This is a genomic window from Bacteroidota bacterium (genome assembly GCA_020161395.1).
Lineage (GTDB): Bacteria > Bacteroidota > Ignavibacteria > Ignavibacteriales > Ignavibacteriaceae > UTCHB3.
Map to the genome: position 1 here is coordinate 57,672 of JAIUOE010000012.1, position 50,660 is coordinate 108,331.

50 protein-coding genes (1 of these 50 only partly in view) are annotated in these 50,660 nt (G+C 42.3%); 24 read left to right on the plus strand and 26 right to left on the minus strand.

The window, feature by feature from the left end; all coding sequences use genetic code 11:
* Nucleotides 1-720 carry the 5' portion of a peptidase T gene (gene pepT / locus LCH52_15015; protein MCA0389797.1) on the minus strand. 531 nt of this gene lie to the left of the window's left edge, so only the first 720 of its 1,251 coding nucleotides appear in the window; the start codon lies at nucleotides 718-720; its stop codon lies off the left edge, out of view.
* A 170-nt stretch (nucleotides 721-890) separates the two neighbouring features.
* Here pepT and LCH52_15020 point away from each other — a divergent pair, with 170 nt between their 5' ends.
* Together LCH52_15020 and LCH52_15025 are read left to right on the plus strand one after the other, a co-directional pair.
* Nucleotides 891-2,102, plus strand: coding sequence for an ATP-grasp domain-containing protein (locus LCH52_15020; GenBank protein ID MCA0389798.1), 1,212 nt, complete (start codon nucleotides 891-893; stop codon nucleotides 2,100-2,102).
* A 14-nt stretch (nucleotides 2,103-2,116) separates the two neighbouring features.
* Nucleotides 2,117-2,785 carry a hypothetical protein gene (locus tag LCH52_15025; protein MCA0389799.1) on the plus strand — a complete coding sequence of 223 codons (669 nt, stop codon included), beginning with the start codon at nucleotides 2,117-2,119 and terminating at the stop codon, nucleotides 2,783-2,785.
* Between the two features lie 74 nt (nucleotides 2,786-2,859).
* On the opposite strand, the gene LCH52_15030 is transcribed toward LCH52_15025, so the two are convergent.
* The 4 genes from LCH52_15030 to LCH52_15045 form a co-directional block, all read right to left on the minus strand.
* Nucleotides 2,860-4,668 carry a M48 family metalloprotease gene (locus LCH52_15030; protein MCA0389800.1) on the minus strand — a complete coding sequence of 603 codons (1,809 nt, stop codon included), beginning with the start codon at nucleotides 4,666-4,668 and terminating at the stop codon, nucleotides 2,860-2,862.
* A 223-nt stretch (nucleotides 4,669-4,891) separates the two neighbouring features.
* The gene (locus tag LCH52_15035; GenBank protein MCA0389801.1) at nucleotides 4,892-5,056 is read right to left on the minus strand and encodes a hypothetical protein; all 165 of its coding nucleotides are present in this window, start codon (nucleotides 5,054-5,056) and stop codon (nucleotides 4,892-4,894) included.
* Between the two features lie 226 nt (nucleotides 5,057-5,282).
* On the minus strand, nucleotides 5,283-7,604 hold the full coding sequence (locus LCH52_15040; GenBank protein ID MCA0389802.1) for a caspase family protein: 2,322 nt from the start codon (nucleotides 7,602-7,604) through the stop codon (nucleotides 5,283-5,285).
* Nucleotides 7,605-7,608: 4 nt separating this feature from the next.
* Nucleotides 7,609-9,936 carry a CotH kinase family protein gene (locus tag LCH52_15045; protein MCA0389803.1) on the minus strand — a complete coding sequence of 776 codons (2,328 nt, stop codon included), beginning with the start codon at nucleotides 9,934-9,936 and terminating at the stop codon, nucleotides 7,609-7,611.
* A gap of 211 nt (nucleotides 9,937-10,147) precedes the next feature.
* On the opposite strand from LCH52_15045, the gene LCH52_15050 reads away from it, so the two are divergent.
* From LCH52_15050 to LCH52_15060, 3 genes are all read left to right on the plus strand, one after another.
* Nucleotides 10,148-10,882 carry a TerC family protein gene (locus LCH52_15050; GenBank protein MCA0389804.1) on the plus strand — a complete coding sequence of 245 codons (735 nt, stop codon included), beginning with the start codon at nucleotides 10,148-10,150 and terminating at the stop codon, nucleotides 10,880-10,882.
* Between the two features lie 209 nt (nucleotides 10,883-11,091).
* Complete coding sequence (locus tag LCH52_15055; GenBank protein ID MCA0389805.1) at nucleotides 11,092-11,331, plus strand: DUF2752 domain-containing protein; 240 nt, start codon at nucleotides 11,092-11,094, stop codon at nucleotides 11,329-11,331.
* The gene (locus LCH52_15060; protein MCA0389806.1) at nucleotides 11,283-11,531 is read left to right on the plus strand and encodes a hypothetical protein; all 249 of its coding nucleotides are present in this window, start codon (nucleotides 11,283-11,285) and stop codon (nucleotides 11,529-11,531) included. Before LCH52_15055 ends, LCH52_15060 begins: the two co-directional genes overlap by 49 nt.
* A gap of 264 nt (nucleotides 11,532-11,795) precedes the next feature.
* Here the strand turns inward: LCH52_15060 and LCH52_15065 are convergent, their stop codons facing one another.
* Nucleotides 11,796-12,026: a hypothetical protein gene (locus tag LCH52_15065; GenBank protein MCA0389807.1), complete on the minus strand. Its 231-nt coding sequence runs from the start codon at nucleotides 12,024-12,026 to the stop codon at nucleotides 11,796-11,798.
* Nucleotides 12,027-12,177: 151 nt separating this feature from the next.
* On the opposite strand from LCH52_15065, the gene LCH52_15070 reads away from it, so the two are divergent.
* Genes LCH52_15070 through LCH52_15100 form a run of 7 tightly spaced genes read left to right on the plus strand, consistent with a single transcriptional unit; the run spans nucleotide 12,178 to nucleotide 17,732 of the window.
* Entirely contained in the window at nucleotides 12,178-12,852 is a 675-nt protein-coding gene (locus LCH52_15070; GenBank protein MCA0389808.1) for a methyltransferase domain-containing protein, read from the plus strand.
* A complete protein-coding gene (locus LCH52_15075; protein ID MCA0389809.1) occupies nucleotides 12,849-13,802 on the plus strand; it encodes an FkbM family methyltransferase in 954 nt (317 codons plus the stop codon). The genes LCH52_15070 and LCH52_15075 overlap by 4 nt, the downstream gene beginning before the upstream one ends.
* Nucleotides 13,799-14,788, plus strand: coding sequence for a glycosyl transferase (locus LCH52_15080; GenBank protein MCA0389810.1), 990 nt, complete (start codon nucleotides 13,799-13,801; stop codon nucleotides 14,786-14,788). The genes LCH52_15075 and LCH52_15080 overlap by 4 nt, the downstream gene beginning before the upstream one ends.
* Nucleotides 14,788-15,156, plus strand: a complete 369-nt coding sequence (locus LCH52_15085; protein ID MCA0389811.1) for an FdtA/QdtA family cupin domain-containing protein — start codon at nucleotides 14,788-14,790, stop codon at nucleotides 15,154-15,156. Before LCH52_15080 ends, LCH52_15085 begins: the two co-directional genes overlap by 1 nt.
* The gene (locus LCH52_15090) at nucleotides 15,153-16,235 is read left to right on the plus strand and encodes a DegT/DnrJ/EryC1/StrS family aminotransferase (GenBank protein MCA0389812.1); all 1,083 of its coding nucleotides are present in this window, start codon (nucleotides 15,153-15,155) and stop codon (nucleotides 16,233-16,235) included. The genes LCH52_15085 and LCH52_15090 overlap by 4 nt, the downstream gene beginning before the upstream one ends.
* 2 nt (nucleotides 16,236-16,237) lie before the next feature.
* On the plus strand, nucleotides 16,238-16,753 hold the full coding sequence (locus LCH52_15095) for a hypothetical protein (GenBank protein ID MCA0389813.1): 516 nt from the start codon (nucleotides 16,238-16,240) through the stop codon (nucleotides 16,751-16,753).
* Between the two features lie 25 nt (nucleotides 16,754-16,778).
* A complete protein-coding gene (locus tag LCH52_15100; GenBank protein ID MCA0389814.1) occupies nucleotides 16,779-17,732 on the plus strand; it encodes a hypothetical protein in 954 nt (317 codons plus the stop codon).
* A gap of 65 nt (nucleotides 17,733-17,797) precedes the next feature.
* Here LCH52_15100 and LCH52_15105 read toward each other — a convergent pair whose 3' ends face one another.
* The 3 genes from LCH52_15105 to LCH52_15115 are packed head-to-tail and all read right to left on the minus strand — an operon-like array spanning nucleotide 17,798 to nucleotide 21,057.
* The gene (locus LCH52_15105) at nucleotides 17,798-18,283 is read right to left on the minus strand and encodes a YhcH/YjgK/YiaL family protein (GenBank protein MCA0389815.1); all 486 of its coding nucleotides are present in this window, start codon (nucleotides 18,281-18,283) and stop codon (nucleotides 17,798-17,800) included.
* 32 nt (nucleotides 18,284-18,315) lie between these two features.
* Nucleotides 18,316-19,692 (minus strand): insulinase family protein, encoded by a 1,377-nt coding sequence (locus tag LCH52_15110; GenBank protein MCA0389816.1) that lies wholly within the window; start codon nucleotides 19,690-19,692, stop codon nucleotides 18,316-18,318.
* A gap of 12 nt (nucleotides 19,693-19,704) precedes the next feature.
* Nucleotides 19,705-21,057, minus strand: coding sequence for an insulinase family protein (locus LCH52_15115; protein MCA0389817.1), 1,353 nt, complete (start codon nucleotides 21,055-21,057; stop codon nucleotides 19,705-19,707).
* Between the two features lie 214 nt (nucleotides 21,058-21,271).
* Between LCH52_15115 and LCH52_15120 the strand changes: the two genes are divergently transcribed.
* The gene (locus LCH52_15120; protein MCA0389818.1) at nucleotides 21,272-22,984 is read left to right on the plus strand and encodes a hypothetical protein; all 1,713 of its coding nucleotides are present in this window, start codon (nucleotides 21,272-21,274) and stop codon (nucleotides 22,982-22,984) included.
* Nucleotides 22,985-22,995: 11 nt separating this feature from the next.
* Nucleotides 22,996-23,424, plus strand: coding sequence for a hypothetical protein (locus LCH52_15125; GenBank protein MCA0389819.1), 429 nt, complete (start codon nucleotides 22,996-22,998; stop codon nucleotides 23,422-23,424).
* A gap of 3 nt (nucleotides 23,425-23,427) precedes the next feature.
* Here LCH52_15125 and LCH52_15130 read toward each other — a convergent pair whose 3' ends face one another.
* From LCH52_15130 to LCH52_15140, 3 genes are all read right to left on the minus strand, one after another.
* On the minus strand, nucleotides 23,428-26,784 hold the full coding sequence (locus LCH52_15130; protein MCA0389820.1) for a hypothetical protein: 3,357 nt from the start codon (nucleotides 26,782-26,784) through the stop codon (nucleotides 23,428-23,430).
* Between the two features lie 97 nt (nucleotides 26,785-26,881).
* The gene (locus tag LCH52_15135) at nucleotides 26,882-27,478 is read right to left on the minus strand and encodes a dihydrofolate reductase family protein (protein MCA0389821.1); all 597 of its coding nucleotides are present in this window, start codon (nucleotides 27,476-27,478) and stop codon (nucleotides 26,882-26,884) included.
* A gap of 27 nt (nucleotides 27,479-27,505) precedes the next feature.
* The gene (locus LCH52_15140) at nucleotides 27,506-28,162 is read right to left on the minus strand and encodes a DUF4159 domain-containing protein (GenBank protein MCA0389822.1); all 657 of its coding nucleotides are present in this window, start codon (nucleotides 28,160-28,162) and stop codon (nucleotides 27,506-27,508) included.
* 175 nt (nucleotides 28,163-28,337) lie between these two features.
* Here LCH52_15140 and LCH52_15145 point away from each other — a divergent pair, with 175 nt between their 5' ends.
* The 8 genes from LCH52_15145 (at nucleotide 28,338) to LCH52_15180 (ending at nucleotide 35,416) form a co-directional block, all read left to right on the plus strand.
* On the plus strand, nucleotides 28,338-30,569 hold the full coding sequence (locus tag LCH52_15145) for a T9SS type A sorting domain-containing protein (protein MCA0389823.1): 2,232 nt from the start codon (nucleotides 28,338-28,340) through the stop codon (nucleotides 30,567-30,569).
* Between the two features lie 90 nt (nucleotides 30,570-30,659).
* A complete protein-coding gene (locus tag LCH52_15150; protein ID MCA0389824.1) occupies nucleotides 30,660-31,004 on the plus strand; it encodes a metalloregulator ArsR/SmtB family transcription factor in 345 nt (114 codons plus the stop codon).
* A gap of 36 nt (nucleotides 31,005-31,040) precedes the next feature.
* Nucleotides 31,041-31,694, plus strand: coding sequence for a protein-tyrosine-phosphatase (locus tag LCH52_15155; GenBank protein ID MCA0389825.1), 654 nt, complete (start codon nucleotides 31,041-31,043; stop codon nucleotides 31,692-31,694).
* Entirely contained in the window at nucleotides 31,691-31,939 is a 249-nt protein-coding gene (locus LCH52_15160; protein MCA0389826.1) for a thioredoxin family protein, read from the plus strand. Before LCH52_15155 ends, LCH52_15160 begins: the two co-directional genes overlap by 4 nt.
* Nucleotides 31,939-32,952, plus strand: coding sequence for a permease (locus LCH52_15165; GenBank protein ID MCA0389827.1), 1,014 nt, complete (start codon nucleotides 31,939-31,941; stop codon nucleotides 32,950-32,952). The genes LCH52_15160 and LCH52_15165 overlap by 1 nt, the downstream gene beginning before the upstream one ends.
* 16 nt (nucleotides 32,953-32,968) lie before the next feature.
* Nucleotides 32,969-34,051, plus strand: a complete 1,083-nt coding sequence (arsB, locus tag LCH52_15170) for an ACR3 family arsenite efflux transporter (protein ID MCA0389828.1) — start codon at nucleotides 32,969-32,971, stop codon at nucleotides 34,049-34,051.
* A 24-nt stretch (nucleotides 34,052-34,075) separates the two neighbouring features.
* On the plus strand, nucleotides 34,076-34,987 hold the full coding sequence (locus LCH52_15175; protein MCA0389829.1) for a cation diffusion facilitator family transporter: 912 nt from the start codon (nucleotides 34,076-34,078) through the stop codon (nucleotides 34,985-34,987).
* A gap of 15 nt (nucleotides 34,988-35,002) precedes the next feature.
* Nucleotides 35,003-35,416, plus strand: a complete 414-nt coding sequence (locus LCH52_15180; GenBank protein ID MCA0389830.1) for a GIY-YIG nuclease family protein — start codon at nucleotides 35,003-35,005, stop codon at nucleotides 35,414-35,416.
* Here the strand turns inward: LCH52_15180 and LCH52_15185 are convergent.
* Nucleotides 35,395-35,859 carry a hypothetical protein gene (locus LCH52_15185; GenBank protein MCA0389831.1) on the minus strand — a complete coding sequence of 155 codons (465 nt, stop codon included), beginning with the start codon at nucleotides 35,857-35,859 and terminating at the stop codon, nucleotides 35,395-35,397. The genes LCH52_15180 and LCH52_15185 overlap by 22 nt on opposite strands.
* Before the next feature lie 154 nt (nucleotides 35,860-36,013).
* Between LCH52_15185 and LCH52_15190 the strand changes: the two genes are divergently transcribed.
* Complete coding sequence (locus LCH52_15190; protein ID MCA0389832.1) at nucleotides 36,014-37,450, plus strand: aldo/keto reductase; 1,437 nt, start codon at nucleotides 36,014-36,016, stop codon at nucleotides 37,448-37,450.
* 25 nt (nucleotides 37,451-37,475) lie between these two features.
* Here the strand turns inward: LCH52_15190 and LCH52_15195 are convergent, their stop codons facing one another.
* From LCH52_15195 to LCH52_15245, 11 genes are all read right to left on the minus strand, one after another.
* Entirely contained in the window at nucleotides 37,476-38,195 is a 720-nt protein-coding gene (locus LCH52_15195) for a fatty acid desaturase (protein ID MCA0389833.1), read from the minus strand.
* Nucleotides 38,196-38,846, minus strand: a complete 651-nt coding sequence (locus LCH52_15200) for a carotenoid biosynthesis protein (GenBank protein ID MCA0389834.1) — start codon at nucleotides 38,844-38,846, stop codon at nucleotides 38,196-38,198.
* Complete coding sequence (locus LCH52_15205) at nucleotides 38,825-39,940, minus strand: glycosyltransferase (protein MCA0389835.1); 1,116 nt, start codon at nucleotides 39,938-39,940, stop codon at nucleotides 38,825-38,827. The genes LCH52_15200 and LCH52_15205 overlap by 22 nt, the downstream gene beginning before the upstream one ends.
* Nucleotides 39,937-40,596, minus strand: a complete 660-nt coding sequence (locus LCH52_15210; protein MCA0389836.1) for a lysophospholipid acyltransferase family protein — start codon at nucleotides 40,594-40,596, stop codon at nucleotides 39,937-39,939. The genes LCH52_15205 and LCH52_15210 overlap by 4 nt, the downstream gene beginning before the upstream one ends.
* 14 nt (nucleotides 40,597-40,610) lie before the next feature.
* Nucleotides 40,611-42,134 (minus strand): phytoene desaturase, encoded by a 1,524-nt coding sequence (gene crtI, locus LCH52_15215; GenBank protein ID MCA0389837.1) that lies wholly within the window; start codon nucleotides 42,132-42,134, stop codon nucleotides 40,611-40,613.
* A complete protein-coding gene (locus LCH52_15220; protein MCA0389838.1) occupies nucleotides 42,134-42,802 on the minus strand; it encodes a lycopene cyclase domain-containing protein in 669 nt (222 codons plus the stop codon). Before LCH52_15220 ends, crtI (LCH52_15215) begins: the two co-directional genes overlap by 1 nt.
* A 10-nt stretch (nucleotides 42,803-42,812) precedes the next feature.
* The gene (locus LCH52_15225; protein ID MCA0389839.1) at nucleotides 42,813-43,343 is read right to left on the minus strand and encodes a hypothetical protein; all 531 of its coding nucleotides are present in this window, start codon (nucleotides 43,341-43,343) and stop codon (nucleotides 42,813-42,815) included.
* 17 nt (nucleotides 43,344-43,360) lie between these two features.
* Nucleotides 43,361-44,200 carry a phytoene/squalene synthase family protein gene (locus LCH52_15230; protein ID MCA0389840.1) on the minus strand — a complete coding sequence of 280 codons (840 nt, stop codon included), beginning with the start codon at nucleotides 44,198-44,200 and terminating at the stop codon, nucleotides 43,361-43,363.
* Nucleotides 44,187-45,671 carry a phytoene desaturase gene (gene crtI / locus LCH52_15235; GenBank protein MCA0389841.1) on the minus strand — a complete coding sequence of 495 codons (1,485 nt, stop codon included), beginning with the start codon at nucleotides 45,669-45,671 and terminating at the stop codon, nucleotides 44,187-44,189. Before crtI (LCH52_15235) ends, LCH52_15230 begins: the two co-directional genes overlap by 14 nt.
* Nucleotides 45,672-45,755: 84 nt before the next feature.
* Nucleotides 45,756-47,231: an NAD(P)/FAD-dependent oxidoreductase gene (locus tag LCH52_15240; GenBank protein ID MCA0389842.1), complete on the minus strand. Its 1,476-nt coding sequence runs from the start codon at nucleotides 47,229-47,231 to the stop codon at nucleotides 45,756-45,758.
* Nucleotides 47,228-47,611 carry a DUF2203 domain-containing protein gene (locus LCH52_15245; GenBank protein MCA0389843.1) on the minus strand — a complete coding sequence of 128 codons (384 nt, stop codon included), beginning with the start codon at nucleotides 47,609-47,611 and terminating at the stop codon, nucleotides 47,228-47,230. Before LCH52_15245 ends, LCH52_15240 begins: the two co-directional genes overlap by 4 nt.
* A 73-nt stretch (nucleotides 47,612-47,684) precedes the next feature.
* Between LCH52_15245 and LCH52_15250 the strand changes: the two genes are divergently transcribed.
* Nucleotides 47,685-48,647, plus strand: coding sequence for a YpdA family putative bacillithiol disulfide reductase (locus tag LCH52_15250; GenBank protein ID MCA0389844.1), 963 nt, complete (start codon nucleotides 47,685-47,687; stop codon nucleotides 48,645-48,647).
* A gap of 36 nt (nucleotides 48,648-48,683) precedes the next feature.
* On the opposite strand, the gene LCH52_15255 is transcribed toward LCH52_15250, so the two are convergent.
* Nucleotides 48,684-48,959: a hypothetical protein gene (locus LCH52_15255; protein MCA0389845.1), complete on the minus strand. Its 276-nt coding sequence runs from the start codon at nucleotides 48,957-48,959 to the stop codon at nucleotides 48,684-48,686.
* Nucleotides 48,960-48,988: 29 nt separating this feature from the next.
* Nucleotides 48,989-50,395, minus strand: coding sequence for a DNA recombination protein RmuC (gene rmuC, locus LCH52_15260; GenBank protein MCA0389846.1), 1,407 nt, complete (start codon nucleotides 50,393-50,395; stop codon nucleotides 48,989-48,991).
* Nucleotides 50,396-50,660: the final 265 nt, after the last annotated feature.

A 50,660-nucleotide genomic window follows, 5' to 3' on the forward strand; every position in this document is an offset into this window, starting at 1 on the left:
TATCATCTTTCCTTTTGCGTATCCCGGGTGCACATTCTTTCCAAGAATCGTGATTGCCACAGCATCAGCGCTGAATGTCTCTGTTTCCACTTCACCACGGGTTGAACCATCTATCGTGTAGGCATACTTCGCTCCAAATCCTTTTACATCAAAATGTTCGGTTCCTCTGCCCACTTCCTCATCGGGTGTGAAGCAGATTCTGATCTTTCCGTGTTTAACTTCAGGATGTGTAACCAGATAATTCATCGCGTCCATAATTTCAGCAATGCCGGCTTTGTCATCGGCTCCAAGAAGTGTGGTTCCGTCTGTTGTGATGATATCAAAACCAGCCATCTCCTTCAATTCAGGATTCGATTCCACATCGATAACCTTTGTCGGGTCGCCCGGCAATACAATATCTGTACACTGATAATTTCTGTGGATTACCGGCTTCACATCTTTCCCGCTGATTGCAGGTGATGTGTCAACATGAGCTATAAATCCAATGACAGGCACTTCCTTTTCACTGTTTGAAGGAAGTGTTGCGTACACATATCCGTGTTCGTCAAGAACCGCATCCACAAGTCCGATAGCTTTGAGATCCTCAACGAGTATGCGCGAAAGGTCCATCTGCTTGGCAGTGGTTGGAAACCCCGGAGCATCATCATCTGATTGTGTATCCACTTTTACATAACTTAAAAAACGGTCAGTTACTGTAAACTTATAATTTGGGTCAAACATCTCTTTCTCTCGATTTATTTTCAAAACAGACTTCAATAATAGAGAAAATTTACACCAATTTCAATTGTTTTTTTATTCCTCTCCATTTTATTTTTGACAAAAGAATGCCATAAATCTAGATTATTCCTTATCTTTTACTTTTTAATATCAAAAAATTAACAGGTAACCAGATGTCTAACTTAAAGAAGAAAACAATCCTTTGTATCTCAAGCTTTTACAAAGGTTCCGACTTTTTGGTCGCTGCTCATGAAACCGGCTGGCATGTTATTTTTATCACTTCAAGAAGCCTCGAATATGAAAACTGGCCCAAAGAAAGCATCGATGAAATCTATTATATGCCCGACAACAACAAGGAGTGGCATCTTCCCGACCTCATTAAAGCGGTAAGCTATCTTGCACGGCATGTTGTTATCGACAGAATCGTCGCCCTCGACGATTTTGATGTTGAAAAGGCTGCCGCACTTCGGGAGCACCTCCGGGTCCCGGGTATGGGAGAAACTACCATGAGATACTTCAGAGACAAATTTTCGATGCGGATGCTCGCACGCGAAAAAGGTGTGCTCGTCCCCGATTTCATCCATGTCCTCAACTACGATGAAATCAATAAATTCATGGATTCCACAGAACCCCCCTTCATTATGAAACCCAGAATGCAGGCAGGCTCCATCGGCATGAAAAAACTCGAATCGAAGGCGCATGCCTGGGATGTTATTAATCAACTGGGTGACGAACAGTCAGGCTACCTGATGGAAAAATTCATCCCCGGAGATATCTATCATGTCGACACGATAATCCAGGATCATGAAATTAAATTTGCCATATGCAGTGTCTATGGTCTTCCGCCCCTCGAGGTCGCTCATCAGGGGAGGGTGTTCACAACCCGCACCGTACTCAGAGGCAGTGAAGACGAAGCAGCACTTCTAAAATTGAATGAAACTGTACTTAAAGCACTCGGCATGAAAACCGGGGTCAACCATACTGAATTCATCAAAGGAAAAGACGGGCATCTTTACTTCCTCGAGACCTCGGCAAGGGTTGGGGGTGCAAACATCGTTGAGCTCGTTCTGGCTGCAAGCGGCATCAATCTCTGGGCTGAATGGGCAAAACTTGAGACTCTGGATAAAGGACATAAGTACCGACTGCCAAAGTTGAAGAAACATTACGCAGCACTTCTGAATTCTCTCGCAAAACAGGAGTACCCCGACCTTCATGCTTACAATGATCCTGAAGTAGTTTGGAGACTGAAAAAACAGTATCATGCCGGCCTCGTTATTTCGTCCCCCAAATATGACCGGATAACAAAACTCCTTGATGAATATGTGAAGAGATTCTATGTCGACTTCTTCCATTTTGTTCCGATGGGTGACAAGGCAGCGAACTGACTATGACGGATAAAATGAAATTGAATGCTCTGACATTTTCCATTCTGTTTTTCGTCTCACTCCTGACAGCAGGATGCCTGAATTATTCACAGGAGACACAACTGAACAGGGATGGCAGCGGGATGATGAAACTGAGCTACTCCTTCCCCGCAGGCTCTCAACAGGGAAGAGAACTGTCGCAGCAACTTGACACTGCTGAAATCAGGAAAAGGATCCAGGATACCCTCTTCACAATAAATAAAATCTCAACCAAATCGGGAGAGGGAGAAGCCTGGACTGTTCAACTCGAAATCGGCTTCAAATCGGTAGAGGCGCTGAATAACACCCGTCTGTTTAACATGTTCGACATCTCATTTCAGGACGGGGCTCCGGGACAGAAAAAATTTCTTCAATATATTAAACCATCATCTGAAAGACCTGACCCCCGAATCGAATTCACAAGAACATTCATCTTTGAGTTCGATGGTGAGATCATCACTCACAATGCTCACAAGGTTGATGGAAGCAGATATATCTGGGAATTCAAGTTCAACGATATTGGTGATGGTAAATATATAGAAGCCACTTTCGCACCTCAGGAACCCAATTATATTGTCTTCTACATTCTTGGCGGTCTTGTTGTAGTTGTGGTTCTGGTATTCTTCCTGCTCAAAAGACGAAGAGTGAAACCAGCTTCAGAGTAGTTTTTTTACCTGACTGTTTAAAACAAAAAGAGGCTGCTTTTTCGGACAGCCTCTTTTTTTTGAATTGTTTCGTCTTAGTAGGCCATGATTCCTGCAATTATTCCGTCGACTGCGTAGATGATTACTCCGTAGTCTTCGAATACGAGTTGCTGTTCAGAACCAAAATCGTCAACATAAGTAGCTTCACCGAGCAACTTGAGTGCATCCTGAAGGTCATCGTTTACGCTGAATGATTTACCGTTCACTGTCAGTTTAAGAGTAGGATCGAAGGATACAACTCCTACAACTTTATTGTTGCTGTCGAAGTAGATGATAGCTGCAGGTGTATCGTATGACCAGATGTCGCCGTATTCATCTTTGCTCTTTGAAGCAGGGAGTTTCAGTTTGTTCAGTACATCACTCTGGCTCATTCCCATGTTCAGACCGGCAAGTGAAGGAGCATTCTTTGTGGCACCGGCTTTGAATTTGTTTTTAGGTCTGGTATCAGGTCTGTCGTCTTTCTTTGGAGCAGGATCTTTTTTCTTGTCTGCTGATGGAGCTTTTTTGCCTTCGAGTACATCAAGTTTCTCTTTAGCCTGTGAAGCATAGTAGCTGTCTTTGAACTTCTGGAGGAAGTTTTTCCAGGTGTTGATAGCTTCATTTTTCATCTGACCATAGGTGTAGGCGAGTCCCATGTTGTAGAGAGCTTCCGGTCTGGTCGGATCAGTAGTGTTCGCTGTCTTAAAGATATCTGCAGCTTCTTTATATTTGTTCTGCTCGAGCTGGAGGAATCCTTTGGCAATCATCACATCGTATGATTTCTTGGATACTGATTCTGCTTTTGCGATAGCGTCGACTGCTGGCTTGTAGTTCTTGGTCAATGTGTTCAGAACTGCGAGGTTAACATACGCCTGGATGTAGTTTGGATCGATCTCAAGTGCTTTGGCAAGAGCCTTCTCAGCTTCTGCAAGTTCGGAATTCTTCAGATTGTACTCACCTCTTTTGGTATTTACAGTGAATATGTTGGTGAAGAAGTCAACTTTTGAAAGTGTTGTCGGGAGCAGCACTTCAAGCTGGATTCCCTTCTGATTCAATTTCTGTGAAAGTACCGCAACTGCGAGGTTGTTGTAACCTTCCTTGAAGTTTGGATATGCAGAGATGAATTTATTGAAAGCAGTGATCGAGTTTTTATAATCGCCTGAATTAAGGTAGATCAAACCAAATTCGAAATTTCTTGCATATTCATAGTAGGTGGCGATGTGTTTGAATACTTCAACAACTCTTGCGGTAAAGTTGGGATGTGTAACATAACTCATTGTGTGAGGTGTGTACTCATATCCCTGGTTTGTCATGAAGTTGAACCATTCAATTCCGCCCAATGGTGAGTATCCGGCTCTCATTGTGTAGAGAACTGCATACTTGTCTGCTTCGAATTCCATTTCACGGCTCAGTTTCAGGAACTGCTCTTCTGTGGCGTTGGGGTTTTTATTCAAAAATTCGTCACCTTTTGCAGGGTGTTTCATCAGAACATGTGCAAGCTCGTGGGCAAGAACAAATGCAAGCTGATCAATGCTGTTTCCTACCGATTTGAACAATCCGGTGTGAACATAGATGCTGTCGTTGATGTAAGCAAAAGCGTTGATCTCTTCATTTTGAATCAGCTTAAACTTAATGATGCTGCTTCCGGTAAGTCCGGCTGCCTTGTTAAGAACTTTGGCAATCTCCTGAATTTTTTTTGCCTGCTCTGTTCCATAAACAGGTTTTCCATAATTTGCAATTACAATACTGTCGTGATTAATCTCGACCTGGTTTTTCTTCCTCTGTGCCGTCAAATCGGGGGATACAAAGGATGCGATTATAAGCAAAGCAAAAAGCGCTGCTACAAAGTTGAATGATGTTTTCATTGTGGTGTCTCCGGGTTATTAAATTTGAAATTGTTTAATATTTCTACTTACAGGGAAGAAACATGTTCCGGGGTCGTTTCATCCGTGTGACAAACGGCATATTTGTGTGATGATCGTTATTTTTTTGATGTAAAGAAAGTGATGAGATTTTCGAGGTGCAATTTAGGAAAAGAATCTGTAAAACAAAAAAAAAGCGTCCGGGGGAGCGGACGCCTTTTAAAACTTATTTTATGTCCGTTACTTTTGACATGTCGTCAAGTTTTACGAATTTCTCGTTAAACTTGAAGGAACCTTTGTCAGTCTTCACCGACTTGATCACCTTAACCGAGGTAAACGGATCTTTTTTCTTGCCTTTTGCTTTATCGCCGAAGGATTGAACTTTTGCCATTTTTTATTCTCCAATTATCAAGACTACAAAAATAAGGATATTCGCACGATTTGCAAAATATTTTTTTTGGACCGTGTGAACTACATCAGAAAGGTTCGAATTGAACACGGATTATACTGATTCGGCGGATTCCACTGATTTCAAACTTCAAACTTCCCTGCTCTGCGTAGCTCCGTTAAATCTGCGTGTATCTGCGTCCCTCAAATTTTTCAAACTTCAAACCTCCCTAATCACACACCTTTATGGGGAAATCATTCAAATATTCCCAACTGACGGGGCGTTGGGGTGTAATGTTGTATTTCTGAGCCGTTTCCTTAACTTTTTTGTTTACAAACATATTCAGCTCCTTCACATTTATTACACCATCTTTCTCGAAGAAATCGGCGGCACATTTTAATCCTTCAATAAGAGAGTAGGTAAAAACCCCGTGCCCGAGGTCTTTTATCTCTTTTGCGGTTTGGTCCGCTTCGGAAGCAGCCATAATATACAAACCCCTGCTTTTAGAAAGATCGATAATGGCTTTTTCAGACTGTGCACCACGCATTGCAAAATTCTCGAGTGCCTGTCCTGACTGACATGCATCAATAAGTATCAACTGCTTCTGTGCTTTTATCTTCAGGGAATATTCCTTCATCTCTTTTCCCGAAAGTGCGAAGGGATTTCTGGCAGAAGGGTTGCCGTATATTTGCTGCACTTCATGAAGGATGAAATAAAACTCCTGCATGTTTCCTTCAGGGTCATCATCGGAGGCACCATGTCCCGAGAAATAAAAGACAAATGTATCTTCGGGTTTTGCGTTTGCAACAATGCTGTCGAGAGCGGTTCTTACATTTTTAATCGTGGCGTCGGTATCATACAAGGTTTTTACAATTACATTTTTAAAAATGTTGTTCTTGATTCCGGCGATTTCCCTGCTGATCAGTTCTGCATCAGCCCCTGCAAAATTCAGATTATATTTACTGTTCTCATATTTATTCACACCTATTGCAAGGATGTAAAGATTTGACGACGGTTTTGGGGCATCGTATTTGATCAAAATTGTGTTCGATTTTCCCTCAAGCCTCCCCTTGCTAAAGGCACTTGCCTTGAAGATATTGTTCCCGACGGTCAGTTGTGCAGGAAACACTTCTTTTATCTTTGTGCCTGCTTTTGGTTTGTTGTCTTTGTAAAATTTGACATCAACAAGTTTGCCATTCTGATAAATCCGCAGTTCGTCTATTCCACCACCTTCATCGGAAATAGTGATATTTACTGCCTCTTCGGGGTTCTTCGAAATCTTTGATTCATTCGCTGAAGTGAGTTTTACCGAGGGAGGAACCATCACATTTGTGAAGACATCTCTTTTCTCAGGTTTATAACTTTTGGCTTCTCCGCCTGAAATTACCGATCTAAAAAGTGAAGGGATATAAGATTGCTCAAAATATGCCTCGAGAGGAATGATGTCAAGCTCCTGAACAAAATACAAAAGTCCCATTGCTCCCTGTGATGCATCAAAATATCCATCAGGGGTTACGACTGCCCAGTCTGTCGAATCGAACGCAAAAAGGGTCATTACTTCCCTGCCGCTTCCCGTTTCAAAGAATTTCACACTGCCGTCCATCTCACCTGTGAGAAAATATTTCCCCTTTGAATCGACGGCAAGGGGTTGAAAATCGTTTGGAGAGAGTGAAATGGAATCTGTAATTTTCATCGATTGCATGTCGAGAAGTTTCATTACTTTCCCCCCTCTTAGTGCCACTTTTTTACCGTCCAGAGTGTGAGTTGCCCTCAGAGGAGTAAATTTCAGGGGAAGATAATGATCCTGCACTCCCTTTTCAATATCCCAAAGAGTTATCATATTCGCATGAAACGCGATAATTTTTCCCGGTTCATGCAGAACAGTGTTTCCCATCGAATAGTCCCTGACTGAGATCATAATGATACTGTCCTCTGACATCCCGGGTTTATAATCGTCGCCTGTTGTCCGGGTCCCGTTTATTTTCTTTATTTCCTTCCCTGACGCAAGATCGATGACAGGGATGCCGCCTTCCATCTGCCCGATTATTATCTCTTTTCCGGACGGAGAGAAATCTACAGAATGCACAAGTGAAGATGACGGCTCAAATTCCCTGAGAGCTTTCCCTTTGTTGATGTCCCACAGGATAATTTTGTTTTTATAGTCGAGCGAAACAAAATATTTTCCGTTCCTGGCTACCTTCAGCTCCTTCACCATGTAGGAGTGTCCGAAATATGTCGTGGTTTTTGTAAGGGTCTCCAAATCCCAAAGTTCGACATTATTGTTACCCATCGCCATCAACAGTGATTTTGAGTCAGTTGTGAATCCCATCGAATATACAGGGTAAAGGAGATTCTTAATGCAGCTTGTCAGTCTCCCCTCTTCAAGATCCCAGATGAACACCTTCCCAATCGAACCCGTTGCCATGTATTTCCCGTCATCGGAAACGGCAATGCAAAAGACTTGTGAAGTGTTTTTTAGCTCTACCTTCAGCTCAGGTGTCTGTGCAAAAAGTGTAAAAGCAAAGAGAAGGAAGAAGAGAATTCTGATCATGCAATCACCTTATAAGAATCATTTTTCGTGACATTGAAAAACCGTTTACAGAAAGCCTTAGGAAATATACCCCGGATGGCAGATTTTGAGCATTGAACTCAGTCTGGTAACTGCCCGCAGGTTTGAAATCCCCGCCCAATTCGGCTATTTCCTCACCAAGAGAAGAGTAAACTTTCAGCGAGACCATCCCGCTTTCCTGCATGGAATAGCGAATTAAAGTTGAAGGATTAAAAGGATTCGGGTAATTTTGCATCAGAGTGTAACCCGCGGGAGCAGATTCATCTTCGACTGAGACGGGTACATTCGAATATCCGGGTGTTGGCGCCATCTGCATCCAGACACCGGCTCCGTCTATTGTTCGTGCGAGGGACATGTCAGTAGTTTGAGGTCCAAATGAAATTGAATCGATAATATCAACCCCGTTGGTGTCAGTCATATACACAAGTTCACCTGATTTGCTGAGTTTGAAATTTGTATGAATACCCGGTTCCGTTTCCTCTTCATCACACCAGACCACAAGAAACTGCTTCGGTGCCATCTTCAATTCGGGCTGAGTAAATCTCCATTTTACCAGATTGTCACTTTTGTCGGTGAGATATTTACCGGTCAAAAGAATTGTATCACTGGAAGAGTTGTAGAGCTCTATCCAGTCATCAAAATCTCCCAAACTGTCGGGAATCGTCGTATTGTCCGCCAGCAGTTCATTTATTTTTAAGCCTGCGGTGACAACTCCCGGAGTTGAAACAACCATTTTCCTTGCTTTTGGATAAACCGCCACTTTGCCGGCATTGTCTCTCGTCCTGAATGTTATTTTCCCTCTGAAATTTGCACCCAAAGGTGGTATAACTGCTGTGTAACGGTCACTCTCCTCAACTTTTTTCGTTCCCGGAACGGGAGAGAACACCATCGGAATTTTTGACATGCTTCCCGTAACCAGATTTTCCAACTGAATTGAAACGCTGTCGAGACCGGCATTGGAAAATGCCGACACTTCCACCCTTATGGAGTCAGTTGCTGAAGGATTTTTGGGCGAATAGTTAATCTTGTAAACAAAGGGATCAGAGGAAACATAATTCAACTGACTGCCGATGGAATTCGTCCTCGATAGAATATACTGTTTGATCCCCATTTTCACATGCTGATTGGAGAAGGAGGATGCTGAGAAGGAATTCAGAAACTGATTGAACGAAAAACCGTAATCGAGCACCCGAAAAGTATCCGCAAGTGCCGATGGCGTGATCATTTCCCGAAGGGAGTCTATTCTCTGATTTAACACCGGCAGAGTGAAAACATTTGTTTTGTAATATGTCAGCAGGCGGGTGTAAAGATTTCTAATCTCCGGAACCACAATCATCTTTTCAATGAGTGGCCTCTCACCGGCACCAATTTTCGGAAAGGTATATGGATTTGCCGCTGACCAGTTAATATTGAACCAGTCAATACCAAATGTGTTGTCATAATCGTAGGGAATAACATGAATCAGATTTTCTGCAGGTTCATGGTACAGGTAGTAATTGTTCATGTTCGACCAGTAATCGTCCCACTGCCCGACCAGTACATTCATCGAAAAATATTTTAATGCATCAAGAACATCTAAAGTGGTTTCCAAAGAATCCAAAAGTTTTGTTGACGCTGTATTTTTAAGGATTCTCGTAAGCCTAATCAGTTTCGAAAAATCCATCCCCGCCTCATTTGTGGAGAGTTCGTATGCGGGCCTGCTTCCACCCAGGGAGATGTATGGCGCGGGATTTTCACCGAGATACACGAGGTCTGCAGGATAAAGACACTTCCAAAGATTCCCTGAATCATCAGGATATTGTCGTGATAAAAACTCCTCGTCGATATGTTCGGTATTCAGATACAACCCGTAATATTTGTTGTTTATATACACTTCCATGTAGTTTGCCCGTGAGCCTCGCAAACCCGCGCTTCGGAAAAGATCAAAACATAGTTTGCTCCTCACTATCGAAGGGTCGTTATGCTCTCCGTTCAGATTCAGTTTCTCAATTCCGTGAAAGTTCCTCCCCTTGAAAAAACTGTTTATCGACACTTTAAACGACTTTTTCTGAGCATTCCGGGATGTGTTGCCCCGTAATCTGAATCCGATGGAATCAAGCGTTTCATCAAAATGATTGTTCCGAAACCTCACCTTTGCAACAAACTCGCTGTCACTGGTAACATGAGAATAAATCCATGCAAGATATGCCGGAGCAATCGTTATGTCAATCCGCCCGACATGTGTGTCATCAAAAACTTTTTCCCAATCCTGCATCACCGTCTGACTGAAAACAGAAATGGCAAAAAACCACAAAATTATAAATGTCTTTTTCATACAATTTTCTTTTAATCAAGCGTGAAATATAATGATAAGTCAGAATAAACGAAGAAAGAATAGCGAGGGCTGAAGGATGAAAGATGAGGGATGAAAAATCAGCCTTCGAATTTCTGCCTTCAATTATTCCGCCTTCTCATCTTTTTTCTTATTTTTGCAGGTCGCATTAATTGGATAACAATCAGCAGAATAACAAAGAGGAATTTACAGAATGGAATGGATCACCAACCCCGAAGCCTTGATAGCTCTCGCCACCCTCGTAGCACTTGAAGTTGTACTTGGAATAGATAACATCATTTTCATTTCAATTCTGGCAGGTAAACTGCCCAAAGAGATGCAGGCAAAAGCTAGGAATCTGGGACTCATCCTCGCTATGGTAACCAGAATACTCCTCCTTCTCTCCATCACCTGGATAATGAAACTGACATCCCCAATTTTCACAATGTTTGGCAACGAAATAAGCGGTCGCGATTTGATTCTGATTATCGGCGGTCTGTTTCTTTTGGGGAAAAGCACTTTTGAGATCCACGATAAACTGGAAGGTGAAGAACATTCGGCAGGCGGACAGGTTGCGAAGTCATTCGGAATGACGATATTACAAATATTGATACTCGATATTGTTTTTTCTCTCGATTCAATTATTACTGCAGTAGGAATTGTATCACAAATTGAAATAATGATAACAGCAGTAGTGATATCAGTAATTTTCATGTTGATATTTGCCTCTCCCGTCAGCAATTTTGTTGATAAACACCCGACGATAAAGATGCTTGCCCTTTCTTTCCTGCTGATGATCGGTTTCACCCTCATCGCTGACGGTTTCGACTATCACATCCCCAAAGGATATATCTATTTCTCGATGGCATTCTCAATTTTTGTCGAGACTTTGAACCTGAAACTCAGAAGCAAATCAACCAAACCGGTAAAACTGTATAAAAAAATGTGATTACTTTCTCGATTTTCAAAATTTTTATCTATTTTATGAGTATTACATAAAAAAATTACTTAATCGGAATGTTAAGTATATTTAAGAAAATAACCTGCTCAAGAGAATTTGATTATCTGATGATCATTTTCGGTTTTATGGCATTCGGAGTTATATCCCTCTCCTTTTTCGATGAGATGGCTCTCAGAATCTCTCCGGTCTGCATTTCTATGTCAAAATATGGAACCGAATGTTCCCTCTGCGGAATGACCCGCTCCTTCGTTGCAATTTCCAACCTTGAAATTTCCAGATCCTTCAACTTTAACAAAGCCGGAATTCCACTTTACACGATATTTTTACTCAATATTGTAATCGCTTCAAGGCGTATTTACAAATCGTACAACAAAAAAAGAGGTAAAAAATGGCAGTCTTGTCTTTGGTTTGGGGTATTCTTGCTCTGGTCGGCATGATCGTGGCATTCTTCCCCTGTCTCGGCAGTCTCAACTGGTTAAACATCCCCTTCGCGGCAATTGGATTGATAATCAGTATCATCGCAATGAATTCAGCCCCTGAGAGCGATCGGGGAAAAGCAATTGCAGGAGTAGTATTGTGCGGCATCGCTGTAATCCTGGGAACTTTCAGGTTAATCGCTGGAGGTGGAATAGTTTAGTTAGCTACCCTCTTAAACAGAATCATCATTTTAGGGCTGTCGAAATTCAGGCAGCCTTTTTTTGCAAGCCTCAACGAACATGGCACACCGCTGACCACCCCCCTTGCCCCCCTCCTTCTAAAGGATGGGGGAAATTTAATTGTGAATTGTCGCCGTTTCTACGAACATGTAACCCCACTCCGGGGGTAATTATGGATTATCCTTCCTTCTTCTACGAACATGTAACCCCACTCCGGGGGTATTGAATGTATTATATTTCTTCATCTACGAACATGTAACCCCGCTTCGGGGGTAATTATGGATTATCCTTCCTTTTTCTTCGAACATGTAACCCACTCCGGGGGAAATATCCTTTCCATCCTTATTCATCTTGATTATCGTGTTCGAAAAAGATGCCACCACAGGGGTATCGCTGGTCGGTAGGACAATCGAGACGATTGTCTCTCCTTTTCCGATATTGTAGTTTTCATATGTCCGTAATATCCGTGGGACCATTCCCTATCCGTGGGCATGCGTTGAATCCGTCTCATCCGTGTGCCATTTCATTCCCTTCGCAAAAATGTCAGCTCATAGTTCATAGGTCATAGTTCATAGCTCATTAATCACACTTTCTTCTTATTTTTGGTGATTTAAATTTTATTTTTTGATGACTAAAGACATAAACAGCCCCGAACATAACGACAACCGGAATTATGACTACACCGGCATTGAGAGTGAAGTGCGAAAGGAATATGAAGTAATAGAAGGCTTCATATACACCCCCTCTTCCATAATCGATCTCGGCTGCGGGAACGGTTCGTTGCTTCATTCGCTGATGCAGAAGGGGAAGTGTACCCGGGCAGTTGGTCTCGAGATTTCAGAGTCAGGCGTTGAGATATCAAAGAAAAAAGGAATTGATGCCCGTTTGGGAAGAATTGACGAAACTCTCCCTTTTGCCGATGAAGAGTTTGATATTTCGGTCTGCAATGTGACAATACAAATGGTGATGTATCCCGAGGTGCTGCTAAAAGAGATGAAACGCATCTCCAAAAAGCAGATTGTATCGTTCCCAAACTTTGGATTTTACAGAAACCGTCTCGACATGCTGTTGCACGGGAGGATGCCAAAACCCTGCATGTTCGGATATTCGTGGTATTCCACAGGTCATATTCATCAATTATCGATAAGTGATTTCAAGGAACTCGTTGAAAGTGTCGGCGGTCTTGAAATCGAGAAATTCTCCACTGTGTTTTCAAACAACAGTTTCAAGGACACTCTCACAGGGATGATCCCAAATCTTTTCTCTCTTTTGCCACTCTTTTTACTGAGAAAAACAGCATGAATCTTATAGACAGAATTTTCCTTTCCAAAGAGTTAACCGATGAACCTCCTGTTCTTGTGGATATCGGTGCCTCGGGAAGCATCCACAAAGAGTGGAAGGCGTTCGCAAAACACGCTGTATGCCTCGCTTTTGATGCTGACGACAGGGAGTTCGGCTACATTACCGATGAATCAAAAGGTTTTAAAAAGCTCTACATCTACAACTCACTCGTTTCAGCTTCTGAAAGGGACACGACTGATTTTTATCTGACAGGATCTCCCTATTGTTCGAGTACGCTCGAACCCGACAACAAGGCACTGGAAGAGTGGGCTTTTGCCTCAAAATTTGAAGTGGATAAAAAGGTCACCGTAAAGAACACAACTCTTTCGAAGGTATTGAGCGATCTTAATCTGAATAAAATCGACTGGCTTAAGACCGACACTCAAGGAATCGACCTTAGTATATTCAGGTCGCTGCCTGAAGACATTCAAAAAAATGCACTTGTGGTTGAACTTGAGCCCGGAATTATCGACTCCTACAAGGGAGAAGATAAACTGTACAAGGTTTTCGAATATTTTGAATCTCTTCCCTTCTGGCTGGGAGCGATGACCGTAAAGGGCTCGCAAAGACTGAGAGAAGATGATGTGGAAAGTCTGCAACTCCCAGAAAAATTAAAAAAATTTATTTTCTACTCCCACAAAAATTCCCCCGGCTGGGCTGAGTTAAAATACTTTAACGACTTCAGCGAAAAGCTCTCCGTCAGAGATCATCTGCTTGGCTGGGTTTTTGCAGTGCTTGAAAAGCAATACGGACATTCGCTTTCAATTGCCCATCACGGACGGGAGAGGTTTTCAAATCCCCTTTTTAATGAAATGATCAAATTTTCAGAGGGAAAACTGAAAAAAGAGCTTCTCAAACTGAAATTCCTTCCTGCCGTGAAGGAGAAATTCTCTAAACTGTTCAACCAATGACATATAATTTCTGCACTCTTTTCGATTCCAACTACCTGACCCGCGGACTGGCTCTTCATCAGTCGATGATGCAACACATCCCCGATTTCAGGCTTTTTATCTTTGCTTTCGACGACAGGTCTTATAAAATCCTGACGGATATGAAACTTAAAAATACCGAAGTTATCAGTCTGAAGGACTTTGAAGACCACGAACTTCTGAAAGTTAAGCCAACAAGATCAATCGCGGAGTATTGCTGGACGGCTACCTCCTCCACCGTTCTCCATGTCCTTGACAAATTTGGAGTTGACAACTGTACTTACATCGATGCAGACATCTGCTTCTACTCGTCCCCCGAACCAATCTTCAATGAGCTGGGCGACAAATCGATCCTGCTGACAGAGCACAGATATTCCCCGCAGTACAACAAGGAAGTGAAAAGCGGGAAATACTGCGTTCAATTTGTCACATTCAAAAACGATGAAAAGGGAAGAAAAGCCCTGACATGGTGGAGGGAAAGATGCCTCGAGTGGTGCTACGACCGTTATGAGGACGGGAAATTTGGAGATCAGCTCTACCTGGATGACTGGACAGAAAGATTTGAAGGTGTGCATGTGATGCAACACCACGGGGGTGGTCTCGCAGCATGGAATGTACAGCAATACAAATTTGAAACAAAATCTGATAAAATTACAGGCACCGTGAAATCGTCCGGTGAAAAATTCGTCGTAATTTTTTATCACTATCACTATTTGAGGTTCTTCAGGGACGGAAAAATCGAACTTGGACGAAGAATCCTGACAGATGATGTTTTAAATATCTTCTATAAGCCGTATATTCACAAGCTTAATCAAATAAAAAAAGATATTTTAGTCGATTATCCCGGTTTCGACCCCCACGGTGCAAGAGAAAACAAATTTCTGCCAAAAACACCGTTGATTTATCTTTACAGGAAACTAACCGGTGTATACAATGTGTTTGAAGAGAAAACATTCTTGAGGAGTTAATGGCGTATTTTATTGATCTGCAAACCAAAGATGACGAAAGAGGCAGCCTGACTGTAATTGAAAAGGTGCTCCCTTTCGAAATTAAACGGGTTTATTATATCTACAACAACAGCAAGGACCTCCCAAGAGCCAAACACCGCCACAAAAAAACCGTTCAGGCTACCATCTGCCTTAAAGGGAGTGTGGAGGTTTACAATAACAACGGGACGACCAAAGAGAATTTCCTTCTCGACAGTCCCTCGAAGTGCCTGATACTCGAGCCTCAGGACTGGCACATCATGCACAAATTCAGCGATGACGCTATTCTGCTTGTGCTTGCATCTTCTGAATATGACATCGACGATTATATCCATGAGGAGTACAAGTGATCGAGTACGAAAATCTGGGGAAACTGAATCAGCCGTTTTTTGAAGAATACCAAAAATCTTTCGCCGAAACCCTCAAATCAGGCTGGTATATTCTCGGTAACAATGTAAAGAAATTTGAAGAGGAATTTGCAGACTATCATCGTGTCGCCTACTGTCTCGGTGTGGCATCGGGTCTTGACGCCCTTCTCCTTGCATTGAAAGCATTTGAATTCCCCCCGAATTCCGAGGTGATTGTACCTTCAAACACTTATATTGCCACAATTCTCGCAATTCTTCATGCGGGACTGAAGCCTGTTCTGGTTGAGCCTGACATTAAAACATACAACATCGATTCCCGGAAAATTGAAGAAAAAATAACAAACCGAACCCGGGCGATAATGGTCGTCCATCTCTACGGGAAACCGTGCGAAATGGGCTTTATAACCAGAATCGCAAAGAAATTTGATCTCAGACTGATTGAAGATGCCGCTCAGAGTCATGGTGCAAAGTGGCGCGACAGACTCACGGGTACTTTCGGTGACTACGGAGCTTTCAGTTTCTACCCTACTAAAAATCTCGGTGCCCTCGGTGATGCGGGAGCAATGCTTATGCAGAATGAAGAGCTTTACAAAAAGATTTTGAGACTCCGCAATTACGGTTCCGACATTAAATACTACAATGAAGTGGTTGGTTACAACTCCCGCCTCGATGAGATGCAGGCAGGTTTTCTTTCGATCAAGCTCCGGAAACTTGACGAAATAAACGAACACAAAAGAGAACTCGCTGAAATTTATCACAACGGGTTAAAATCTGACTTTATAAAGCCGTACCGCTCTGATGACCATTACGATGTTTACCACATATACAATGTGAGACATAAAAAAAGAGACAAACTCCGGGAATATCTCCTGAAAAATGAGATAAAAACAGACATTCATTACCCTGTTGCACCGCACAAACAGAAAGCGATGCAGGGGATTATCGAAGGTGAATACCCGATTTCCGAGGAGATACACAACACGACTCTTAGTCTTCCCATTTCATATTTTCACACAAAGGATGATATCCACAGGGTTGTGGAAGTAATGAACAGGTTTTAGAAATGGAAAGAGAGAAGATAGACCACATTTTCACCTATAATCCGGTGCTGAGAACTGTTTACAGATTCGGGAATATCCCGGTCTCGATGGTGCTTGCTCTCTACATAATTCCCTTCCTGCTCAATCCGTCTTCAAGAACTGTTGACATTCTCTTTTTTTCATCGGTTGTCGTTATATTTCTAATCACCAATACTTTTTTCTTCAAAATATGGCGAATCGTTCCCTTCAGGATTCACGCTTTGGATGACAGACTGGTCTGTTCTGACTTTTTTCTGTCGTCCGGAGAGAAGGAGCTGCTCTACTCCGATATCGAGAATCTGAAGGGTGGAACATTCTCGGGGAAATTCAACGGTATAATGATCGCTGAAAGTGTAGCAAAAAATATCCAAATCGGTTTTTTTGCAAAAATCAATAATGCCCGTCTGCTTGAAGCAATACTGATAAACAGATCACCTCAGCCCGTGTATGACAAGGTGACTACACTTCTGAAAGAAAGACGGGAAGAACTAAGAAAGTAGTTAACACATAACCGGAGGCTTCGCCATGAAGTTTTCAAAAGTTCTCTTAAGCATCGTCACGGCACTTTTTTTCATCCTCGCTTATTCCGGTTGCGATACGGTCAAAGTACAGGAAACCATCTATCTCGGCGATGTGGATGTGCAGGCTCCGATAAACACTCCCCCCGTTAGAACCATTCACAGAAACAGCGGAAACTCAGAAATAAAAGTCTCTCCGAAACTGGTTATAAACCAAAACAAAAGCATATCGACATCAACCTCGGGGAGTTTCCATTCAAGCCTTAGCCCGAGAGATTCACTAAAGCCATTCTTCAGAGAACAAAATCTTGAGTGGTCTTTCCCTGACATCGTTGCGGGTGTGGACATCGATATACCACTCACAAAAAGCATCTTCTTTACAGGTGGTTTTCATTTCTCGAATATCGGAAATCAAAGTGCAATTGGAGGTGAGGCAGGTTTTGGAGTCGGGGGACTGAACGGCAATACCGCTTTTAGAATAGATGCGGGAGTACTGGTTCAAAAGCATCTCTACAATGCCGAAACAGTCGTAAAAAGGGTGGAAACCTACAACGATGGCACGAAGAAAGAATTCATATCGATCTACAGCGACAACGCTGCAACAACCAATTTGAACCCGTTCGTCACTCTAAGTTTCAATTCAGCTTATGAAAGTCCTGTCAACTTTTATATCGGGGCAGGTTACTTTACACAAAGCCTCCTCGGATTTGTTCCCTCCAATTATGTGGGTGACCGTCCATGGTGGCTGCCTGTCTGGAACACAGGAATTGAGTACATCAAAACTGACAAAAGAAACGATGTTAATATCGGATTCTATTTCTTCAGTCCGGGTGTAATCTACAAATTTATGGATAATGCAAATGCACTGGTTGGAATAAAACTGCTGAAAACCGTGGGAAACGACACCAAAGCTGATGCATGGATGATTATGCCGACAATTCAGGTGGATTTCTCTTTCTAAGTGAAAGCCTGATGCTGGTGCGGGTTGGTTTTACCAGAAATAGAGATTAAGACCGGAGTGACTGACTAAACCAGGACCTTCACTACGACTTTTTTCACTTCCTGCTTTTCTTCACCCGTCATAATCCCCGGCTTGTGACCATCCTGAGGGAAAAGCACCATAAAATAACCTTCCGGCAGTTTTAAAAGATCGCCGTCCCCTTCGTAGAAGACAATGTCTTTTTCGGTATCAAAATCTGATTTTGGTTTGAGGTTTTCAAGCCCGGTTATCCCTATATTCTCCTCACCTTTCGGAATATATTGAACATCGAGATACTTTCTGTGAGATTCAAAGTCACCCTCGCTGTAAGCCTTTGTTTTATACGATGTCACAATTGCATAAACAGACTTGCCATCTATCTCATAAATACCTTCAGGGGTATCAAGTGTGTAAGTATCAGTAAGATATTCAAATCCTTTTTTCAGATTTTCACTGATTGATGCGTAGGTTTTGCAATTTTCAAGTTTGTCGAATATCATCGATTTTCCTTCCAAAAGAAATACCGGGAGCATGAAGTAACTTCCTCATGCCCCCGAAATTTATGTTATTTCAGATCCAAACTCTCGAGTTGAGGTTCGACTTCTTTTTTATCACCAACAATAACAGTAGTGAATCTGTCAAGGTCGAGATATTTTTTAACCAATGCCGAAACATCCGCAGGTTTTGTATTGATTATCTTTTGAACATAATTTTTAAGATAATCATCGGAAAGTCCGTGGAAATTGATGAAACTCAACTGACCAATTACGCCTGCACGACTTGAATTTCTAAGAACAAAAATGCCAGCTTCATAGTTTTTGATGCCGTCAAGTTCATTTTCCGATGGAGCCTCATCGCGCAGTCTTTTTATTTCAAACTGAATTTCTTTAATTGCGGCACCTGTAACGCTGCTCGTCACATCAGCTTCCTCACTCCAGAAACCGGAGCGGTATCTTGTCATAACGCTGCTTCCGGGTGAGTAGGTGTAGCCCTTGTTCTCACGAATATTCGAAGTGATGCGTGAACCAAATGAGCCGCCAAGAAGCGAATTCATCACCATAAATGGAACATAGTCGGGCATCGACGGATCGACAGCAGGAATTCCATAAATGATTTTAGACTGTTTCGACCCGGGTCTGTCGACGAGGGAGAATTTCTTTACTCTCTGCGGAACGGCAGGATTCGTAAGAATATCTGCTCCTGCTTTCCACTTTCCGAATGCCTGTTCAACTGCAGCCATTACAGATTTTTCATCGAAAACACCTGAAATGTAAAGGTGTGATCTCCAGGCTCCGAAATTGTCTTCATGATATTTCTTTACCATGTCGACGGTGTAACCCTTCAGAGCTGCTTCCGCTGGTTCGGTAATACCGTATGGATGATCACCGTACACAAGTTTGTAGAGTTCCTTGTCTGCCATTGCATCAGGAGACTTTTGTGAGACAGCAAGATTTGTGAGATAATTACCTTTGATTCTCTCAAAGTCCTTTTGATCAAATTTAGGGTTCATCACCACATCAGCCATCGTTTTCACGAGGTTCGGGGTGAATTCCGAAAGGACATCTGCTCCGAGTTGTGACTGGTCAGTGCCTGCATTTGCAAAAAGTTCTCCACCATAAGCCGCCACTTCTTCTGCAATTGCCTGAGCTGATTTGGATTTTGTTCCTTCAAGTAGAAGATCTGCTGCGAAATCCGATATCCAAACCTGTCCTGCAGGCTCATTCAAACTTCCGGTTCTGACAATCAGTCTTACAGTTGCTTTTGGAGTCTGACCATAAGGTACAAGAGTAACCTTCATCCCGTTTCTGAGAGTAACAGTTTTATATGAAGGGACGGTAAAATTCTTCGGCGTACCGCCAACAGGTGGCTGTTCTTTTTGTGCAAAAAGAGGACCTGAAAGAAGAAAAGCTGCCAAAACGAGTGATAATATTTTCATTTTCATATTGCTGTCTCCTTATTTCGCTGCTTTTGCATCAAGTTTGATAATAGTCCTGTTACTTGATCTCAAATATTCCTTTGCGGTTTTTTGGATCAGTTCAGGCGTCACCTTTTTGAAGGAGTCTTCAATGGTATTAATCTTTCCCGGATCATCATTGAAGAGTGCATAACAAGCGAGAAGGTCGGCAAGTCCGAAACCAAAAGTTCCTTCCACTACATCGTAGAGGTTGGAACGCATTTTTACAAGTGCTCTGGAAATTTCATCTTTTGCCAAAGGTTTCTCGATAACACCTTTCACAACTTCATCCACTGAAGCAATGATTTCTTCAGGAGTAACATTGCTTTCATGCAGAAGGTAGAAATCCCACAGCATTGGTCCGTTATAGTTGAACATGTTTCCGAGTCCGGAATTAATTCCGCCATACACACCGGAATAATATCCTTTTTCGGAAATCAGTTTCTGATAAAGTCTGCTGTCCTGTCCCTGAAGAAGTACCTGATCGATGATTCCCATCGCAAAATATTCAGGTGTCCCGACTGCCGGCATTTTATAGCCAAAAGCAATTGCCGGTTTGTTGGCGAGCGAATCAACCTTCACAGAGATTCTTTCTTTTTCCTGTCTCGGTTCTGATATGTCGGGGAGTTTTTGTTGTTTCCCGGCAGGAATTTTTCCGAAGTACTTCTTTACAAATTCCTTCGCTTGAGGTTTTTCAAAATCACCGGTGATAACGAGAGCAGCGTTATTTGGTATGTAATATTTGCTGAAAAAGTCCTTTACATCTGCAAGGGTGGCAGCATCGAGGTCTTTCAGGTCACCGTAAAAGTTGTGGGCATTATACCAGTTTACATTTGCAGCCTGAGGAAGATCGAGCCACGGGAAACCACCGTAAGGTTGATTCAGTACATTTACCTTCACTTCATTTGTTACCACACCCTGCTGATTCACGAGATTATCCTGTGTGATATCAAGTCCCGACATTCTGTCAGCTTCCGCCCAGAGGATTGTTTCAAGCTTATGTGACGGCACGATTGCGAAGTAATTTGTAAAGTCGAATCTTGTGGAGCCGTTAAGGATTCCACCGTTTGACTGAACAAGTTTTATAAATTCCATTTTACCCAGATTTTTCGATCCCTGAAACATCATGTGTTCAAAAAGATGCGCAAAACCTGTCCTGTCTTTCGGCTCAATTCTGAATCCGATGTTGTAGTAGACAGCCACTGTAACCACGGGTGCGGTCTTGTTCTGAGAGAGAACCACCTTAAGCCCGTTGTCAAGTTTGTAATATTCGTAGTCAACCTTTAGCTGTGCGGACACACTTCCGGCAACCAGAAAGAGAAAGAGAAACAGATAACTTTTATATCTGTCCATTAAGACCTCCATTATTTTCTAGAATGTTTAGTACAAAGTTAAAATTTAGTGAAGAATAATTCCAGATTAAAATCAATAGTGACAGAAGGATTTATTTTGTGTGGAATGGTTTTTATGTATCAGAAGGATCAATTATTGGAGGGAGCCTGCTGACGGGATTTGTTTATAATAAAATATTTCGATATTATTCAGTTCATTCTCAAAATTTTTAATCATGACACAAAACACTGACTCAAACGCCGAATCCCTTTTCAAAGCCGCCCGGAAGGGTGACAAGTACGCCTTCTTTAAGCTGGTACCAAATTTCTATAAGGAGATTTATCATCTTGTTTACAAGATAATTCCCTCTCCGGACCGGGCGGAAGAGACACTTAAAGAGATTTTTGTGCTTGCGGCAGACAATGTTGCTCATATTAAAGAGGGAAAGGATTTATTTGAATGGCTGCGCAAAATCTCTGCAATTGTCAGCCTTTATAATTTGCGGGAGCACCCCCTCTATAACGGCGGAGATCAGGAACTGCCACCCCTCTCCCCTCAATTTTCAGAGGTTGAAGCAGTCTATGCCTCATTCACCGATCTCGAAAGAGTCGTCCTCACGCTCTATCTTCAATTTGATTATACCCCCGAGATCATTGCAGGTTTTATTACCGATCAAACAGAAGAGGGCGTGGTACAGATTCTGAACGACAAACTGGAGCGACTCTGTTATTTTACCCCTTTTAAAGAATGCATCGTTGATCACAAAAGCGATTTTATTAAACTTGTTTCCTCTTACAATATTCCCGGTGAATCACCCGAACAGGTGATTGAAAACAAAAAACCCGAATTTCTCGATAAATTCGCAGATTTTATCGATCTTGTCCGCGATTTGTTTGCATCAACACCGGTTAGAACAGGGATTCTGGATGAGATTCAGGATGAACTGATCAATGAGAACAAAATAAAAGAGAGGCACTCCCGCAAGAAGGAAATAAGGAATCAGGAACTCCAGTCACTGGCGAGGTCAACCGCAAGTCAAACCTCTTCTGGTATCGGCGGCAGGGCGATCGGCAAAGCAAAATCCCTCGGCTACAAAGCATCTTTTATCGATGTTCAGAAACTTTTGGTTACACTTCTGATTCTTGTTCTTACTGCAGCAGGAGTTTATGGTTATCTGGAGTATTCGAAATATAACACTCCATGGAGCGTCAGGGCACTCGAAGGCGATGTATCAATTAACGGTACCACGGAGACTGATCTTAATGAGAATGAAGTGGCAAGCACCGAAGAAGCCTCGACCGCTAAAATCGTTATTCCCTCTCAGGCAACAATAAAGCTCTACCCGAAAAGTACTCTCAAGTTGATTAAAGGACACAGAGAACAGAATATATTTGATGTCAACGGCACCGGATTCGAGCTGATGACAAATCTGGACACAGCAAAATTTGTCGAATTTGCCGACCAGCCTCCATACTCCATCCGGTTCGGAGATGTCAGAATAACAACCGAATTGGCACAACTTCAATGCTCCCGGATTCTCAATCAGATCAAACTCAATTTTGGCTGGGCTGAGGTGGTGATTGGCAGCCACAGAATTTCTTTGGCTTCAAACCACTCGGTTTCTATCGCTGAAGGAAATCTGCTCAATATTCCGGTTTATGCATTTACCGACTCGGCGCAGAAAAGCAGAATTAATATTATGAATGTGAAGGGACTGGATCCCGAAACACTCGCTTCATTTATTGTGAATTCCACTGAACTCGATGCTCTCTCTCTGTTTTATCTCCTGACAAAAACCACGATCGCAAACAGAGAGATGATCGTGTCAAAACTTGAAAGTTTCTTCCCTGCCATCACAGACGAAGTAAGACAGGGACTAATAAAGGAAAAACCGGAGTCTTTGGAGTATGTGCGGGGTTTCTTAAAATGGATTTTGCTTTTTCAATAGGAGTTTGAGGTATGGGACAACAACAATTATTACTTATCGTTTTGGGTGTGATTCTCGTCGGGCTGGCTGTTTTTTCCGGTCTTACGCTTTGGGAATACTTCTCTTTTCAATCGACTCTTGACCAGCTTGGTGTTCGGGGTGACTATCTGTTAAATGATGCGATGAAACATTTTTATACCCCTGTGGCAGCAGGAGGTGGCGGCAACAAATCATTCGCCAAGTGGACTCCTCCAACTCAAATGCTGACAGACAAATACTTCATAAAAAGCTACAATAAGAGCAGAACAAAGGGAAACAGAACATCTGCAACTTATTATATTACCACTACTCTGCTCGATTCCAAAAAAGCCAACATCCCCATACAGGGAAGTGTTACCAATAAAGGAGTCAGGACCAGAACCTACTACGACAGCAGCAAGAAAAAGTGGTACAAGTTCTGATACCTATTTGATCAGATTGTAATATTTCCTCGTAAGATCTTCAAAATCTTTAGTGAAACCACCCTGCAGGGCTTTATTAATGTTGTCCGAGTAGCTTTTATCCTTCTTTTGTCCGTCCAGTTTAAGGGCTCCCGGTGAGTTGCCTTTCGAATTCGTCCCGGTAAATGATTCTCTTTCCTTCTCAAAATCCCGTTCATTCACCGATCTTGTTGCATCAAGCATCTTTGAGAGAATTTTGTCCTGTTTTTTCACAAGTTCATCATTTACTCTGCCCGTTCTCATATCCGTTATTATCTCCTGCATCTCCTGTGAAATTTTATCGAGATTTGCCGGAATGCTCTTCGACTTGCCTGCAGCTTTTGCCTCCTTGTTCATCTGATCGAGCGATTTTTTAATATTCTCCTGTTCCTGTCTTAATCTCTGAATTTGTGACATCTGCTCCTGGGTCAACTGTCCGCCGCTCCCCTTCATCATCTCCTGCATCTGCTGATTAAGCGTCATCTGCTGCCCAGCCATTTGACCCATCTGCTGCATCATCGACATCATGCCACCTTGTCCGCCGTTTCCCTGCTGCATCATCTGTGCAAGGGCATCCTGCATCATACCGGCAGCCTGATTCAGGAAAGACATTGCTTCCCCCTGATTTCCTGCTGCCTGCTTGTTGTTCCTGTTTTGCATGTTGTCCAATGACTTGCCCATCTCTCTTCTGGCACCACCGAGCGATTTTGCCATCTCGGGGCTGACTGCAAATGACTTCTGAGCAAGTTCGCCCAGGCGCGCGAGCATTTTATCCAGATTCCGCTGTATCTTGTCCTGCTCTCTCATCTCCTGATTGAGGAGTGCCGAAGGGCTGCTGTTTTGTGTCTTCTTTTTCAGATTCTCCTGCTGTTTCGAAAGATCGACGATATCACTGATAATCTTCATCATGTCAGCCATGGTTTGCATCTGATTTGCTTCATTTATCGAATTTTGAAGCTCCTGCAAGCCTTGCTCCATCTTTTTCATATTCTTCGACATCTTCTGCTGATTCTGCATCGCCTGCTGTTTCTGTCCCTTTTTCAGGTTTTCCTTCGCCTCGTCAGAGAGTTCATCATTCTGCTGTTTTTCAAGTTCATCCTGAAGTTTTTCCGCCTGTTCATTAGGCATATCCTTCATGTCCTTCATTTTTTCACGAAGCTCTTTCATCTCTTTTTCAAGAGCCTCCATCTGCTTCTTTACCTCATCCTGCTTTTTGGCGAGCTGATCCATCGTCTTTTGATCAGCATTTTTGGTCTCGTTTTGCATCTTGTCGAGCTGTTCATTAAGATTCTGCGATCTTTTTATGAGTTCATCAATCTTCTGTTCAATCTGGACCCGTTTTAGCAGGTTCATGGTTCTTTCAAGGCTCTTCTTGAAAGTCTCCTCGTCCATTTTCATGTTTTCAAGATTTTGCTGTGCATCTTTGCGGTTGAGGTTCTCGAGATTCTTCGACATCTTGTCCATCAATTTCTTCATCTCGTCGGTTGAAATCTCCTGAAGCATCTTCTGAAGTTCCATAAATTTTTCCATGGTCTGTGGCGAGAGAAGATTGTTTTCCTGCATGTTCTTCTGCACATCATCCATTTTTTGCGACAACTGCTCAACTTTATCCTGCAGTTTCTCGAAGTTATCGATCATCTTTTCCAGTTTTTCCTTCTCCTCGAAACTCAGATCCTTTTTGTCGCTTTTCATCTCCTTGCTTGCCTTGTCCATCTCCTTTTGCAGTTTTTCAGCATCTTTAAGGACATCACTCAGCTCTTTCAAAATCTCTTCCTGTTTTTTGTCACCTGTGGCGAAGAGCTCTTCAAGCGTGGGAACCCTTACAATATATTCCCTTGATCTGGCAGTTTTTGGTCCTGAAACAGCATCGTTGTCAGCCACTTCCAGATAATAAGTCACCTCATCCCCCTGCGAGAGGAAAAGCTGTGCAAGGCTCCAGGTATAATCAACTCCCGTCTCCTTTACCTGTTTGTTGAACGGCACGGGTATGGAACTGAACTTCTGCTGAACCGTTGCCGCATCTTTGCTTTTTGAAATTCTGTAATGCAGGCTCAGACCACTAAAGCCAAAATCATCGGAAATGATGAGTGAAATATCCTGCCTCTGGCTCCTCGGAAGGGCAGTATTTGAATCAGGACTGACCACCGTAATTTCCGGATCAGCATCAAAAAACGCCTTTACACTGTACTTCACCGGTGAGGTGTTGGAATATCCTTTGGTATCGGTAATCTTGATAAAATACTCGTTGTCTCCCGTGATTCTGAATGCACCCGAAGCTGAAGTTCCGGAAACTTCCAATGGAATGTTCATCCCTTCGAGAAATTCGAGTGATGCTGATGCGAGTTCTTTATTTGATTCGAGAGAGAAGGAGATCGCTGTTCCCTTTATCCCGGATACATTTCCATTGTCTGTTTGCTCAGAAGGTCTCTCACCTGTATATCCGGGTGGAGTTATGGAAAGTTTAAAAGTTCTTACGAGGGGTTTGTCGGTGACGGTGATCCTGTACGAAAGGCTTTTTGAGTCTTCAACCATCGCATAATATTCGGTAGAATACTTGATTGCTGAAATCGTGAAGGAAAAGTTGCCGTCTTTGCCCGGCTTCAAAATTTCTTTCACAAAAGCGGGTTGTGATTCGTCTTTATAATAAAAATCGAGCGAGCGGACTTCGGGACCCGAAACCTTCACGGATATTGTAATGCTGTCTCCCTTGGCAGCCTCGATATTCCCGGGCTTTATTTCGAAACTGTACTTCTGCGGTGGAAGGAATTCGGCATTATGATCGATCAATCTTCCCGCGGCATCTCTCATACCGTTGCTGAAAAGGAAGGAACCACTGCTCAGGATGAGACTTGCCAATGTCCAAACAAACAGTTTCCTGGCTGCATTAAACGAAACGGCACTTCCAAACTCAAGATTGCTTACTCTTTTATATACTTCTTCAAATGCTGCCGAAACCAGATTCTCTGAAAATCCCCGTCTGTCATCCACTTTCACAAGCTGCATGGCGTTCATCAGGTCATCCTTCACCTGCGGGAAAAGGCTGCCTGCAAGTGCTGCTGATCTGAACGGATCTGAAGGAACGATCATAAATCGTTTGTATAGCGGAGTAAGAATGAAGTGTACAAATGACCCGCCGGTGATTCCCAGCCAGGTATAGAAAAGCACGGTCCTCACCACCGGTTCAAAAAAGAACATATATTCCAGAAAAGAAAAAAGAGTAAAAAGCAGCATCGATGCAATCAACAAAACCTGACCGCCAAAAGCCAGATCTGCCATCAACCGTCTGTTCTCAAATCGTGCAAGCTTCTTTAATATCTCTTCGTAATGTGCCGTTCCGTTCAAAATTCTTTCCTGTGGTGTAGGTGCAAATAAAACTCTATAAATAACAAAAATTATTCCAACTTCATTTATACTGTCTTATTCAATTTATTGTTTCTTACTAAAATGAACCTGTTTTGACTTCACCGGCCCGTTCATACTCTGCAAAGATAACTCCACTTGGCGAAAATTTACAATCAACCATTTTAAATGCTGCCGGAATCGTGCCTTCCGAAAACAGACGCTTGCCACTTCCCAAAGTGACGGGAAATATTTTGAGCTTCAAGATATCTACCAGATCATGCTTCAAAAGCGTTTGGACAAGATTTCCACTGCCCCAGACTTTCAGGTCGGGACCGTCCTCTTTCTTTAATTTTTGAATCCGTTCAACTACATTGTCATTGAGAAGGATGGTATTGTTCCACTCGGGTGAAAAGTTATTCCGAGAGACGACATATTTCCGGGCTTCATTCACACCCGGCCAGCCTTCGCCGTTCTGTGGCCAGTAGGAAGCGAAAATATCGTAGGTTTTCTTTCCCAATAGTAATTCGAATGGAAGTTTCATTTGTTCTTCCATTATCGTACCGGCAAATTCATCAAAATACGGCACTGTCCAGCCACCATACTTGAAACCGCCGGAAGTATCCTCTTCCGGTCCGCCCGGAGCCTGGTAAACGCCACCAAGGGTAATGAATTCCAAAACAACTATCTTTCTCATTATTTTCTCCTTATATTAGTGGTTTGCCTACTGTGTAAGTGCGAATAAAACTATATTTGTTCCAAACTGAAGGGCTTCTATCCTTTTTTCCTCGGGATCATTATGTACTTCTGCATCCACCCATCCGTCACCCGGATTGCTTTCATATGTATAATAGAGAACCATTCTCTCACCAATAAACAAACCAAACCCCTGAGGTGGTTTCTCATCGTGTTTGTGAGTTTTTGGAGGTCCATCGGGAAAGCGGTACTTCATATTGTAAATTTTATGATTGAACGGAATCTCTCTTAATTCCTGACCGGGGAAAACCCTTTTTATTTCCCGTCTGAACCCTTTGTCAAATCCGTAATCGTCATCGACATACAAAAATCCACCGTTTTCAAGATACTTCCTGAGATTGTTTATCTCCTGATCTGTAAGTGCGATATTTCCGTGACCGGTCATAAAGAGAAACGGATAACTGAAAATTTCCTCTGTCGCCAGATCAGCAAATCTGTATTCAGGATTCACCTTCAGATTCGTGTTTGCTTTTAGAAATTTCAACAGGTTAATATCCGCCGACTGGTCATTATACCAGTCACTCCCGCCCGAATACTTCACCCGCGCCATCCTGAAATCTCCCGGCTGGGCAAAAACAGGTATGGCAAAGAGAATTAACAAACAAAAAAATAAGAATGATTTCACTATGGTAATACTTGTTAAGAAGGTTTTTGTTTCAAATTTTGCCGGTAAATTTATTCTTCCATTTTCGCAAATTACGGAAAACAGGGGCGCTCTGTAAGGGCAAAATCGGGGGATTTGCTTTTTATCCGGAAAATGTTTTTATTTTTGTGTAAGAAATTATTCATTCGGAGATATTATGAACGGGATACAACAGATCAGACATAAAAACTTGAAATTGATTTTGTCAGGAAAAGTTTTCAGAATAGCAAAAGCTTCACTTTTCCTGATTTTTCTCCTGGCATTTACATCAAATGCTCAATATACAAGACTGTTCTCAAAATTTAAGAACCATTCAATCTTTACCACTGCATCCTGGGATACAACATTGTATGTTGCTGCCGGTTTATCGCCTGAATTGATGGTTTCCCGCGATGGATGGGAAACAATGACTTATAAACCATACGACTTTCAGGTCGGGACGCAATTGCAGGCTATTAGAAATATTCAACTTACAGGTCCCTCAACCATATTCTTAACCGGACAACAACACCATTATGTCTCCAGAGATACGGGGAACACATGGAGCATCCTGCCCGGATACAATACATCCCGCATAGTGTTTTCTTCCCCGAAGGAAGGGATGTACCACTCACAGGGAAAGGTACATTTCACTCTTGATTCCGGAAACACCTGGACTGAAAAAAACATGCCGACGAATTCCAGCGGATATGTGGCAATTGCAATTTTTCCAAACGGTCATATGACCGCTCGAAATGGCGTCAATCTTTTGACTTCTACAGATACAGGCACAACCTGGTCGAGTCAGATTCTTCCCCGTAGCAATATTGATGATATCGCCATCTTGTGGGGTAACGGTAATGCATTCTACTCACCCGGAAATGCTGTCTATCAAACAACAAATTCGGGTGAAACATGGTCGCAGATACACTCTTCAACGGATGAGTTGAGAATTTTTCACATGACCTCTCCTGACTCGGTTTATGTTTATTGTCCCGCAAAATTGCAACTGCGTCTCTACAGAAACCACTTTTCGAGTAACGAATTGCTGCATCAATTTACTGCCGGTGCCCGTCTTGACGATCTCTCATTCCCTTCCCGTTCGAAAGTGATTGCCGTTACTTACGGTGATTCACTTGACCAGTTATCGGTCTCCACTGATGGTGGGCGCAATTTTACCCCTGTTGAACCCAACCATATTGACCGGATTTACAGCCTTAAATTTTTTAACAGCCTTGAAGGGCAACTTATTTATGATGCCCCTTTAAAAACTTATTTCACTTCCACTTCCGATGGAGGTTTAACCTGGAGTGCAAAAGTACCAATTGAACCTTTTAACGGCTTCTCAGGAAGTATATATCCCGAAAGTCGCAACTCGGTTCTGTTTGTTGATCAGGGGACAAAAAAAGTATTGAGATTTACTCCTGAAACGGGATATACCACTGTTTTCAAATCTAACTCAGGTTCACAATCACCCAGATATCTTTACAAGTATGGTGACTCAACAATATTTGTTGCCTCTGATTCCCTCCAAGGCAGTTTTTCCGCCTCAAACCTTTGGAAGAGTACTAACAACGGACGAACATGGGAAATAATCAATCGCTATGATAACGGTTATTATCTTGGCAGTATCTATATGCACAACGATTCCACCGGATTTGGGACATTAAAAGGGAATGTGATTAGAATTACCAAAGGAGGAAGAGGCTGGCAAGGTATTCCAATGTTCAACGAACCGGCTTACACCGAAGCACCAAGCTTCTACCGGGTAATCAAAAGTTTTAATGACTCAACGGTTTTTGTCGAAGTGGGTAGAACCATATATAGAACCACCAACAGCGGGAAAAATTGGCACTCCCGTCTTTTCAATGACGCTAATGATATCATCGATGCTGACTTTATCTCGAAGGATACCGGTTATGTAATCCTGGCAACCAGCGATCGATACCCTTTCAGAGTCACAACAAACGGGGGTATAAACTGGTTGGGAGTTTACTTTATAGATAGCATTTATCTCCCGCAATTTTTAAGCGTTACCGACTCGAATAAAGTCTTTCTGGCGACCGGTTATGAAATATTCGTCACTGACAATCTGGGAGGACAACCTCTCGGTACGAAGGAGGAGGGCTCCCTTTCCAATGTACCGGTTGAATTTGAACTTTCTCAGAACTGGCCAAATCCTTTTAACCCTTCAACAAATATCCGTTATTATCTGCCTGAATCCGGAATTGTGAAAGTTTCTGTTTACAACATTATGGGTGAACTTGTCAACTCCCGGCAGCCGGAGTTTGTTCCACAAGGACAACACATTATCAAATTTGACGGTTCTCACCTCCCGTCAGGTGTTTATATCTTAAATGTCACCTTTGACAGGCAGAGAAGAAGTATCAAAATGCTCCTGCTAAAATAAAACTCTGTTAAGCTGCCGCATAAGAACAAAGCAGAGATATTTTTGGATTACTGGATTTTTCTTATATTTCGTTAACTAACGAAATGATTTATGGAAGAAAAAGCAAAATTCTTTAAAATTCTCTCCGATCCCAACAGATTGCGTATTCTGAAAATGCTTCAGATTAAGCCTTTGTGCGTCTGTGAGATTACAGATGTTCTAAGCCTCGCTACTTCGACAGTCTCCCAACACCTGAAATTATTAAAGGAATATGGCTTCATAATAGAGGAAAAGGATGGCAAATGGGTAAATTACGAAATTCACCCCAATCCTGCGGATAAGAGAATATCCGCTCTCCTCTCTTCTCTCGATTTTTGGATAGCTGATGAATCCTCCATTCTGAGTGACAGGCAGAAGGTTTTGCAAACAGACAGAATTACATTGTGTGCCAAATAAATATTTATCCATTATTTCGGTAATTAACGAAACAATATGAATATCTACCCGAAAATTGAACATACCCTTCGCACTGTTTCTGCCGCGGAACGGAATATTTCGTCAGAAAGAAAAGCCCTTTTGAGCAAATTTGCTGAATACATTGCAGAAAGACGAGTCGAGGACAAGCCCGTTAATCTGATTTTTATTTGTACACACAATTCAAGACGGAGTCACCTCTCACAGATCTGGGCTCAGTTTTTTGCTTCGTTTTACGATGTGGAAGAGGTTTTCTGTTATTCGGGAGGTACAGAAGCAACAGCTTTTAACCCGAGAGCAGTTAACTGCCTTAAGGAACAAGGATTTATAATTACCTCCGAAATTGACGATGCGAATCCTGTTTATTCCGTTGCATTTTCGGATGAACGGGAACCGGTTCACTGTTTCTCAAAGGTCTATGATCACCCTGAAAATCCGGTGAAAGATTTTGCAGCAGTAATGACCTGTTCCGATGCCGATGAAGCATGTCCTTTTATCCCGGGAGCTGAAAAGAGATTCCCCGTACGATATGAAGACCCGAAAAAGTTTGATGACACCCCTCTTGAATCAGAAAAGTATTACGAAAAATCCATTCAGATAGCATCTGAAATGAGTTATCTGTTCTCAAAATCAGCCACCCTTATAAGTGGTAATAACCAAGGAAAAATATGACAAACATTAAAGTTTACGGCAGTGGATGCGCCAATTGTAAAAAACTCGAACAACTTTGTTACGATGCAGTCGCAGAAATGAATATTAACGCGAACATCGAAAAAGTTACCGACCTTATGGAGATAATGAAATCGGGAATTATGTCAACCCCCGGTCTGGAAATCAATGGCAAAATAGTCTCCACGGGTAAATTGCCAACCAAGGAAACTCTAAAACACTGGATAATCGAAAACAGCCCTCAATAATGAATAAAAAACTGTATGCAATCCCCTTTGCAGTAATTCTTTGGGGTTTGATCTACTTTAACCTGACCCCCGTCACGGACTTCATCGTTTATGATGTGGCAGGGTTGGAGAAAGGTACACGACTTACTTCCGCCATTCATTTTTTTATTTATGAAGTGCCCAAAGTTTTGCTGCTCCTGACAATAGTTGTTTTTGTTGTGGGCATCATAAGATCGTGGTTCTCACCTGAACGGACACGAAAACTTCTTGGCGGGAAAAAACAGTTCATTGGGAATATAATGGCAAGCCTGCTCGGAGTTGTTACCCCTTTCTGTTCATGTTCTGCGATTCCCCTGTTTCTCGGTTTTATTGAAAGTGGTGTCCCTCTCGGTGTAACATTCTCATTTCTGATCTCAGCACCAATGGTGAACGAAGTTGCCGTAGTCCTTCTCTTTGGGCTTTTCGGCTGGAAAACCGCTCTGATTTATGTAACCACGGGACTTTTCATTGCTATCTTTTCAGGATTTATCATTGGAAAGCTGGGACTCGAGAAATATGTTGAAGGCTGGGTTTACCAAATAAAAACAAACAACGGTGAACTCGAGAATGAAAAGCTCTCTCTTACCGAAAGAATCGAAAAAGGTATCGAAGCTGTAAAGGAGATTGTTGCAAAAGTCTGGGTATATGTTGTTATCGGAATTGCAGTAGGAGCGGGCATACATGGATATGTACCCGAAGATTTTATGGCATCATTCATGGGAAAATCAGCCTGGTGGTCGGTTCCACTTTCAGTACTGATAGGAATACCAATGTACTCAAATGCTGCCGGAATCATCCCGGTTGTGCAGGCACTTTTAGAAAAGGGCGCCTCCCTTGGTACAGTGCTCGCCTTTATGATGTCGGTAATTGCACTCTCACTGCCTGAGATGATTATCCTTAAAAAGGTTCTTAAAATTCAACTTATTCTCACCTTTATTGGTGTTGTCGGCACCGGAATAATGCTGACAGGATTTTTATTCAACTTGATTTTTTAACTAACAGGAACTTGTGATGAGCTCTCTGACAAAAAAACTCTCTTTCCTCGACCGTTTTTTAACCCTTTGGATATTCCTTGCGATGGGAATCGGGGTTGCCTCGGGATATTTATTTCCCTCTGTCGTTGATTTTTGGAATTCATACCAAAGTGGAACAACTAATATCCCAATAGCCATCGGGCTCATCCTGATGATGTACCCTCCACTGGCAAAGGTCAAGTACGAAGAGCTTCCTGATGTTTTCAGGAATATTAGAGTGTTGATACTCTCACTCGTTCAAAACTGGATAATCGGTCCCGTATTGATGTTTGTTCTGGCGATAGTTTTTCTGCCTGATCATCCCCACTACATGGCAGGTCTGATAATGATAGGACTTGCAAGATGTATCGCCATGGTTATCGTCTGGAATGAACTCGCAAAAGGTGATACAGAATATGCCGCGGGACTTGTTGCGTTCAATTCAATTTTCCAAATTCTTTTTTTCTCACTCTATGCATGGGTATTTTTAACGGTTCTTCCCGAATGGTTTGGATTGCAGACATTCAAGGTGAACATAACAATTGGACAAATTGCGGAAAGCGTTCTGATTTATCTCGGAATCCCCTTTTTTGCAGGTATGATAACGAGATTTGCCGGATTAATAACTTTCGGAAAAGAGTGGTATGAAAAAAAGTTTATTCCCAAAATAAGTCCAATTACACTAATTGCACTGCTTTTTACGATCATGGTCATGTTTTCCCTGAAAGGGGAATATATTGTGAAAATCCCCCTCGATGTTGTTAGAATTGCAATCCCGTTAATTATTTATTTTGTAATCATGTTTTTTGTATCTTTTTACATGGGTAAAAGGATAGGTGCTGACTACTCAAAAACGGCAACACTCTCATTTACAGCCGCAAGTAACAATTTTGAACTTGCAATTGCAGTTGCAATAGCTGTTTTTGGTATCCATTCAGGTGAGGCTTTCGCTGCTGTGATCGGACCCCTGGTAGAGGTTCCCGTACTTATTGGTCTGGTAAATGTCTCTCTTTGGTTCCAAAAGAAGTATTTTGGTGAAGTGGAAGAAGGAACCGTCAAGGCTCCGGATGTGTGTCCCTGAAAATAATTTAACAGAGATTTGTATATGTCCCATAATCATTCCCACGGTCATTCTCACACTCATGTTTCGGGAGAAACCCGGGAGAAGAACCTCTTTATAACGATTGCCTTAAACTTTCTGATAACGATTGTCCAGATTGCAGGGGGCATCATCTCAGGAAGCCTTGCCCTTCTCTCGGATGCCCTGCATAATCTGAGTGATGGTGTCGCATTGGTTATTGCTTATATTGCGATGAGACTTAGTAAGAGACCCAAATCTTTTAAGTATACTTTCGGAATGAAGAGGGCAGAAGTGCTGGCTGCAATTTTTAACGCAAGCAGCTTGATAATTATCAGTTTCTTTTTGATAAAGGAGGCTATAGAAAGATTCAGCAATCCTGAACCCATAAAGGGCACTCTTATGCTCGTAGTGGCATCGGTTGGTCTGGCTGCCAACTTTGCAGGTATCATGCTCTTGAAAGCAGGTTCAAAAGACAACATTAACATCCGCTCTGCTTATTTTCACCTGCTGAGTGATACAATCTCAAGTGTAGCAGTTATTATCGGAGCAGTCTTCATCATCTTTTTTCAGATTTACTGGATCGATCCTGTCCTCACCATACTTATTTCGCTTTACATCCTAAATGAAACTTTCAAAATCGTTAAAGAGGCTGTGGATATGGTCATGATGTCTTCACCCGCGGACATCGATATTTCAGAAATTAAGAAGCTACTCGAGGCATTGCCCCTGGTTCAGAATATCCACCATGTCCACATCTGGCGATTAAATGAAAAAGAAACCCATTTTGAAGCTCATATCGAAGTGGATGATATGACTGTGGCAGAATCGACCGAAATGCAGAAGGAGATAGAACACCTGCTGCACGATAAATTTGAAATAAATCACACTACACTCCAGTTCGAGTGTAATAAATGTGACAATAAATCGATGATATAGCTTTAGCGGGACGAATTGACGGATCAAAAATTTTCGAATCCTTTTGTAATCGATGAAATTCCCCGGGCAAAGGGAATCTACCTTCTCGAAATGGAACTCCCGTTGGATACGGAAATTGAGATCGGGAAAAATGGTTCTTATCTTTTCAGGTCAGGTTGTTACTACTACACGGGAAGCGCTTTTGGTCCCGGAGGGCTACGGGGAAGACTTTCACACCATCTTAGACCAGCTTCAAAACCTCACTGGCATATCGACAGATTGAAAGAACATGCCATCATTACAAACATCTCGGTTTTTCATGCTGACCGTGATTTTGAACACGAACTGGCAATGAGGCTGGCTAAAGAATTCCAGGTACCAGTGCCGGGATTTGGCTCGTCAGGCTGTAATTGCCCCGCACATCTTTTCTACCGTGTGAAGGAAAACTGATACTTCGTTCCTTCAGAATCTCTTCTTACCAGAAGTCCCATCAATATTTCATCTTTCATGTAGGTAAAGTATGTTGTCCCCTCTGCGGGATTTTTCATCCCTGAAAAGATAAAACCATTCTCTTTTGCGGCAGTAATATACGCCTCCCATCTGTTGTGATTCTTTGTGTACTCAATCACGGTGTACATGTCGTTTTTGAGATCCTGAAAGACTCCAACAAAATAGTCATCGCTTTCGAGGGGTGACTCGAAAACAAGCCGGAATCCGTTTGTATCGCTGTCTTCTGTATTCAAATAAAACCCTTTACCGGCCATCTCACTTTTTATTAGGGAAGTATCACTCTTGAAATTGAGTAATTTCATCATCTCACCATACGACAAATATTGCCCAAACGATGGCATACAAACCAAAAATAATATTACTGCAAAGTATCTTGAAAACATCGGTGCTCATAAATAGTTGTTGTATCTTCACCCGCAAATTTAATTGAATCAGAATGTGTCTTTAATGTAAAATTTCATCACCTTCCAAAAATCAATTATTAGCAAATAATTTATTATATTTGAATTCCAATAATTGCTCGTATAAGGAAAAGACATGCAGAAGAGAAAATTAGGAAAAACCGGTATTGAAGTCCCGGTTTTTGGGTTTGGCGGGTACCGGATCGATAAAAGAGTCCGTTCTCACGCAGAAGCCCTAAGAAAAGCTCTCGTCTCCGGTATCAATTTTATAGATACTTCGACAAATTATTCCGACGGAAACAGCGAACTTCTGATTGGCGAAGTCCTGAAGGAGATAGAGGAGTCTTCCGATTCAAAAAGAGTCAATTTTGTAATTTCTTCCAAAGCCGGTTACATTCAGGGGAAAAATCTCGACAACCTCAAACGAAGAGAGGCAAAAGGCTCACCTTATCCCGAGATAATCAATTGTTCTCCCGATCTGAAACACTGCATTCATCCCGAATTTCTTAAAGATCAGATCACCGAATCACTCAAGAGACTCGACTGTGGCTACCTGGACATCTTCTTTCTGCACAATCCTGAATATTTCCTGATGTACTCTACCGAGAGAGACCAAAGCAAACTCCGCAAAGAATATTACGGAAGACTAAGAGCAGCCTTTGAGCATCTCGAGGAAGAGATTAAAGCCGGCAGAATCAGAAGCTATGGTATCTCCTCCAACACCTTCGGACAACAGAGTTTCCACCGTCACTTCACTTCACTCGAAGAAATACTAAAAATTTCCCCCGCCGGGAAAAATGATGCCGGCGTATCTGTTATTCAGCTTCCCTTGAATCTGACTGAAAAGGATGGACTGACTCTGGTAAATCAGGCGGAAAACGGGAAAAGCGTCATCAAACTTGCAGCCAAACATGAGCTCGGTGTTGTTATCAACAGACCTCTCAATGCAATCGTGAACAACCGGATTGAAAGACTGACTGACTTCAGCATGGACGGCAGTTATAACATTAAAGACCTGCAGAGTTGTTTCAGAAATGTGGATACACTCGCCGAAAACATTTACCACGAAGTTAAAAGGCTGACCCGGACAGGATACGACAAGTATCTTGATCTGAAGGACTCTTTCGGCATGGCAAAATTCCTGATGAAAAATTTCGACGATCTCGATAATCCCGTATCATTGAACGATCTTGTAGAGTTTTATATAAATCCAAGAATCAGAATCATTAAATCAACCGTGATCGAGAATGAATTGATGCCTCCGATCGTGGCGGAACTCGCACAAAACTTCCTGTCCGAGATGAGGAAATTTCTCCATATTCTTAATACAATAGTTATTGCAAAATATAACATGAACAACATGAAACTTCATGGTATGCTGAATAACTACCTGCCGCAGAATCTAAGAGGTGTTTCACTCGGCAGCAAGGCACTCGTGATGACTGCATCACTCCCGTATGTCTCTTCGGTTTTGGTTGGCATGAGGCAGCCTGCTTATGTGGATGAGGTTATTTCCATTTCGGATGAGATTCCGGTTCCGGATCCTGAAGCATTCTGGTTTATGGAGAGGTAATCTTCGGGAGATTGACAATTCCTGATTAATGTCTGTGGCTGAGTATCTCTTCTTTTGAGAGCCCTTTTTCTCTTATTTTATAGAGTCTCCACCATGGTACAGCCGGATAACTGTGGTGCTCATAGTGGTAACCAAAAAAATAACAGGTGAGCATCGCAACAAGATGGTTTTTTACCTGTGATCTCGCATTGTGCGGTTTCATCTCTTCTGTATGCGGATATTTATGCGGAAGATATGTACCAAAATAAAAAAGTTGAAGTGTCCCCAGAAATGCCGGCACCACCCAAAACAGAATAATACTCGCCTCGGAAAACCATATCTTAAGAATATTATATAACGCCGCCATCACTATAATCTGCCAAACCGTAGTGTATCTGATCATGAATGTTCCCCACCACACCCAAAAGTTTTGTGATTTCACATTAAAATCGGGATCCCGCTCACTCCCGGGAAACCGGTGATGGTCGAAATGGTGCGCTATTAAACGATTGTAAGACATCCCCGCAAAGAGAAATGTTGCCAGATACCCTGTAATTTTGTTCAGTGTCTTGTTGCTGCTCACCGTTCCGTGCATTGCATCATGACCCGTGATGAACAATCCTGTGTAGAGATACGACTGGATAATAATGTGCAGGTAAAAAAACGGAGATAACGGATCGGGAGTGGTGTAGTTCAGAAGATAAAAAAGGTGTGATCCCCATAATGCAATAATGAGGAAGGCGACGACTATCCCTTTATTCGACATCTATTTTACCAGAATCATTTCAAGCATCAGGAAGAAAAGGAACTGAATCAGAACGAGAAAAATCGGGAGGTCATGCTTTGGTTTTTGCCTGATGAAAAAATATCCGAGAGCACTAATAGCAGCAATAACGAACCAGGCAATGTAATTTTGAAACGGTATCTTGTCGTTCATCCAATTCCAGTACCCCAGGTGCATCGCAACAGGTTCCATTACAAAATCAAATGCCACGGTTGCAGTTGCCGCCAGAAACACCAGTGCTGCTACATTTGCTGTCGCTTTTGTGAGTGCGGAAACGATCGCATAAATAATCATAACCCAGTTAATTCCAATGATAACAGGAACACCAAAAAGCTTTGGTCCAAGTGTGTCACCGTAAGTGTAGTTTCCAAATACGGCTCCGGTGGCTACACCGGTAACTTCAAGTGAAAATGTGAGAATAAAAGTTGCAACCGCCCAAATTATTACTTTTTTGTTCCAGTCACTCTTTGTCAAATATATGACAAAGGCGACAGAAAGAAGGAGCGTAATGGGAGTCAGGTCTTTCATTAACGGCAGAAAATTCTCGAGGGAATGCCCGAGAATTCCAACAGAATAGAAAAAGGCGAGCAATATCGCTCCGCCGTATTTCTTTATAAAGTTCTGCCTTTCCATTCAATAATGCCTGTTTTCGTGAAATAAAGAGAACGCCAACCCGTAAAATACATAATTATCATCTGAATCGGGTGACAAAAAACTTCGATTACCGGATTTGAATGGCTTATTCGACTCGTAAACCATCTTGAAAGCAAAGTTAATAAAACGGGTGCCAACCATATTGTATTGAAGAACACAAACACGAACGGCATTAGGTACACCAGAACGAAAAATGTGATCATTATAACAAACAGTACCGCTGAAATATCGAATCCGGCGTAAAAATTCTTTGTGAATCCCCTGATTGATGACAAAAATCCGGAATACATTCTGCACCTTATTACATCGCCTCCCAGCGCTGTCATCATCCTCATGCCTGACCGTTTTATCAGACGGGCAAGTTCCATATCCTCTACCACTTTGTCGCGCACAGCGGTGTGACCACCTGTTGCCGAATATGCGTTCCGGGTCATTAAAATAAACTGACCGTTTGCAGCAACAAATTTTGATGATTTCGATTTGTAAACCTGCTTCAAAGGTAAAAAATTTAACAGGAGCCAGTTCATCAAGGGTATAACAAGAGCTGAACCAAAGCTGTTCAACAACTGGGTCGGGAAAACCGAAAACATCGACAGGTTAAACTTTTTCAGCGTATTTAAAGCAATTTCTGCGGCATCCTCCCTCAAAATGACATCAGCATCGATAAACAACAAATACTCTCCTTTGGCTTCCTCTGAAAGCTGGTGACAAGCCCAATTCTTTCCGAGCCATCCCTTTGGCAAGTACTTGCCTCGAAGAGTTTTCACCCTGTCATCTTCTGCGGCAATTTCTGCGACAATTTCACCCGTTCTGTCATCGGAATTGTCATCAAGCACCATCACCTCAATGTTTCGATGATTTTGGTTCAGGCAGTTTCTTAAACATTTTTCGATATTCTCCTCTTCATTACGGGCGGGAATCAAAATCGAGAGAAACGGGAGCGGCTCTTTATTTCCCAGGGAACCAAGATTTTTCCCGGGAACCGGTGCCGTCAGTAAATTATATAGACTCACTAAGAAGGTGATGAATGCAAAAACTGTGACTACAGAGAAGAGAATCAGTTCAAAGATCACTTGAAGATATCCCTGACAAATGATTTGGAAGCGGCCTTAGCATCAAGTTCCCCCAGATTTTCCATAAATGCCGCCTCAAAATATTTAAAATCCTTCTCAACTTTTGATGCCGGAGCCGGATTTCCGAATGAACAATAGAGTGCGGGAAGTTTTTCTTCTTCATATTGCACCTTGAAAGCAACAGGAATCACAACAGAATGGTCTCCCGTTCCTCCCACAAACTTCGATATCCCCGCTTTCAGATTCAACGGACGCACATCATACGGCTGAATCTCTCCCTGAGGATATATTACTGTCAGATTTTTGCTGTCCGAAAGCAGCTCTCTGGTATATTTAACCGTTTTTATTATGCTTTTTGTATCGTTAAGGTCGATTCCGTACGCACCCATCCAGTTAAAAAATCTGTAAACTTTCAACTGTTCCGAAAGCATTAAAATATGGAAATTCCTGTTCGGCAGAAATTCTCGTTGTATCTTCTGAATGAAAAAACCGTCCCACCATGAAAAGTGATTTGGTGCGAAAGTTACTGATACATCATCGCTGACATCGGGAAATTCATTCGTGACATAAAAATGAGAGAAGTGCTTCTTCATCAGTCTTTCGAGATAGAAAGTGAAAAGACGGTCGAACCATGGTTTTTTGTCAGCCTTTATCATCTGCTTTAAACCTCTCACTTTTCATATTTTGCCACCAGTTCCGAGACTATTTTACCCGACAGAATCACCAGCGGTATTCCGCCGCCGGGATGAGCACTCCCGCCACAGAAGTAAAGTCCGCCGTACTCTTTCGACTTGTTGTCCTGCCTTAAAAAAGCAGCGTATTTGTTGTTTGAGGAGATGCCATACAAACTTCCATAAACGGAGGAGGTTTTTTCTTCTATCTTCTCCGGCGTGAGAACTCTTTCAAAAACAATTCGTTCATTCAAATCAATACCAAGCATCTTTTCAATTTTGTTGATTATGCTCCTTCTGATTGAATCAATGCTGTAGTAATTTTTGGAGGTTGCGGGAGGCATGTTAATCATTACAAACCAGTTTTCGAATCCTTTTGGTGCGTCATCTTCATTTACCCTGGATGAAATATAGATGTAAACAGTAGGGTCTTCGGGAGCTTTTCCGGATTCAAAAATCTCATCAAACTCTTTTTTATAATCCTCCGAAAAGAGAATATTATGCATTTTCAATTCAGAGTGTTCCCCTTTCACACCCCAGTAATAAACCAGCGCAGAGGAGGAAGGTTCTGTTTTGTAATATTTCCTCGCAGGGCGAACCTGCGAATCGTCCAACAGTTTTTTGTAGGTGTTCGTCACATCGGAGTTTGAAACCACAATATCGGCTTCGAATACCTCATCACCGCATCTTACTCCAACCACTCTGTTGGGGTCGTCAATCACTCTACCTCTGCAACATACACCCCGAACATCATTTTTCGCCAATATAATTTCATCAACTGTACAATTTGTTTCTATCTTTACACCCGATTTCAAGGCAACTTCCGTCAGTGCCTTGCTGAGGGAATATATTCCACCTTTAAGCGTGTAGCCGCCGATTCCATATTCCACATGCTGGATGATGTTTAGTGTTGCGGGTGCAAGATATGGATTTGATCCGTTGTAGGTAGCATATCGATCGAAAAGCTGGATTACTTCAGGATCACTGAAAAAGGATGCATTGGCTTCGTGCATGGTACGGAAGGAATCGATTTTTGGCAGATTCAACAGAGTGACAGCAGCTTTTTTATTGAAGAAGGTTGACCACTCCCTGAAACTGTTAAAAAGGAAAAGATCGGCGGTAAGATCATATATCCTTTTGGAATAATCAAAATAGGATTCGACAATTTCCCTTTTCAAATCAAATTTGACTGTAAGTTCGGAGATAAATCTGTCGAGATTGCTGAACGCATCAATCATTTTCCCCGCGGGATAAAAATAGCGGCACAACACATCGGGCTGAACGAACTCAAGGTAATCATCCGCATCAAGCCCCGCTTCCCGAAATAATTGCTCGATAACAAAAGGCATCGTCAGAAGCGAGGGACCCGTATCGAATCTAAAACCGGATTCAGTAATTTCGTTGGCTTTACCCCCTGCCTTCTCATTCTGTTCGAGAATTGTAACCTGATACCCTCCTTTTTGAAGCCGGATTGCAGCGGAGAGACCACCCAACCCCGCCCCGACTACCACCACCCGCTTCACTAAATATCCTTCTTAAACAAGAGGTAAAAGAAAAACCACCATGAGATCATCGAAAAGGAATAGAAGAAATCTTCAACGGGAATTGTTGTGAATCGCATCCCCCAGATTGCCTCGGGTGAATACCATACTATCGGTGGAGCTGTAAGGAAGTAATTCACGAGGAGAAAAGGGAGATAGGTAATCAAAATTGATAACCAGTAAACACGGGATCGAAGAATTGCAGGCTTGAAAGTTGCGGCTACCATCAGAAATGCTGCAGAAAAAATCATTACAGTGGAAGTGTAATATTGAGAACTGTAATTTCCCGCTGCAACTATGAGAACTGCTCCAGCCAGGTAATAATAGTTTTTGTTGAAAGGAAGTGATTTTTCCGGGAGATAGAGTTTTATTGTCTCATAGATAAACAGACAGGAGTAAGGCACGGTAACAAAAAAAAGAACTTCTTCGAGAGGCAATCCGAAAAGGTAAACCCCCGCCAGGTATTCGGGAGTAAACCCCCAGTCACCTCTCGAAGTGGCTATTGCGTCCCAAACAAGATAGACGGGACTTACAACAAGTATTGAAAACAGGTAAAAACGGAATTTCCTGTAAAATGAAATCTTCTTCTCGAAAGAAAGAATTACAGGAAAGATTACCGTTAGCAGGTTAATCAGCAGATATCTGCTCATCTTTTAAGCCTTATTTAAGCAGTGCCCGCATTTTTGCAGTCTGATTTTTATCCAGTCTCTCAGATTCAAGCAGAAATTTTACAAGTCCTGTTTGTGTTTTTTTATCCAGTTCAGAATAGTCCTTTTTTAGAAGCAGTTCGTAAACGATTGCAAGGTCTTCATCCCTCTCTTTTGCATGTCCAAGTATTGCAGGAATAAAGTGAAGGATGGAAAACCGCATAAAACGGATCTCCAATGACCTCGGTTGCTTTTTAAGGGCATAGGCGAGTTTATCCAGACCTGAATTTAGAAGGTCAAGTTTCGTAAAAGGATTTATTGCGTGTTTGGCAAGAAGTGTTTCTGTTCCTCCGAGATATGCTACCACAAAGGGGTCCATCGATTTCAGCTTTTTGCCAAATTTTTTATCTATAAATTCCTTAAGCTCCTCCGCCTTTGCCTCACTCTCAACCCCGGCATAAAATGTCTTGCGGATATAGTCCTTTGTTGAGGGATCGAGATCGGCTTTTCCGGCATTCACGCCGGTAACAAGAACAGCGAACAATAAAAAAAGAATACTCTTTAACAAGTCTTTAAAACCTTTACTTCTATTATCGATTTTGTAAGCAACAACAATTTTACAGGATCAGGTACTCTCGTTCTTTCCTTCATCAGGTGTTGCACTTTTTTCGAACAGATTTTATCAAACAATTTTATGTAATAAAGATACGCCGAGTAAACACCCAACCTGACTCCGGGCGGGAGTTTTCTTATTCCTTCGAGTGAAAGTTTGAATTCGGCTCTTATGGAATCTTCCAAAAGCTTTTTGTTTTCATCATCGATTCCATGCTCTGAATCAACATTCGGAAGATAGATTCTTCCTCTCTCGTCGATATCAGATTTAATGTCTCTCAGGAAGTTTACCTTCTGAAATGCTGAACCAAGTGCTCTTGCGGGTTCGAGTAACTGCTTAAACATTTCATCATCACCCTCTGTGAAAACCCTGAGGCACATCAGCCCCACTACCTCTGCAGATCCGTAAATATATTCATCATACTTTTTCTCTTCGTAGTAGTTATTGTAGAGGTCCATTTCCATACTGTCAAGAAAAGCATCAATATATTCACGATCAATTTTGTATTTATTCACCACTTCCTGAAAAGCGTGCAGAATCGGATTGGTGGAAACTCCCCGCTCAATCGCCTTATAGGTTTCTTCTCTGAATTCACAGAGGAGGGTTTGTTTATCATGTCCATGAAAAGTGTCAACTATTTCATCAGCAAGCCTCACATAACCATAGACCGAGTAGATTGGCTCGCGGAATCTCTTTTCAAAAGCAAGTATCCCCAAACTGAATGAGGTGGAATACTCCTTTGTGAAAAGGGAAGAAGTTCTTGCGCAAATGCTGCTATAAAATTCCATAGTCTTTCTCTAATCTTTCCATTACAAGTTTTGAGCTTATCACAACCATCGGTAATCCGGTGCCCGGCGTAGTCGAAGCACCAACATAATACAAATTGTCAAATTTTTCATCTTTGTTTTTTGGTCTGAATGCGCCAACCTGATCCATGTCATGCGCCAGCCCAAGTCCCGATCCTTTGTAGAGGTTGAAAGCTTTTTCCCACTCTACAGGGTCCATTATTTTTTTGGTGATAATGTTGCCGGAAATATCATACCCGACTCTCTGTGATAGATCATCTATGATGTTCTGAGCAAGTTCTTCCCTGTCATCCCAGTTTTTCTTGTACCTGAGATCGGGCACAGGACAAAGAATAAATATATTTTCGCACCCCTCCGGAGCACAATCAGGAAATGACTTTGAGGAGACATTCACATAGTAATAAGGTTTCTGCGGCGATATGGAAGATGTGAAGATTGTGTCTGCATATCCTCTAAAATTACTGCCGAGGAAATAGTTGTGATGCTCCAGATTCGGTATCTGTCCCTTAACCCCAAGATAAATTGTGAAAGGTGCCAGAGTCCAGTGCATCTTGTCAAGTCTTTCATCCGAGAATTTTGGTCTGCCAAGCACTCTCCCTCTGAACGATGCCGCATCAGCATTTGCAATGAAGATGTCTGCTTCCCATTTTTTTCCTGTCGAGTCAACCATTCCTGTCACAGAACCGTTGTTTTCCTCCACTCCGGTTATCTCGGTATTGTAAACAATTTCAACTCCTCTTTCTTCAAGAAGTTTTAAAAGTTCATCAACTAATTTATACATTCCCCCCTTAACTTTCCAATATCCGTTGTGCCTCATCTCAGTATAATTGAGAAGTGAATAAACAGAGGGGGTTTGAAATGGTGTCGAACCAAGAAAAAAAGCCACCAGAGAAAAGATAACCCTAACTTCTTCCGATTCAAAGGTCTTCCCAACCTCGCTCCACATCGTTTTGAAAAGATATGGAAGATGCTTCATCGGAACACCTGTCAGCTTGAGTACATATTCCAGTTTGTTGTCGAAGTTGGATTTTACAACTTTCCCCTCGGTATCATGGAAGAACTCACCGGCTCTTTTTAAATACTTATCAGCTTTTTCTGCGAGATTCGGTTCAAGTCCTTCGAACTCCTTTTCGAGTTTCTTCAGATCTTTGAATATTCTGTATGGTTTGGGATTCCCCTCAAAGTAAACCGTGTAGAGGGGATCGAGCTCCTGCATGGTAACCGGATTTTTTATCCCGCACGATTCGAAAAGTTCATCCAGTTCATAAGTCATACTCATGAAAGAGGGTCCCACATCAAATGTGAACCCGTCCATTTTCAACTGGTTGAGTCTGCCACCGGCTTTGTTGAACTTCTCAATTATCGTAACTTTGTGACCTTTCGACGAAAGCCTTAAAGCGGCGGATAATCCACCGAGTCCCGAGCCGATAATTACAACATTCTTCTTTTGCATTTCTCTGTTTATTTCTTTATCTGATAACAGTTTAACCTTCAGAGAAAAAATTAAGTTCAAAACTTCGACAAAAAAATAATTTGTCTAATCTTTGTCTAATATTCTCTTGACAATGTTCATAGCGCCTGTGGTCACGGCTACTGTTCCCTGCCCGGGAAATACGGTATCCCCTGTGTTGTAGAAGCCCTTAAATGGTGTAACACCTGAGTGCATTTTCAACAGATTATTCTTCACCGAGTGAGGAACCCCGCCGACAAGTCCTCTGTGTCTAAAAGTGTACCGCTCAAAGGTGGATGGTGTGCCAAACTCAACAAATTGTTTATTATTCGCCATTCCCGGGAAAGCCTCATCAAATTTCGACAGTATGAAATTCCCTGTTTCATTTTTTCTTCTCTCATACTCCTGACGATCGATTCCTCTCCAGTTTTCGGACTTTGTATGAAGCGATATGGTTACACTTTTCATCCTTGTCGGCGCTTTTTGTTGATCGTCAGCAAGCGATAATGTTACAAAAAAGGATTTTGATTCACAATGTGGCACCCCCTCAGGTAGATGAATCTGCCAGTAGGCAGTTTTTACATCCTCATCAAAAGGATAGTCAAAAGCAAAATTCACCATAAACGCACCCCATGCATCCGAACTGTCGGGAAGTGATTTCACAAAATATTCTTTCATCTCATTTGAGGTGATCTCAGGAATGTTCCAAAGAGGGATGTTGGTAATCACTCCGGCTGACCGGTATTCTGAGCCGTCGGAGGTTTTCACCAGATAACCGTCTGCATTTTTCTCTATGGCAACAACCCGTTTTTTATATTTTATTTCGCCTCCGAATGCTCTAAACTTTTTTTCAATCTCTTTTGCAGGAAAGAAAAGGCCACCGTAAGGGTAATATGTTTCGGCAGGATAAGCCAGCCCGAGAGCTGCAGTCAGAAATGGAGAATCTCCGGCAGTATTCTGGGTGGTAATCAACAGTTGCTCATCAATAAAGCTTCTGAAGAGGGGGTCTTTGTCCAATCCGAACTTTTTCATTACCTTCTCAACAGGCTTAAAAAGGTACGGAAGCAGCGGCAAGCCCTTCAGATTTGACGGTTTTGCAAGGGAAAGCAGATCCCCCGGTGAGACAGGAGGAATTCGACTGTTGTTTCCGATTAGTGAATAGCCGGTCCTGTCAATCCGGTGAACAAGCTCCCAGAATTCCCGTAAACGGGGAAGTTTGAAAAAGCGCTCAGTCTCAGCAATCCACTTGTCAAGATCAGCGTGTCTGACCAATTCCCTGTCACCAAATTTAATAATCATCCCCGGATCAAGCTTTTTTACTTTCGGTTCAATACCGAGTTCATTAAACATCCTTTGCATCGGTTGTCCGGCAGCCATACCGCTCAAGGTGGTGGCACCCGCATCAAACAGTATCCCTTTTCTCGAATAGAATGATGCACACCCGCCGGGCACTGTATGAGCTTCGAGAAGCAATACTCTCTTCCCCGCCTTTGCCAAAAGTGCCGCAGCAACAAGACCGCCATACCCGGCACCGATGACTATATGATCAAACTTCCGAATCATAAATCGAGATAACCTGCAGGAATTTCTTTTCTGCCTCTAAAGCCGTCATTCAGTCCGTGATAGAATTTTATGTCATCTTCATCACTCCTCCAGCAAAGCAGCACCTCTTCTCCGTTGATTACGGAAGGGAAATCAACAAGTCCGAACTCAAAATTCCAGTCCTTGAAGAAGCAACCAATCTCAGAAAGCTCCTCTATGTACGCGAGAATATTATCTTTCTTAAGCTCGATTCTCTCTTCAATTTCAGGAGTTTTTTCTTCAGTTTTAAGAAGTGATTTCAGTTCCCTCCCTTCAACCAAAATGTCATCCACAATTTTTCTTACAAGAGGAAGTGTCTTTTTTGCTTCAAGAGGGGTAAAATATTTAATTTCTGTTTCCATTCTCTTTACCTGATTTTGATTCGCGAATTTTATGTATAATTGTAACAAAAGAATTTGGAAAAATATTCAACTCATGAAATATGATGTACTGATTATCGGTGCGGGACCGATAGGACTCGCCTGTGCAATTGAAGCTAAAAGGAATGGACTCACATACAAGGTGATCGAAAAAGGCTGCCTTGTGAACTCCATTTTCAATTATCCCGTGAACATGACATTCTTCTCTACTTCAGAAAGACTCGAAATCGGGGAAGTACCGTTCATTTCACACGGCACAAAACCCACGAGAAGTGAAGCTCTCGAATATTACAGAAGAGTGGCTGAATCATGGAAACTCGATATCAATCTTTACGAAAGGGTATCCAATGTCTCCGGCACAATCGGGGATTTCACCGTAAAGACTGATAAAGGTGTTTACGCTTCCAGAGTTGTAATCGTCTCAACAGGCTTCTACGATTTCCCCAACCTGATGAACATTCCCGGAGAGGAACTTCCAAAGGTAAAGCACTACTACGATGACCCGCATCTCTACGCAAACATGGATGTGGTGGTAATCGGTGGTGGAAACTCCGCGGTGGATGTGGCGCTCGAAACTTTTCGCAAGGGTGCCCGGGTGTCCATGGTGGTCAAAAATCAGGAAATTGACAAAGGTGTGAAATACTGGGTAAGACCCGATATCGAAAACAGAATAAAAGACGGCAGTATCATCTCATATTTCAACTCAAGTGTGGTTGAAATCAAGCCGGATAGCGTGGCAATCTCCACCCCTGATGGTGAAAAGGAATTAAAAAACGATTTCGTTCTCGCCATGACGGGTTACCGCCCTGATTACGACTTCCTCACTCGAATCGGCATCGCAACTATCGATCCCGTTACTATGGAACCACAGTATGACAACACAACTTTCCAGACCAATATCCCGGGAATTTTCCTCGCAGGTGTAGTCTGCTGCGGACAGGAAACCAGAAAATGGTTCATCGAAAATTCACGATACCATGCAACAAACATCTTTGTGTATATCAAAGGGATACTGTGACCACTAACCCGGTCTAAACTGTTTCAGAATTCAGGATCATTCTTCTACAGGATAATTTCCGTAAAAATCTGTGATATCAAACCAGATTTCTTCACTATTTCCATCCTCAAACTGCAGTACCATCATATCGTAGCTTTTATCGCCATGATGGTGGAGAGATTGTCTAACCATCTTCACTTCCTGCCCCAATTGATTGGACAGCAGCCTTAAAAACTCATACTCGGCGCCAATTCCCTCAACTCCGTCTTCTGCGCCCGTAATTTTAATTGCCTGTTCTCTGGTCTTACCCGATCCGCCTGTGTATTTTATCATGACAATACTCCTTTGTTTATAAAGTTAATTTAATTTTCTTCTTCTTCAGGGATGTCTTCGTCACTGCCCTTGAGTTTTTTTGTATCCAAACCTCCTAGCCTTGCGATTTCAGAACCCCGGGATACAAGGTTTCCTCTGCCGTTCTTCAACTGACCATCTGCTTCACCAAACAGTCGTTGTGCCTTGTCGATGGACCTTCCCACCTCTTCAAATTTGCCGATAAATCCTTCCAGTTTATTCACGAAACTCTGTGCCTTGTTTGCAATCAAAACTGCGTTCTGATTCCTTTTCTCCGTTTTCCAGATATTCTGGATGGTTTTTAGAGTGACAAACAAGGTTGTCTGAGTAACTATAATGATCCCTTTGTCGAAAGCTTCTGTGTAAATCTCTTTTGCCTCTTTCATCAATATGTTAAAAGCAGGCTCTATCGGTATAAACATTAAAACATAATCAAGAGAGTTTATTCCTTCAAGATTGAAATAGCTTTTATCGCTTAGCATTTTGATGTGCTGCCTGACCGACCTGATATGGTCTTTAAGGAACAACTCCCTTTCTTCTTCATTATCAGTAGCATGGTATTTTTCATATGCCTTAAGCGATGTCTTTACATCCACAACAATTTGCTTGCCACCCGGAAGATAGATTATTGCATCGGGGCGAAATCCCGAACCTTCGGAATTTTTCGTTGAAAACTGGACATCGTATTCACGCCCTTTCTCAAGTCCTGAGGTTTCGAAAATCCGTTCGAGCACCACTTCCCCCCAGTCCCCAAGGGTTTTGTTGTCACCTTTCAAAGCATCGGTCAGGTTTTGTGCCCCCTCACTCAACTGTCTGTTCAGCTCCTGCAGAGCCCTCAACTCGGTTCTCAGGGAAGATCTTTCACGGGTTTCCTCGGTGTAGATATTCTCCACCCTCGTTTTGAACTCGGTTATGTTTTCTTTGAAAGGTTTCAGGAGGGATTCGAGGTTTTGTCGGCTCAGCTCTGTAAACGACTGGTTTTTGGATTCAAATATCCGGTTGGCGATATTCTCAAATTCTTTGGTGAGGGCTTCCTTCGCTTCTTTTAACTCCACAAGACGAAGCTCAAAACTCTCCTTTTCCGAGATGTAGCGTTCATTCAAAGCCGCATTTTGGGCTTTTAAATTTTTATATGTCTCCTGAAGCGATTTTACTTCTTCTTCAAGCATGGGAACCCGGCGGGCACTCTCTTCATATCTCCCTTTTTCCGATTCCAGTCTGCGAAGCTGGTCATTGTAAATGCCTCTCTCCTTGTCAAGCTGTGTCTTAAGAGTTGCAGCTTCATTTTCAGACCTGCTGCTCTTCTCCGCGAGCACTGCCATCTCGCTCTGAACACCCGATTTTTTAGCACTCGCTATCAGGTATCCGATAATCAGTCCCAGTATCAACCCAACAACTAAAAAAATTATCGTTTCCATCTCTCCTCCATTGTTATTTCAACGCTTTTGCTACCCATATGTCGCCACAAGGGCTCTTTCAAAGGTGGTCGCCATTTTTCTACCCACTTGTCGCCACAAGGGCTCTTTCAGGTCAGCTCATAGTTCATAGATCATAGTTGTTATGTTAAAAAGCAATAGGAGCACCCAAGTTTTCTTCATTTTCTGCACAAATTTCGTTTATATATTCGCTTTGTCCTCTTAGTTACCGAAAGGGTGGACATAGAATCTCCATGAGGGTGTCAAG

Bases quoted from the DNA above. Each gene is read 5' to 3' on its own strand.
- LCH52_15020 (MCA0389798.1), top strand. From the start codon at position 891: ATGTCTAACTTAAAGAAGAAAACAATCCTTTGTATCTCAAGCTTTTAC.
- LCH52_15025 (MCA0389799.1), top strand. From the start codon at position 2,117: ATGAAATTGAATGCTCTGACATTTTCCATTCTGTTTTTCGTCTCACTC.
- LCH52_15030 (MCA0389800.1), bottom strand. From the start codon at position 4,668: ATGAAAACATCATTCAACTTTGTAGCAGCGCTTTTTGCTTTGCTTATA.
- LCH52_15035 (MCA0389801.1), bottom strand. From the start codon at position 5,056: ATGGCAAAAGTTCAATCCTTCGGCGATAAAGCAAAAGGCAAGAAAAAA.
- LCH52_15040 (MCA0389802.1), bottom strand. From the start codon at position 7,604: ATGATCAGAATTCTCTTCTTCCTTCTCTTTGCTTTTACACTTTTTGCA.
- LCH52_15045 (MCA0389803.1), bottom strand. From the start codon at position 9,936: ATGAAAAAGACATTTATAATTTTGTGGTTTTTTGCCATTTCTGTTTTC.
- LCH52_15050 (MCA0389804.1), top strand. From the start codon at position 10,148: ATGGAATGGATCACCAACCCCGAAGCCTTGATAGCTCTCGCCACCCTC.
- LCH52_15055 (MCA0389805.1), top strand. From the start codon at position 11,092: ATGTCAAAATATGGAACCGAATGTTCCCTCTGCGGAATGACCCGCTCC.
- LCH52_15060 (MCA0389806.1), top strand. From the start codon at position 11,283: ATGGCAGTCTTGTCTTTGGTTTGGGGTATTCTTGCTCTGGTCGGCATG.
- LCH52_15065 (MCA0389807.1), bottom strand. From the start codon at position 12,026: ATGGTCCCACGGATATTACGGACATATGAAAACTACAATATCGGAAAA.
- LCH52_15070 (MCA0389808.1), top strand. From the start codon at position 12,178: ATGACTAAAGACATAAACAGCCCCGAACATAACGACAACCGGAATTAT.
- LCH52_15075 (MCA0389809.1), top strand. From the start codon at position 12,849: ATGAATCTTATAGACAGAATTTTCCTTTCCAAAGAGTTAACCGATGAA.
- LCH52_15080 (MCA0389810.1), top strand. From the start codon at position 13,799: ATGACATATAATTTCTGCACTCTTTTCGATTCCAACTACCTGACCCGC.
- LCH52_15085 (MCA0389811.1), top strand. From the start codon at position 14,788: ATGGCGTATTTTATTGATCTGCAAACCAAAGATGACGAAAGAGGCAGC.
- LCH52_15095 (MCA0389813.1), top strand. From the start codon at position 16,238: ATGGAAAGAGAGAAGATAGACCACATTTTCACCTATAATCCGGTGCTG.
- LCH52_15100 (MCA0389814.1), top strand. From the start codon at position 16,779: ATGAAGTTTTCAAAAGTTCTCTTAAGCATCGTCACGGCACTTTTTTTC.
- LCH52_15105 (MCA0389815.1), bottom strand. From the start codon at position 18,283: ATGCTCCCGGTATTTCTTTTGGAAGGAAAATCGATGATATTCGACAAA.
- LCH52_15110 (MCA0389816.1), bottom strand. From the start codon at position 19,692: ATGAAAATGAAAATATTATCACTCGTTTTGGCAGCTTTTCTTCTTTCA.
- LCH52_15115 (MCA0389817.1), bottom strand. From the start codon at position 21,057: ATGGACAGATATAAAAGTTATCTGTTTCTCTTTCTCTTTCTGGTTGCC.
- LCH52_15120 (MCA0389818.1), top strand. From the start codon at position 21,272: ATGACACAAAACACTGACTCAAACGCCGAATCCCTTTTCAAAGCCGCC.
- LCH52_15125 (MCA0389819.1), top strand. From the start codon at position 22,996: ATGGGACAACAACAATTATTACTTATCGTTTTGGGTGTGATTCTCGTC.
- LCH52_15135 (MCA0389821.1), bottom strand. From the start codon at position 27,478: ATGAGAAAGATAGTTGTTTTGGAATTCATTACCCTTGGTGGCGTTTAC.
- LCH52_15145 (MCA0389823.1), top strand. From the start codon at position 28,338: ATGAACGGGATACAACAGATCAGACATAAAAACTTGAAATTGATTTTG.
- LCH52_15150 (MCA0389824.1), top strand. From the start codon at position 30,660: ATGGAAGAAAAAGCAAAATTCTTTAAAATTCTCTCCGATCCCAACAGA.
- LCH52_15155 (MCA0389825.1), top strand. From the start codon at position 31,041: ATGAATATCTACCCGAAAATTGAACATACCCTTCGCACTGTTTCTGCC.
- LCH52_15160 (MCA0389826.1), top strand. From the start codon at position 31,691: ATGACAAACATTAAAGTTTACGGCAGTGGATGCGCCAATTGTAAAAAA.
- LCH52_15165 (MCA0389827.1), top strand. From the start codon at position 31,939: ATGAATAAAAAACTGTATGCAATCCCCTTTGCAGTAATTCTTTGGGGT.
- arsB (MCA0389828.1), top strand. From the start codon at position 32,969: ATGAGCTCTCTGACAAAAAAACTCTCTTTCCTCGACCGTTTTTTAACC.
- LCH52_15175 (MCA0389829.1), top strand. From the start codon at position 34,076: ATGTCCCATAATCATTCCCACGGTCATTCTCACACTCATGTTTCGGGA.
- LCH52_15185 (MCA0389831.1), bottom strand. From the start codon at position 35,859: ATGTTTTCAAGATACTTTGCAGTAATATTATTTTTGGTTTGTATGCCA.
- LCH52_15190 (MCA0389832.1), top strand. From the start codon at position 36,014: ATGCAGAAGAGAAAATTAGGAAAAACCGGTATTGAAGTCCCGGTTTTT.
- LCH52_15195 (MCA0389833.1), bottom strand. From the start codon at position 38,195: ATGTCGAATAAAGGGATAGTCGTCGCCTTCCTCATTATTGCATTATGG.
- LCH52_15200 (MCA0389834.1), bottom strand. From the start codon at position 38,846: ATGGAAAGGCAGAACTTTATAAAGAAATACGGCGGAGCGATATTGCTC.
- LCH52_15210 (MCA0389836.1), bottom strand. From the start codon at position 40,596: ATGATAAAGGCTGACAAAAAACCATGGTTCGACCGTCTTTTCACTTTC.
- LCH52_15220 (MCA0389838.1), bottom strand. From the start codon at position 42,802: ATGAGCAGATATCTGCTGATTAACCTGCTAACGGTAATCTTTCCTGTA.
- LCH52_15230 (MCA0389840.1), bottom strand. From the start codon at position 44,200: ATGGAATTTTATAGCAGCATTTGCGCAAGAACTTCTTCCCTTTTCACA.
- crtI (MCA0389841.1), bottom strand. From the start codon at position 45,671: ATGCAAAAGAAGAATGTTGTAATTATCGGCTCGGGACTCGGTGGATTA.
- LCH52_15240 (MCA0389842.1), bottom strand. From the start codon at position 47,231: ATGATTCGGAAGTTTGATCATATAGTCATCGGTGCCGGGTATGGCGGT.
- LCH52_15245 (MCA0389843.1), bottom strand. From the start codon at position 47,611: ATGGAAACAGAAATTAAATATTTTACCCCTCTTGAAGCAAAAAAGACA.
- LCH52_15250 (MCA0389844.1), top strand. From the start codon at position 47,685: ATGAAATATGATGTACTGATTATCGGTGCGGGACCGATAGGACTCGCC.
- LCH52_15255 (MCA0389845.1), bottom strand. From the start codon at position 48,959: ATGATAAAATACACAGGCGGATCGGGTAAGACCAGAGAACAGGCAATT.
- rmuC (MCA0389846.1), bottom strand. From the start codon at position 50,395: ATGGAAACGATAATTTTTTTAGTTGTTGGGTTGATACTGGGACTGATT.